The sequence below is a fragment of the Mesorhizobium sp. M0854 genome (genome assembly GCF_040319815.1).
Classification (GTDB): domain Bacteria; phylum Pseudomonadota; class Alphaproteobacteria; order Rhizobiales; family Rhizobiaceae; genus Mesorhizobium.
In genome coordinates, this window is sequence record NZ_JAMYOL010000012.1 from 1 (window position 1) to 55508 (window position 55508).

The 55508-nt window shown below is 61.9% G+C and carries 57 protein-coding genes, 1 tRNA gene and 2 pseudogenes; 15 read left to right on the top strand and 45 right to left on the bottom strand.

What is annotated here, in order from left to right; all coding sequences use genetic code 11:
• Positions 1 to 169: 169 nt before the first annotated feature.
• Positions 170 to 1276, bottom strand: coding sequence for an aldo/keto reductase (locus tag NKH99_RS19265; protein ID WP_353015035.1), 1107 nt, complete (start codon positions 1274 to 1276; stop codon positions 170 to 172).
• A gap of 54 nt (positions 1277 to 1330) precedes the next feature.
• Positions 1331 to 1759: a nuclear transport factor 2 family protein gene (locus tag NKH99_RS19270; RefSeq protein WP_352471652.1), complete on the bottom strand. Its 429-nt coding sequence runs from the start codon at positions 1757 to 1759 to the stop codon at positions 1331 to 1333.
• 114 nt (positions 1760 to 1873) lie between these two features.
• On the opposite strand from NKH99_RS19270, the gene NKH99_RS19275 reads away from it, so the two are divergent.
• The gene (locus tag NKH99_RS19275; protein WP_352471653.1) at positions 1874 to 2824 is read left to right on the top strand and encodes a LysR family transcriptional regulator; all 951 of its coding nucleotides are present in this window, start codon (positions 1874 to 1876) and stop codon (positions 2822 to 2824) included.
• On the opposite strand, the gene tsf is transcribed toward NKH99_RS19275, so the two are convergent.
• From tsf to NKH99_RS19300, 5 genes are all read right to left on the bottom strand, one after another.
• On the bottom strand, positions 2814 to 3737 hold the full coding sequence (gene tsf / locus NKH99_RS19280; protein WP_352471655.1) for a translation elongation factor Ts: 924 nt from the start codon (positions 3735 to 3737) through the stop codon (positions 2814 to 2816). The genes NKH99_RS19275 and tsf overlap by 11 nt on opposite strands.
• 119 nt (positions 3738 to 3856) lie before the next feature.
• Entirely contained in the window at positions 3857 to 4654 is a 798-nt protein-coding gene (gene rpsB, locus NKH99_RS19285; protein WP_031211288.1) for a 30S ribosomal protein S2, read from the bottom strand.
• A gap of 204 nt (positions 4655 to 4858) precedes the next feature.
• Complete coding sequence (locus tag NKH99_RS19290; protein ID WP_352540673.1) at positions 4859 to 5137, bottom strand: DUF4031 domain-containing protein; 279 nt, start codon at positions 5135 to 5137, stop codon at positions 4859 to 4861.
• Positions 5138 to 5179: 42 nt separating this feature from the next.
• A complete protein-coding gene (locus NKH99_RS19295; protein ID WP_353015037.1) occupies positions 5180 to 6478 on the bottom strand; it encodes a lysophospholipid acyltransferase family protein in 1299 nt (432 codons plus the stop codon).
• A gap of 135 nt (positions 6479 to 6613) precedes the next feature.
• Positions 6614 to 7441 (bottom strand): cell envelope integrity EipB family protein, encoded by an 828-nt coding sequence (locus tag NKH99_RS19300; RefSeq protein WP_023674927.1) that lies wholly within the window; start codon positions 7439 to 7441, stop codon positions 6614 to 6616.
• Between the two features lie 138 nt (positions 7442 to 7579).
• Here NKH99_RS19300 and NKH99_RS19305 point away from each other — a divergent pair, with 138 nt between their 5' ends.
• The 4 genes from NKH99_RS19305 (at position 7580) to NKH99_RS19320 (ending at position 10594) form a co-directional block, all read left to right on the top strand.
• Positions 7580 to 8044 carry a RidA family protein gene (locus tag NKH99_RS19305; RefSeq protein WP_353015039.1) on the top strand — a complete coding sequence of 155 codons (465 nt, stop codon included), beginning with the start codon at positions 7580 to 7582 and terminating at the stop codon, positions 8042 to 8044.
• 14 nt (positions 8045 to 8058) lie between these two features.
• Positions 8059 to 8787 (top strand): glycerophosphodiester phosphodiesterase, encoded by a 729-nt coding sequence (locus tag NKH99_RS19310; RefSeq protein ID WP_352624887.1) that lies wholly within the window; start codon positions 8059 to 8061, stop codon positions 8785 to 8787.
• 40 nt (positions 8788 to 8827) lie between these two features.
• A complete protein-coding gene (locus NKH99_RS19315) occupies positions 8828 to 10042 on the top strand; it encodes a GNAT family N-acetyltransferase (RefSeq protein ID WP_352705692.1) in 1215 nt (404 codons plus the stop codon).
• A gap of 120 nt (positions 10043 to 10162) precedes the next feature.
• A complete protein-coding gene (locus NKH99_RS19320; RefSeq protein ID WP_353015040.1) occupies positions 10163 to 10594 on the top strand; it encodes an HIT family protein in 432 nt (143 codons plus the stop codon).
• Positions 10595 to 10687: 93 nt separating this feature from the next.
• Here the strand turns inward: NKH99_RS19320 and clpA are convergent, their stop codons facing one another.
• From clpA to NKH99_RS19335, 3 genes are all read right to left on the bottom strand, one after another.
• Positions 10688 to 13156, bottom strand: a complete 2469-nt coding sequence (clpA, locus tag NKH99_RS19325) for an ATP-dependent Clp protease ATP-binding subunit ClpA (protein WP_023674922.1) — start codon at positions 13154 to 13156, stop codon at positions 10688 to 10690.
• Positions 13157 to 13162: 6 nt separating this feature from the next.
• The gene (gene clpS, locus NKH99_RS19330; RefSeq protein WP_023674921.1) at positions 13163 to 13489 is read right to left on the bottom strand and encodes an ATP-dependent Clp protease adapter ClpS; all 327 of its coding nucleotides are present in this window, start codon (positions 13487 to 13489) and stop codon (positions 13163 to 13165) included.
• Positions 13490 to 13763: 274 nt separating this feature from the next.
• On the bottom strand, positions 13764 to 14093 hold the full coding sequence (locus NKH99_RS19335; protein WP_023674920.1) for a phasin family protein: 330 nt from the start codon (positions 14091 to 14093) through the stop codon (positions 13764 to 13766).
• Between the two features lie 298 nt (positions 14094 to 14391).
• On the opposite strand from NKH99_RS19335, the gene NKH99_RS19340 reads away from it, so the two are divergent.
• Entirely contained in the window at positions 14392 to 15780 is a 1389-nt protein-coding gene (locus NKH99_RS19340; RefSeq protein WP_353015042.1) for an SPOR domain-containing protein, read from the top strand.
• Between the two features lie 47 nt (positions 15781 to 15827).
• On the opposite strand, the gene NKH99_RS19345 is transcribed toward NKH99_RS19340, so the two are convergent.
• The 4 genes from NKH99_RS19345 to NKH99_RS19360 form a co-directional block, all read right to left on the bottom strand.
• Complete coding sequence (locus tag NKH99_RS19345) at positions 15828 to 16526, bottom strand: DnaJ domain-containing protein (protein WP_352448805.1); 699 nt, start codon at positions 16524 to 16526, stop codon at positions 15828 to 15830.
• Positions 16526 to 17257, bottom strand: a complete 732-nt coding sequence (locus tag NKH99_RS19350; RefSeq protein ID WP_353015043.1) for a vWA domain-containing protein — start codon at positions 17255 to 17257, stop codon at positions 16526 to 16528. Before NKH99_RS19350 ends, NKH99_RS19345 begins: the two co-directional genes overlap by 1 nt.
• A 124-nt stretch (positions 17258 to 17381) precedes the next feature.
• The gene (locus NKH99_RS19355; protein WP_352478933.1) at positions 17382 to 17819 is read right to left on the bottom strand and encodes a DUF1489 family protein; all 438 of its coding nucleotides are present in this window, start codon (positions 17817 to 17819) and stop codon (positions 17382 to 17384) included.
• An 85-nt stretch (positions 17820 to 17904) separates the two neighbouring features.
• Positions 17905 to 19308, bottom strand: a complete 1404-nt coding sequence (locus tag NKH99_RS19360) for an L-serine ammonia-lyase (protein WP_353015044.1) — start codon at positions 19306 to 19308, stop codon at positions 17905 to 17907.
• A 170-nt stretch (positions 19309 to 19478) separates the two neighbouring features.
• Between NKH99_RS19360 and NKH99_RS19365 the strand changes: the two genes are divergently transcribed.
• Positions 19479 to 20234, top strand: a complete 756-nt coding sequence (locus tag NKH99_RS19365) for a DUF599 domain-containing protein (protein ID WP_353015045.1) — start codon at positions 19479 to 19481, stop codon at positions 20232 to 20234.
• Here NKH99_RS19365 and NKH99_RS19370 read toward each other — a convergent pair.
• From NKH99_RS19370 to NKH99_RS19395, 6 genes and pseudogenes are all read right to left on the bottom strand, one after another.
• Entirely contained in the window at positions 20171 to 20980 is an 810-nt protein-coding gene (locus NKH99_RS19370) for a YdcF family protein (RefSeq protein WP_352613755.1), read from the bottom strand. The two genes, NKH99_RS19365 and NKH99_RS19370, sit on opposite strands and share 64 nt — an antisense overlap.
• Before the next feature lie 28 nt (positions 20981 to 21008).
• Positions 21009 to 22574 (bottom strand): amidase, encoded by a 1566-nt coding sequence (locus tag NKH99_RS19375; protein WP_352613757.1) that lies wholly within the window; start codon positions 22572 to 22574, stop codon positions 21009 to 21011.
• A complete protein-coding gene (locus NKH99_RS19380; RefSeq protein WP_352471668.1) occupies positions 22574 to 23032 on the bottom strand; it encodes a GNAT family N-acetyltransferase in 459 nt (152 codons plus the stop codon). Before NKH99_RS19380 ends, NKH99_RS19375 begins: the two co-directional genes overlap by 1 nt.
• Positions 23033 to 23039: 7 nt before the next feature.
• Positions 23040 to 23327: an Asp-tRNA(Asn)/Glu-tRNA(Gln) amidotransferase subunit GatC gene (gene gatC / locus NKH99_RS19385; protein ID WP_023674910.1), complete on the bottom strand. Its 288-nt coding sequence runs from the start codon at positions 23325 to 23327 to the stop codon at positions 23040 to 23042.
• A gap of 75 nt (positions 23328 to 23402) precedes the next feature.
• Positions 23403 to 23818: pseudogene (locus NKH99_RS19390) on the bottom strand (hypothetical protein).
• A gap of 24 nt (positions 23819 to 23842) precedes the next feature.
• Positions 23843 to 24550, bottom strand: coding sequence for a metal-dependent hydrolase (locus tag NKH99_RS19395; RefSeq protein WP_352471670.1), 708 nt, complete (start codon positions 24548 to 24550; stop codon positions 23843 to 23845).
• Positions 24551 to 24666: 116 nt separating this feature from the next.
• Between NKH99_RS19395 and ruvX the strand changes: the two genes are divergently transcribed.
• The gene (gene ruvX, locus NKH99_RS19400) at positions 24667 to 25152 is read left to right on the top strand and encodes a Holliday junction resolvase RuvX (RefSeq protein ID WP_352471671.1); all 486 of its coding nucleotides are present in this window, start codon (positions 24667 to 24669) and stop codon (positions 25150 to 25152) included.
• Here the strand turns inward: ruvX and NKH99_RS19405 are convergent.
• The 3 genes from NKH99_RS19405 to NKH99_RS19415 all read right to left on the bottom strand — a co-directional run bounded on the left by NKH99_RS19405 (position 25119) and on the right by NKH99_RS19415 (position 27772).
• Entirely contained in the window at positions 25119 to 25430 is a 312-nt protein-coding gene (locus NKH99_RS19405; RefSeq protein ID WP_352471672.1) for a DUF6105 family protein, read from the bottom strand. The two genes, ruvX and NKH99_RS19405, sit on opposite strands and share 34 nt — an antisense overlap.
• The gene (locus NKH99_RS19410; protein WP_352471674.1) at positions 25430 to 25984 is read right to left on the bottom strand and encodes a hypothetical protein; all 555 of its coding nucleotides are present in this window, start codon (positions 25982 to 25984) and stop codon (positions 25430 to 25432) included. Before NKH99_RS19410 ends, NKH99_RS19405 begins: the two co-directional genes overlap by 1 nt.
• 159 nt (positions 25985 to 26143) lie before the next feature.
• Positions 26144 to 27772 (bottom strand): DNA alkylation response protein, encoded by a 1629-nt coding sequence (locus NKH99_RS19415; RefSeq protein WP_352471675.1) that lies wholly within the window; start codon positions 27770 to 27772, stop codon positions 26144 to 26146.
• A gap of 155 nt (positions 27773 to 27927) precedes the next feature.
• Here NKH99_RS19415 and NKH99_RS19420 point away from each other — a divergent pair, with 155 nt between their 5' ends.
• The 5 genes from NKH99_RS19420 to NKH99_RS19440 are packed head-to-tail and all read left to right on the top strand — an operon-like array spanning position 27928 to position 32384.
• Positions 27928 to 28890 carry an aspartate carbamoyltransferase catalytic subunit gene (locus NKH99_RS19420; protein WP_352448791.1) on the top strand — a complete coding sequence of 321 codons (963 nt, stop codon included), beginning with the start codon at positions 27928 to 27930 and terminating at the stop codon, positions 28888 to 28890.
• Positions 28890 to 30176, top strand: coding sequence for a dihydroorotase (locus tag NKH99_RS19425; RefSeq protein ID WP_353015047.1), 1287 nt, complete (start codon positions 28890 to 28892; stop codon positions 30174 to 30176). Before NKH99_RS19420 ends, NKH99_RS19425 begins: the two co-directional genes overlap by 1 nt.
• Before the next feature lie 58 nt (positions 30177 to 30234).
• Positions 30235 to 30822 (top strand): glycerol-3-phosphate 1-O-acyltransferase PlsY, encoded by a 588-nt coding sequence (gene plsY / locus NKH99_RS19430; RefSeq protein WP_352455728.1) that lies wholly within the window; start codon positions 30235 to 30237, stop codon positions 30820 to 30822.
• Positions 30819 to 31943, top strand: a complete 1125-nt coding sequence (dprA, locus tag NKH99_RS19435; RefSeq protein WP_352540581.1) for a DNA-processing protein DprA — start codon at positions 30819 to 30821, stop codon at positions 31941 to 31943. The genes plsY and dprA overlap by 4 nt, the downstream gene beginning before the upstream one ends.
• Before the next feature lie 45 nt (positions 31944 to 31988).
• Positions 31989 to 32384: a hypothetical protein gene (locus NKH99_RS19440; RefSeq protein ID WP_352540582.1), complete on the top strand. Its 396-nt coding sequence runs from the start codon at positions 31989 to 31991 to the stop codon at positions 32382 to 32384.
• Between the two features lie 87 nt (positions 32385 to 32471).
• Here the strand turns inward: NKH99_RS19440 and NKH99_RS19445 are convergent.
• Positions 32472 to 32547 (bottom strand) — tRNA-Lys (locus NKH99_RS19445).
• A 308-nt stretch (positions 32548 to 32855) separates the two neighbouring features.
• On the opposite strand from NKH99_RS19445, the gene NKH99_RS19450 reads away from it, so the two are divergent.
• Positions 32856 to 33329, top strand: a complete 474-nt coding sequence (locus tag NKH99_RS19450) for a BA14K family protein (RefSeq protein ID WP_352540674.1) — start codon at positions 32856 to 32858, stop codon at positions 33327 to 33329.
• Between the two features lie 51 nt (positions 33330 to 33380).
• On the opposite strand, the gene glpK is transcribed toward NKH99_RS19450, so the two are convergent.
• The 15 genes and pseudogenes from glpK to NKH99_RS19525 all read right to left on the bottom strand — a co-directional run bounded on the left by glpK (position 33381) and on the right by NKH99_RS19525 (position 49835).
• On the bottom strand, positions 33381 to 34898 hold the full coding sequence (glpK, locus tag NKH99_RS19455; RefSeq protein WP_353015050.1) for a glycerol kinase GlpK: 1518 nt from the start codon (positions 34896 to 34898) through the stop codon (positions 33381 to 33383).
• Positions 34899 to 35044: 146 nt separating this feature from the next.
• Positions 35045 to 36772 (bottom strand): ABC transporter substrate-binding protein, encoded by a 1728-nt coding sequence (locus NKH99_RS19460; protein ID WP_352540584.1) that lies wholly within the window; start codon positions 36770 to 36772, stop codon positions 35045 to 35047.
• A 78-nt stretch (positions 36773 to 36850) separates the two neighbouring features.
• Positions 36851 to 37117: a DUF2160 domain-containing protein gene (locus tag NKH99_RS19465; protein ID WP_031211283.1), complete on the bottom strand. Its 267-nt coding sequence runs from the start codon at positions 37115 to 37117 to the stop codon at positions 36851 to 36853.
• A gap of 173 nt (positions 37118 to 37290) precedes the next feature.
• On the bottom strand, positions 37291 to 38205 hold the full coding sequence (locus tag NKH99_RS19470; protein ID WP_352448784.1) for a carbohydrate ABC transporter permease: 915 nt from the start codon (positions 38203 to 38205) through the stop codon (positions 37291 to 37293).
• Between the two features lies 1 nt (position 38206).
• Positions 38207 to 39073: a carbohydrate ABC transporter permease gene (locus NKH99_RS19475; protein WP_023674893.1), complete on the bottom strand. Its 867-nt coding sequence runs from the start codon at positions 39071 to 39073 to the stop codon at positions 38207 to 38209.
• A 1-nt stretch (position 39074) separates the two neighbouring features.
• Positions 39075 to 40142 (bottom strand): ABC transporter ATP-binding protein, encoded by a 1068-nt coding sequence (locus NKH99_RS19480; RefSeq protein ID WP_352471682.1) that lies wholly within the window; start codon positions 40140 to 40142, stop codon positions 39075 to 39077.
• Between the two features lie 9 nt (positions 40143 to 40151).
• Entirely contained in the window at positions 40152 to 41231 is a 1080-nt protein-coding gene (locus tag NKH99_RS19485) for an ABC transporter ATP-binding protein (RefSeq protein WP_352540586.1), read from the bottom strand.
• 39 nt (positions 41232 to 41270) lie between these two features.
• A complete protein-coding gene (glpD, locus tag NKH99_RS19490) occupies positions 41271 to 42797 on the bottom strand; it encodes a glycerol-3-phosphate dehydrogenase (protein WP_352471685.1) in 1527 nt (508 codons plus the stop codon).
• A 125-nt stretch (positions 42798 to 42922) separates the two neighbouring features.
• Positions 42923 to 43690 (bottom strand): DeoR/GlpR family DNA-binding transcription regulator, encoded by a 768-nt coding sequence (locus tag NKH99_RS19495; protein ID WP_023674889.1) that lies wholly within the window; start codon positions 43688 to 43690, stop codon positions 42923 to 42925.
• 128 nt (positions 43691 to 43818) lie between these two features.
• Positions 43819 to 45230: pseudogene (locus NKH99_RS19500) on the bottom strand (pyridoxal phosphate-dependent decarboxylase family protein).
• Positions 45231 to 45288: 58 nt separating this feature from the next.
• Positions 45289 to 46020, bottom strand: a complete 732-nt coding sequence (locus tag NKH99_RS19505; protein WP_352540589.1) for a proteasome-type protease — start codon at positions 46018 to 46020, stop codon at positions 45289 to 45291.
• 31 nt (positions 46021 to 46051) lie between these two features.
• On the bottom strand, positions 46052 to 46846 hold the full coding sequence (locus NKH99_RS19510; protein ID WP_352455718.1) for a transglutaminase family protein: 795 nt from the start codon (positions 46844 to 46846) through the stop codon (positions 46052 to 46054).
• 61 nt (positions 46847 to 46907) lie between these two features.
• Positions 46908 to 47849: an alpha-E domain-containing protein gene (locus NKH99_RS19515; RefSeq protein WP_352540590.1), complete on the bottom strand. Its 942-nt coding sequence runs from the start codon at positions 47847 to 47849 to the stop codon at positions 46908 to 46910.
• A 164-nt stretch (positions 47850 to 48013) separates the two neighbouring features.
• Complete coding sequence (locus NKH99_RS19520; RefSeq protein ID WP_352925235.1) at positions 48014 to 49426, bottom strand: circularly permuted type 2 ATP-grasp protein; 1413 nt, start codon at positions 49424 to 49426, stop codon at positions 48014 to 48016.
• 172 nt (positions 49427 to 49598) lie between these two features.
• Positions 49599 to 49835, bottom strand: coding sequence for an Lrp/AsnC ligand binding domain-containing protein (locus tag NKH99_RS19525; protein WP_023674883.1), 237 nt, complete (start codon positions 49833 to 49835; stop codon positions 49599 to 49601).
• Between the two features lie 236 nt (positions 49836 to 50071).
• On the opposite strand from NKH99_RS19525, the gene NKH99_RS19530 reads away from it, so the two are divergent.
• On the top strand, positions 50072 to 50491 hold the full coding sequence (locus tag NKH99_RS19530) for a DUF4864 domain-containing protein (protein ID WP_352682857.1): 420 nt from the start codon (positions 50072 to 50074) through the stop codon (positions 50489 to 50491).
• Between the two features lie 9 nt (positions 50492 to 50500).
• Here NKH99_RS19530 and NKH99_RS19535 read toward each other — a convergent pair whose 3' ends face one another.
• From NKH99_RS19535 to NKH99_RS19560, 6 genes are all read right to left on the bottom strand, one after another.
• Entirely contained in the window at positions 50501 to 51856 is a 1356-nt protein-coding gene (locus tag NKH99_RS19535; RefSeq protein WP_353015055.1) for a glycosyltransferase family protein, read from the bottom strand.
• A 245-nt stretch (positions 51857 to 52101) separates the two neighbouring features.
• Positions 52102 to 53232 (bottom strand): tRNA guanosine(34) transglycosylase Tgt, encoded by a 1131-nt coding sequence (gene tgt / locus NKH99_RS19540; protein WP_352471690.1) that lies wholly within the window; start codon positions 53230 to 53232, stop codon positions 52102 to 52104.
• A gap of 8 nt (positions 53233 to 53240) precedes the next feature.
• A complete protein-coding gene (locus NKH99_RS19545) occupies positions 53241 to 53510 on the bottom strand; it encodes a hypothetical protein (RefSeq protein ID WP_352471691.1) in 270 nt (89 codons plus the stop codon).
• Entirely contained in the window at positions 53500 to 54585 is a 1086-nt protein-coding gene (queA, locus tag NKH99_RS19550; protein ID WP_352540593.1) for a tRNA preQ1(34) S-adenosylmethionine ribosyltransferase-isomerase QueA, read from the bottom strand. The genes NKH99_RS19545 and queA overlap by 11 nt, the downstream gene beginning before the upstream one ends.
• Before the next feature lie 12 nt (positions 54586 to 54597).
• A complete protein-coding gene (locus tag NKH99_RS19555) occupies positions 54598 to 54996 on the bottom strand; it encodes a hypothetical protein (protein WP_353015058.1) in 399 nt (132 codons plus the stop codon).
• On the bottom strand, positions 54993 to 55505 hold the full coding sequence (locus tag NKH99_RS19560) for a peptidylprolyl isomerase (protein WP_352471694.1): 513 nt from the start codon (positions 55503 to 55505) through the stop codon (positions 54993 to 54995). Before NKH99_RS19560 ends, NKH99_RS19555 begins: the two co-directional genes overlap by 4 nt.
• Positions 55506 to 55508 lie beyond the last annotated feature (3 nt).

The window sequence follows — 55508 nt, forward strand, 5'->3', positions numbered from 1 at the left end:
CACAAATCCTGTGTTGGCTGTGGTAGACAGCTATGTTGTGGAAGTATGGTGCTGCTGGTGTGTCCTCGCCGCCCCCCTTCAAATGGGCGGGCTCACAAACCTCTGGGGGGCGCTTGCGAGCCCGGCCCCCCCCGAGCCGGAAAGTTGAGATCGTGGACCGGGATAGCCGTCAGCTCACGCCGGCAAAAGTGCCTCGCATGAGCAGATCCGGCAGATAGCTTGCCGGCTTACCGCCAACCGCCTGCCCACCGGTCAGGCCGCCTTGTATTTCAGGGCCGAAGAACGAATACGGAAAGGGCGTGACCGGCCGGCTCACCGCATCGAGCCGTGCCCGAAGATCTTCGGGAATGTCGAAATCAAGCGCGCCGAGATTGTCCTTGAGCTGGTCAAGCCTGGTGGCGCCGACGATGACGGACGCAATGCCTGGCCTGTTGGCCGTCCAGTTCAGGGCGACCTGGGCCATGCTGCGGCCGAGCTGGCCGGCAACCCTCTCCAGTTCGGCGACGATTTGCCAGTTGCGATCGGTGAATTTCTGGAAACCGGGATTGGTCGAACCACGCATTGTCTCCAGCCGGCCACCATCCTCGACGATTGTATCGAAACGGTATTTTCCGCTGAGCAGGCCACTGGCCAATGGACTCCAGACCATAATTCCGGCGCCATAGCGCGTGCCGAACGGCACGAACTCGTGCTCGATGTTGCGCTCGGCCAGCGAATATTCGAGCTGAAGCGCCGAAACCGGTTCATAGCCGCGATGCTCGGCGACGGCCTGCGCCCGGCTTGCGTACCAGGCCGGCACGTCGGACAGACCGACATGCCGGATCTTTCCGGCGCGCACCAGATCGTCCAGCGTCCGCATCACCTCCTCCGGCGGCGTCAGCCTGTCCCAGGTATGGAGGATGTAGAGATCGATGTAGTCGGTGCCGAGCCGCTTCAGCGAACCGTCTATCGCCCGCAGGATGTTCTTGCGGCCGTTGCCCCCGGCGTTCGGGTTGCCCGGTTCGGCGTTGTAGGTGAATTTGGTACTGATCACCGACTTGTCGCGCAGCCCACGCTCGGCGATGAATTCGCCGAGCCAGGTTTCGGCCGTGCCACCGGTATAGAGATCGGCGGTATCGAAGAAATTGCCACCGGCTTCGACATAGGCATCCACCAAGGCGCGCGCGGTTTCCTTCTCCGCGCCCCAGCCCCATTCCGTGCCGAACGTCATGGTGCCGAGCGCCAGGCGGGTGACACGCAGCCCGCTGTTGCCGAGCGTGTAGTAGGACATGGTCATGGATTTCTCCTGCAGTTTGAAAAGCGGGATTGAGGTCTTGCCTGGGATACGCAGTCAGGCCTTGGCCAGCGCATCGACCACCACCTGGAAGCGGCGCGGATCGAAATAATCGTGGTAGGCGCTGATCAGACCGCTCTTGAAGTGGAAAATCGCGATATTGCTGTTGGTGTATTCAGTGCCGCCGATCAGCACCGCGCGGTTCTTGTACTCAACGACGATCGCGTCCGAATCCGCTGCCGGATAGATGGCTGTCAGCTGCGAATCGAAGGATTCGAAATTACCGAAGAGGCCTCGGAAGGCCGCCAGGATCGCGGCCTTACCATCGATGCTGTTTCCAAATCCTGCCGGCGGGTAGAAGACAAGTATACGGCCATCTTCAGCCCAAAGGTCGCCCCATGCCTCAATGTCCTTGCGGTGCATCAGATCAAAGAATTTACGCACGGTCTCGATATTACGGGTTCGTCCGGAATCGAGGTCGGTCATTAGACGTCTCCTTGGCTGCTCGGCGATTGCCGTGTGATGTAGCCAAAGATGCGCCCTCCTTTCCCCACCGATAAGATTGCATTATCCGAATGGACTATGCGATATCATGCATGAATGGACCGCGATCTGCTTAGCCACCTACCTATAATCGTTGCCGTCGCGCGGCGTGGCGGCTTCGCGCCGGCAGCCGCCGAGCTCGGCATGAGCCCGTCAGCGGTCAGCCATGCGGTTCGGCTGGTAGAGGAGCGAATCGGCCAGCCGTTGTTTGCCCGCACCACGCGCAGCGTCTCGCTGACCGAGGCTGGCACCGCGCTTGTCGCTGCGGCGGAGCCGGCGCTGGAAGACATTGCCGACCGGATCGAACGTATCCGCTCTGTCAAAGGCCGGGCAAGCGGACTGCTCAGGATCAACGCGCCGCGTTTGGCGCTGCCTCTGGCGCTGATGCCCATCCTGACGGCGATGGCGGAACGTTACCCTGACGTGACGGTGGAGATCGTCACCGACGAACGTCTGAGCGATATCGTCGGCGAGGGTTTTGACGCCGGCATCCGGCTGGGCGAGATGATCGCCGAGGATATGGTGACGGTGCGACTGACAGGGCCTTTCCGCAGCATCATCGTTGCCTCGCCGGCCTATGTCGCCCGGCGCGGGCGGCCATGGGCGTTGGCCGATCTCGCCGTGCACAACTGCATCGGCTATCGGCTGTTGCGATCACGTGCGCTCTATCACTGGGATCTATCCGATCAGGGCAAGGATATCAGCGTCGAGACACGCGGCAGCGTGGTCGTCAGCGATCCGCTGTCGGCAAGGGAAATGGCGCTTGCCGGCATCGGCCTCGCCTATCTGTTCGAGCCGCTTGTCAAGCCTGACATCGAGGCAGGCCGGCTGGTCGAAGTCCTTGGCGAGGCATCGATCGAGGAACCGGGACTGTTCCTCTATTTCCCGCGCCGCGCCGCGATGGCCCCGAAGCTCCGCGCCTTCATCGACACCGCGCAAGAAATCGGCCGGGCATCCTCGCGGATACCCGGCCGAAAAAAGCCTTTCAAACGAATAGTTACTTCTTGACCGCTGCCGCGACTTCCGCCGCGAAATCGGTCTCTTCCTTCTCGATACCCTCACCGAGCGCGAAGCGCAGATAGGCAGCGATTTTGGCTGGCGCGCCTATTTCGCTCTCGGCATCCTTCAGCGCCTTCTCGACGGTAATGTCGGGATTGAGCACGAAAGCCTGCTTGAGCAGCACGACCTCTTCATAGAACTTGCGCAAACGGCCTTCGACCATCTTCTCGATGATCGCTTCCGGCTTGCCGGACTGGCGCGCCTGGTCGGCGAAGATCGCCTTCTCGCGTTCCACTGCGGCCGGATCGAGCTCTTCGGTGGTCAGGGCCATCGGATTGGTGGCAGCGACATGCATGGCAACCTGACGGGCGAAGGCGTTGGCGGCATGCGCGTTGCCCGTCGTCTCGATGGCCACCAGCACGCCGAGCTTGCCAAGGCCGTCGGCGACCGCATTGTGAACGTAGGTTGCGACAGCGCCGTGCTCGACCGTGAGCTTGGCCGAGCGGCGGAAGCCCAGATTCTCACCGATGGTGCCGACAGCGTCCTTGATGGTCTCGGCGACCGATTTGCCCGATCCCGGATAGGGAGCGGCGGCAACGGCCTCGGTCTTGCCGCCATAGGCAAGCGCGACCTTCGCGACATTGGCGACGATCTCCTGGAACGCAGCATTGCGGGCAACGAAGTCCGTCTCGGAATTGACCTCGACGATCGCTGCCTCGCGGACGCCGGAATCTACGCCGATCAGGCCTTCGGCAGCGGTACGGCCAGCCTTCTTGTCGGCCTTGGAAATGCCCTTCTTGCGCAGCCAGTCGATGGCTTCTTCCATATTGCCGTTGGTCTCGTTCAACGCCGCCTTGCAGTCCATCATGCCCGCGCCGGTCAAGTCGCGGAGTTCTTTGACCTGTGCAGCCGAAATGCTCATTGTCGCCTCTTTGTCTAAATGCACTGACGCACCATCGATTTTCGATGATGCGCCTGGTGCTGGTAGCGCTTACCGCGCCAACATATTGGAAAGATGAAGGCCGCAGCCGGCCTTCGCTACTATGCTTCCGGGGTCTGGGCTGCCGGGCTCTCGGCGGCCGGGGTCTGATCGAGCGCCGGCTCGACCGGAGCCTCGACCGATGCGCCGATATCGACACCGAGCGCGCCCTGCTGACGGGCGATGCCGTCGATAGCTGCCTTCGCGATCAAATCGCAATACAGCTGGATGGCGCGGGCCGCGTCGTCATTGCCGGGGATCGGGAAGTCGATCTTGTCCGGGTCGCAGTTGGAATCGATAATGGCAACGACCGGGATGCCGAGACGCTTGGCCTCGAGAATGGCGATCGCTTCCTTGTTGGTGTCGATCACGAACATCAAATCGGGCGTCGAACCCATATCCTTGATGCCGCCCAGCGCCTTGTCGAGCTTCTCACGCTCGCGGTCGAGGTTGAGGCGCTCTTTCTTGGTCAGGCCCTGAGCCTCGCCGGCCAGCATTTCGTCGAGCTTGCGCAGGCGCTGGATGGAATTCGAGATCGTCTTCCAGTTGGTCAGCATGCCGCCGAGCCAACGCGAGTTGACATAGTACTGGGCCGAGCGCTGCGCGGCATCGGCGACGATGTCGGAGGCCTGGCGCTTGGTGCCGACGAACAGCACCCGGCCGCCCTTGGCAACAGTGTCGGAAACCTGCTTCAACGCCTGGTGCAGCAAAGGCACTGTCTGCGAGAGGTCGATGATGTGGATGTTGTTGCGGGCGCCGTAGATATAGGGCGCCATTTTCGGGTTCCAGCGGTGGGTCTGGTGGCCGAAGTGAATGCCAGCTTCCAATAGCTGGCGCATGCTGAAATCAGGCAGAGCCATTCTTATTTCCTTTCCGGTTAGCCTCCACGGACACAGGCATTTTTGGACTTTGTCCTCGAACGCCACCGGAGGTTTCAGCCGGATTTCTCCCGGGCAGACACCAAAGTCCGTGTGTGGAATGAGCGCGCATATAGAGGGGAAGCGCGACAAACGCAAGCGCTGTGGCGTCTTGCGGCTCAGCGTGCGGCGATCAGCGCACCGGTGTCATTGCCGCATCTTCCCCTTCGGCACCCGCACACGCCGGAAAACGGCGACGATCTCCTCGCGGCTGCACTCGATGGCGCCTAACCGCACTGCGCGGTCGCGCTCGAACCCGGTTATGTCATAGTGCGGCGCGGATGTTTTTGGCGGTCCTTGGTAGGACGCGCGCTTGATGCCGAGCTGCCCGGCAAAGCGATGCAGCTCGTCGGTGTCGTCTGCCAGCAGATGACACCAGCGGTGGCCGACCCATTTCCAGATCGCCGCATCGACATAGACCGCCACAGGCTTGCCGCACTCCTTCATCTTGCGCCGACCAACACACCGCTAACGATGATAGAAGGGATTGGCATAGAAAATGAAGCCGCCACCGGCCTCGAGTTGCGTCATCGTCTTGGTGACGGTCTCCTGCATCCGGTCGTGCAGTTCGGCGAGTGCCTCCTCGACGGAGCCTTGATAGGCGTGCAAGCCTAGCGGCTCCGGTACCCGGACATAGGCGCGGCGTGGGCCTGCCGGCTGCGGCACGAAACGGTTGATCGTATCGCGCAGCGTACCCTTGCAATAATCGTTGCGGATCCGCTTCAAATGTTCGGCGATCTCCTCCTGCGTGATGCGCGGGTTGGCTGAGGCCCACGGCCCGACACGCTGCAGGCGCTGGATCGCATCTGCCAGCGTTCGGACCTGCTTCTGGCTTCCGCTGCCATCCGTGCTTTCCCGCAGCCAGCGCCGCGAACGGCGCAAAAGGTCGGCATTGTCGAGCGTGCCGGCGTCGACCGAGACAAGTTCGGCAAGGCGACGGCCGAGTTCGGTCAGCAGGTCCTTTTGACGTGCGTCATACGAAGCCCGCTCATCGGACCGCAGGCCATATGCAGCCTCATCGCGAGACAGCAACGTCGCATAGATATGATGGATGCGCTCCGGCAGCGAATCGGCGGCACGGCGTTCGATTTTCAGGCTGTGCTCGACATAGGCGCATTCCTTTGCCAGCGCTGCCTCGACATTCCCCGTGAAAGCAAGCTTCCAGATCACGGGCGCGATCCAAACCTTGAAATCCGGATCCGTCAGGCGGCCGCGCTTCAACGCCTCGAACCCCATTTCGACCGCGCCCGGCAGCAGCGGGGCAATGATGTTGGCATGCCAGCCGACACCGCCTTCGGGATGCAGGAGCACGCCGTGCCCCTTCAGCGCCCAGGCCACCGAATGTTCCTTGGCGGCCGCGCTGTTGCCCGGGATTTGCGCGATCAGATTGTTGGCCAACCAGAATTTCTGCATCAGCCGGCCAAGCCCGTTGACGACGCCGTGCGTGGCCCAGGATGCCGCCAGCGGGCTTACCCGCGAGACGACCTCCTTGTCGATCATCCAGTCGGTAAAGAATTCAGGATGGTTGGGCGTGATGAACGTCGCCTTGCCCGCGCCGCAACAAGCCTTCAGCCTTTGCCGGTCATCCTCCGGAAAATCGATGTGGCGGACATTGGCGACGCCGCGCAAACCGGCCAGACGGTTGAATGGCAACAGGTCGCGAAACCCCGGAATGCCGTGCAGCATGACAATCCGGTTGACGAATGTCATAGCGTTGATCAGCGTCGCATTGGGCCGCGGCGCCACAAAAACGTCGATCCTGCTCAACCTGCTCCCCCGCGGCGCATACCGTAATAAAACGTTGATAGGCAATTGCGGCATGCTCAAGTCGATGCGACTTGCCCCGCAAGATTAAGCGCTACTATCCTGGATAGCGGCCGGCGGCTTGCCGTTCACTCGAGCTTATTTAGACGGGCAGGTCTTAGGCTGATCGAACAGTGACAGATTGACCAATTTGCCGGTCATCGAGAACTCGCCATAGTCCATGACGAGATCGCGCGTGATGCCGTTCTTGTGCAGCTTGAAGCTGATCCGGTATTCCGGCACCTCCTCGCCGCCTTTGTCGGCATCATCGAAATAGGCGATGTCGACCGGCCAGTATTTGTCGGTGGCGAGCTTGGCCAGCGCCGGCGCTTCCGGATCGGCATTGTCGGCATCGGCTTGCTTGCCGACGACGACGGTGGTGGTCACCACCTTGTTGGCGTCCTCAGAGCCGTCGAACAGGTTGGTTTCGTAGAAACGCTCGCCCTTTTCCGCCTTGCCGATCATTTCGACCATTTGCTGGGTCGGGAACTGGGTCGGCGCGAGTTCCAGGCTGTTCTTCTCGGGCTTGTCGATATCGACCTTGAGACCGTTGGCTTCCTTCGTTGCGGTACCCTTGACCTCCTTGTCGAGGTTCTGGTCGACAAAGGATTTGTTCACGAAGGAGAAGGTCTTGCCCTCGGCATCCTCGAAGGTGGTCATCTGCTGGTCGGTCAGCCTTGTGTTGTCGCTGGTTACGATCTGGGTCACCAAACGGAACTTTACCGTATAGCCCTCGCAAGGCGAGCCGTTGAACTCGTAGACCATGCGGCCGGTGATGCCGGTAATGCCGGAACGGTCTGAAGCCTTGTCGAGTGAAATGTCGTAAACAGCACGATGCGCCTGCAGCGCAGGCACCGCAAAAGCGGGAGCCGCCCAGGAAGCCGCTGTCAAGAGAACGGCGTTGAATGCGAGGCGCGTTGCGCGCATGGGGTGCTCCGATCATCGCGGCTAGTGGCAAGCCGCATGGAAAGATGGTCCAGCTTAAAAAAAGTCGTGGCGGAAGCGAGGCAAAAATAGCAATTTCGGCTCGGCCTGCGCGGCACCTTCAAGCAATAGGGAAATAGCATGAGCGAAACAATCGAAAAGCGGCTAAGCGATCTCGGCGTGACGCTGCCGGCCGCCGCCGCGCCCGCCGCCAATTACGTGCCCTATTGCCGGACCGGCAATCTGCTGTTCACCGCCGGGCAGTTGCCGCTCAAGGAGGGCAAGCTCCAGGCGAGCGGACTGCTTGGCCGCGATGTCGACACCGCGACCGGCAAGGAAGCCGCAAAATACTGTGCGATCAACATATTGGCCCAGGCTCAGGCGGCACTTGGCGATCTCGAGAAAATCCGTCGCTTGGTGAAGATCACCGTCTTCGTCGCCTCGGCACCGGATTTTGTCGAACAGCATCTGGTTGCCAACGGCGCCTCGGATTTTCTTGCCGCCGTGCTCGGCGATCGTGGCAAGCACGCTCGCTCCGCCGTCGGCACCGTCTCCCTGCCGCTTAATGCCGCAGTGGAAATCGAAGCGATCTTCGAAGTCGAATGACCGGGACTGCAACCATGACCGATCTTTCCTGGCTGACCGCCCGGCCCGTCGCCCATCGCGGCCTCCACGACATGAACAAGACGCGCTGGGAGAACACCCTTTCCGCCTTCGCTGCGGCGGCCGAGCGCGGCTACGCGATCGAATGCGATGTGCACCTATCATCCGACGGCGTCCCCGTCATCATCCACGATGGCGATCTGCGGCGGCTGACCGGCGAGGACGGCTTCGTCTGGCAGCGTACGGCTGCCGAGATCACGGCGCTGAAGGTCGGCGGCACCGCCGACCATTTGCCGACGCTGCAGCAGGCGCTTGATCTGGTCGACGGCCGTGTGCCGATGGTTGTCGAGCTGAAAGGTGCTGCCGGGCACGACGAAGGCCTGGTCGAAAGCGTCGGCAAGATGCTCAGGCATTACAAGGGCAAGACCGCGATCATGTCGTTCGACCATTGGCTGATCCGCGAGTTCCCGAAATATGCACCCGGCATACCCGGCGGGTTGACCGCCTACGGCAACGACAACCACCTGATCGAGGCGCATTTCGCCATGCTGGCGCATGACATCGCCTTCACCTCCTACGCTGCCGGCGACCTGCCGAACCGGTTCGTCTCCTTCGTGCGAGAGAGACTCGGCATGCCGGTGATCACCTGGACCGTGCACGACCAGCCTGCCGTCGACCTGACCTTCAAATATGCCGACCAGATGACGTTCGAAGGATTCGAGCCCGATCTGGTACGGCTCGCCTGAGCGGGCTTGTATGGGTCCGCAGCGAGCTTAAGTAAGCCTCATGGATCAAGGGGACGACTGCGAAAGACAAACGGCGAATGCGGAGCTGTCGATCCGCATCGCCGCAGGCATCGGCGCCTTTACCAGCGCTGAATGGGACAGCCTCGGCGGCACTACACGCGGCGATGCAGAATACGGCTACAACCCGCTTGTTTCATTCGCTTTTTTGAGCGCGCTGGAAGATTCCGGCTGCGCTGTTCGGCGCACCGGCTGGCAAGGCCATCACCTCAGGCTGGAAACCGCGCGAGGCAAGCTGCTCGGGGCGGTCCCCTGCTATCTGAAGTCGCACAGCCAGGGCGAATATGTCTTCGACCATGGCTGGTCGGACGCGTTCGAACGCGCCGGCGGGCGCTACTATCCGAAGCTGCAATGCGCGGTGCCGTTCACACCCGTCACCGGCCCTCGCCTGCTGGTCGGCAGGGGCGAGGACAGCCCCACCGTCAAGGCCGGTCTTGCGGCCGGCCTGAAGGCGGTGACGGATAAGCTCGGCGTGTCTTCCGCGCATGTTACTTTCGCGCCGGAGGACGACGTCCAGATATTGGCGGCGGCCGGCTTCCTTCATCGCACCGACCAGCAGTTTCACTTCTTCAACGAAGGCTTTTCGAGCTACGACGATTTTCTCGCAACGTTAGCCTCGCGCAAGCGCAAGGCAATGAAGAAAGAGCGGCGCGAGGCCCTCGCCGACGGCATCTCGATCGACTGGCTGACCGGCAAGGATTTGACCGAAAAGGCCTGGGACGACTTTTTCGCGTTCTACATGGATACCGGCAGCAGGAAATGGGGCCGGCCCTACCTCAACCGCGATTTCTTCTCGCTGATCGGCGAACGCATGGCCGACGACATCCTGCTGGTCATGGCCAAACGCAACGGGCGCTACATAGCGGGCGCCATCAACTTCATCGGCTCAGACGCGCTCTACGGCCGCAATTGGGGCTGCATCGAGGACCACCCATTCCTGCATTTCGAGGTCTGCTACCATCAGGCAATCGATTTCGCCATCTCGCGCAAGCTGAAGGTGGTTGAAGCCGGTGCGCAGGGCGAGCACAAGCTGGCGCGCGGCTACCGGCCCGTGACGATGCATTCGGCGCACTACATCGCCCATCCAGGTCTGCGCAATGCAGTGGCCGACTACCTCCAACGCGAGCGGCGCGAAGTCGAGCGGATGAGCGAATATCTGGAAGAGCACACCCCGTTCCGCAAGGACATGGCGGAGTAGAGTAGCGAGCCCCAATCGCTCAGCCGAGCGGGCCGGCACGGCCGATGTCGACCGATCGTCTTGCCCGCCCGGAACAGCTTCGCTACACGAGACAGCGAGCCAAGAACCGGAGCGCGCGCCATGGCCGAAGCAACCTATGACAGCAGCAACATCTTCGCAAAAATCCTGCGCGGAGAAATCCCTTCGCACCGCGTCTACGAAGATGACGCGGTCATCGTCTTCATGGATGTGATGCCGCAAGGACCGGGTCACACGCTAGTGGTGCCGAAAGCGCCGTCGCGCAACCTGCTCGACGCGGATCCGGCGGTGCTTGGCCCGCTCTTCGTTCACGTCCAGAAAGTTGCGCGGGCCGTAAAGAAGGCCTTCGATGCCGATGGCGTCACGGTTATGCAGTTCAACGAACCAGCTTCGGGGCAGACCGTTTTCCACCTCCATGTCCATGTCATTCCGCGCTTCGATGGCATTCCCTTGAAGCCGCACAGCGGACAGATGGAAAAGCCTGAAGTCCTGGCCGAAAACGCCGGCAAGATACGGATGGCGCTGGCAAGCTGAACCGGTGCAACCGCTCTGGCGGGCGCCGGGCGGTTAACCGGAAGGTGTCACAAAAAAAGCCCCGTTTCCGGGGCTTTTTTACTGGCTGATTCGTCAGTTCTTACGGGGCAGTTGCGGCACAAGGCTGCGCTTGCCGCCGTCCTTACCTTTGGGCTCCGGCTTCTGCGCCACCGCCTTTTTCGCGGCGGGCTTCTTCGCCACCGCCTTCTTGGCCTTCGGCACGTCGTCCGGCTCTTCCTTCTTCGGCTTCACCGGCGCCTCGTCGGCGAGCGATTCGAGCTTCAGGCCGGTCTCGCCGGTTTCCTTCTTCTCGACGGTGACACGCACCGTGCCGCCCTTCTTGAGCTTGCCGAACAGCACCTCGTCGGCCAGCGGCTTCTTGATGTGCTCCTGGATGACACGGCCAAGCGGCCGGGCGCCCATGCGCTCGTCATAGCCCTTATCGGCCAGCCATGCGATTGCATCCTGCGACAAGTCGAAGGTCACGCCACGCTCGGAAAGCTGTGCTTCCAGCTGCATGACGAACTTCTGCACCACCTGATGGATGACCGGCACCGGCAGCGAGCCGAACGGAATGATCGCATCGAGACGGTTGCGGAACTCCGGCGTGAACAGCCGGTTGATCGCCTCGACATCGTCGCCTTCGCGCTTGGTCGAACCGAAACCGATGGCCGCGCGCTGCGCGTCGGACGCGCCCGCATTGGTGGTCATGATCAGGATGACATTGCGGAAGTCGATCTGCTTGCCGTTATGGTCGGTCAGCTTGCCGTGGTCCATGACCTGCAACAGGATGTTGAACAGGTCCGGATGCGCCTTCTCGACTTCGTCCAGCAACAGCACGCAGTGCGGATGCTGGTCGACGCCGTCGGTCAGAAGGCCGCCCTGGTCGAAGCCGACATAGCCGGGAGGCGCGCCGATCAGCCGTGAAACGGTGTGGCGTTCCATATATTCCGACATGTCGAAGCGGATCAGCTCCACGCCGAGCGAGGCGGCGAGCTGCTTGGCCACTTCCGTCTTGCCGACACCGGTCGGACCCGAGAACAGGTACGAGCCGATCGGCTTTTCCGGTTCCCGCAGGCCGGCCCGCGCGAGCTTGATGGCCGAAGTCAGCGCGGTGATCGCGGTGTCCTGGCCGTAGACGACGCGCTTCAACTCGATGTCGAGACCTTGCAGCACCTTCTCGTCGTCGGCGGAAACCGTCTTCGGCGGGATGCGCGCCATGGTGGCGATCGTCGCTTCGATCTCCTTGATGCCGATGGTCTTCTTGCGCTTGGCTTCCGGCACCAGCATTTGCGAGGCGCCGGTCTCATCGATCACGTCGATCGCCTTGTCCGGCAGCTTGCGGTCGTTGATGTAACGCGCCGAGAGCTCGACCGAAGCCTTGATCGCCTCGCTCGTGTAGCGGACCTTGTGGAACTCCTCGAAATAGGGCTTGAGGCCCTTCATGATCTCGATGGCGTCCTCGACGGTCGGCTCGTTGACGTCGATCTTCTGGAAGCGGCGCACCAGCGCGCGGTCCTTCTCGAAGAACTGACGGAACTCCTTGTAGGTGGTCGAGCCGATGCAGCGGATGGCGCCGGACGACAGCGCCGGCTTCAACAGGTTCGACGCATCCATGGCGCCGCCGGAGGTGGCCCCTGCCCCGATCACGGTGTGGATTTCGTCGATGAACAGCACGGCGCCGGGATAATCCTCGAGCTCCTTGACGACCTGCTTCAGCCGCTCCTCGAAATCGCCGCGATAGCGGGTGCCGGCCAGCAGCGTGCCCATGTCGAGCGCGAAGATGGTGGCATTGTGCAGCACTTCGGGAACGTCGCCCTCGACGATGCGCTTGGCGAGGCCTTCGGCGATTGCCGTCTTGCCGACGCCGGGATCACCGACATAGAGCGGGTTGTTCTTGGAGCGGCGGCACAGCACCTGGATGGTCCGGTTGATCTCGCTCTCGCGACCGATCAATGGATCGATCTTGCCGGCCTTAGCCTTGTTGTTCAGGTTGACGCAATAGGCAGTCAGCGCGTCCTGCTGCTGCTTCTTCTTGCCGCCTTCCTCTTGCGGCTCGGCCCCGCTCTGGCTGCCTTGCTCGTCGTCGGCGCCGCGCGGCGTCCGCGTCTCGGAAGCGCCGGGGCGCTTGGCGATGCCATGCGAGATGTAGTTGACCGCGTCGTAGCGGGTCATCTGCTGTTCCTGCAGGAAGTAAGCGGCGTGGCTCTCGCGCTCAGCGAAGATGGCGACGAGCACGTTGGCGCCGGACACCTCCTCGCGGCCTGACGACTGCACATGGATCACCGCGCGCTGGATGACGCGCTGGAAACCGGCAGTCGGCTTGGAATCTTCATCGTAGCCGGTGACGAGGTTGTCGAGCTCGGTGTCGATATAGGTGAGGACCGTATGCTTCAACTCGTCGAGATCGACGTTGCAGGCACGCATGACGGCCGCCGCCTCGGTGTCGTCGATCAGGGCGAGCAGCAAATGTTCAAGGGTTGCATATTCATGGTGCCGCTCATTGGCGAGCGTCAGCGCTTGGTGAAGCGCCTTTTCCAGGCCTTGGGAGAAAGCCGGCATGTTACCTCACTTCTTCTCCATCACGCATTGCAGCGGATGCTGATTCTGTCGGGCGAAATCCATGACCTGAGCCACTTTGGTCTCGGCCACCTCGAATGTATAGACCCCGCACTCGCCCACCCCATGATTGTGAACATGAAGCATTATGCGTGTGGCGGCTTCGCGGTCCTTCTGGAAAAAGCGCTCCAGCACGTGGACCACGAATTCCATGGGTGTGTAGTCGTCGTTAAGAATGAGGACCCGATACAGACTGGGCTTCTTGGTCTTGGTTTTTGTGCGCGTGATGACGGCCGTGCCGCGACCGGCCTCATTGCCGTTGCTGCCGTTCTGCATTCGCACCACGTAGCTCGTGGCAGTCAAACCTGTAGTCACGTAGTCCTGCCTCTTTCGAATCCTCATGCATGCTCGACATGTAGGTGTTCGATGGACGATTTTAAGCCCTTCTGTTTAGCTGACAATATGGCTAGGTGGCCAAACTTGACCGATTTTTCAAATCGTGAAGACCGCAGGCCCCCGATTTCGAGCTGGCATGAAAAAACCCGGCCGCGCGTTCGCGACCGGGTCTGTCTTTGCAAGCCCAGGGGCCGGCTCGGAATGTTCGTCGAATTTACTTCGCCTTGGCGACGATCGATTCGAACGGCTTGTAGGCTTCCTTGGCGAGTTCGGCATAGAGATCGCCAAGCTTGGTGGCCTCGGTAACGAAGCTCTCATAGGACTGCTTGGCATAGTCGGACTGGATCTCGATCGCCTTGTCCAGCGACTTGGCGGAAAAGAGCTTCTCGACAGCGGCGCTACCGGCTTCGAAGCTTTTCTTGGTGTACTCGCCCGCCTCGGCGGCGATAGCCTGCGCACCCTTGGACAGCGAGGCGAAGCTCTTCAATCCGGTGTCCGCAAATTCCTTGCCGTATTTGCTGAAATCTTCATAGGTCTGGGTCATTTCACGCATTCCCTTGAACGGTTGCCTTGGACGATAGACGCGGCTTGTCCGGGCCGCGTTGTGCAATGCGTGTAAATATATTGTGCAGTGCACAAAAGTCAAGATTCCCGCGGCAATGCGGATCGTGAGCTGCCGGCAATCGCTAAGATTCGAATAAAGAAAAGCTCAATCCCACAGAAAATGGTGAACGCGGCGGTTACCATAAACGGATTGGTAACGCTGCCCGCGTTAGCGTGGCCGGAGGTGAGGCAGGACCCTTTGCCGCCTCCAAGGCAACGGAAATTCAAAGGAACTATCAGTGCGTAAGGCGTTGTCGGGCTTCGTTTCCAAATCCGCGTCCCCCTTCAAAACGATCATGATCCTCGCCATGGCGATGAGCTTCGTCGTCGCGGACGCGGCTTCATCCATGGCGGCCAAGTCGGCGGCCATCGTCATCGATGCCAAGACCGGCAAGGTGCTTTATTCGTCGGATGCCGATGGCCGGCGCTATCCGGCGTCGCTTACCAAGATGATGACGCTCTATCTGACGTTCGAGGCGTTGGCGAAGGGCAGGATCAGCAAGAATTCCCCGGTCGTGTTCTCGGCCAATGCCGCTGCCGAACCGCCGACGAAGCTCGGCGTCAAGCGGGGCGGCTCGGTCACGGTCGAGACCGCGATCCTGTCGATGGTGACCAAATCGGCAAACGATTCCGCAACAGCGCTTGGCGAGATGCTCGGCGGCAACGAAGCCAATTTCGCCCGCATGATGACCGCCAAGGCGCGGGCGCTGGGCATGAGGGGAACCGTTTTCCGCAACGCCAACGGCTTGCCTGATCCCGGCCAGTTCACGACCGCGCGCGACATGGCGATGCTCGGCATCGCCCTGAGAGAGCATTTCCCGCAATACTACGGCTATTTCTCGCAGCGCTCCTTTCTTTACGGGCGGCAGCGCATCAACGGCCACAATCGTCTGCTCGGACGCATCAAGGGCGTCGACGGCATCAAGACCGGTTACACCCGCGCCTCCGGTTACAATCTGGTCTCCTCGGTCTCGGATGGCGATCGGCGCATCGTAGCGGTGGTCATGGGCGGCAGGTCCGGCGGCAGCCGCGACAGCCAGATGGCCGGGTTGATTAATGCCTACATGCCGCAGGCGTCGTCGCGCGGCGGCGGCGTGCTGATTGCCAAGGCCGGCGGCGGCAATCCGATTTCAGCCTTGGCCAAGGTGCTTCTACCGAAGCATGACGCGCCGACACCGGACAGTAAGCCGGACGACGATGCCGTTGCCTCTCTTGTCGAGGAAAATGCGCCCGTCGTTGAAGAGACCGCTCCGCTCGTTCAGGCCAAGAGGGTCAAGACGACGGCTGTGTCGACGGTGGACGACGTGGCGACAGCCCGGGTCGCCGCAGCCTATGCCGAACCGGCGGCAGAGGTCGATCCTGTCAGCACGGCGTCGGTGCCATCCGGCTGGGCAATACAGGTCGCCTCTTCGCCAAAACAGGCCGAAGCGAAGGCTTTCCTCGACAAGGCGACGAAGCAGGCGCCCTCCGTTCTGACCGATGCCTCCGGTTTCACCGTCGCCTTCGACAAGGACGGTGTCACCTACTACCGCGCCCGGTTCGGTGGTTTCGGTTCGAAGACGGCTGCCTGGAAAGCCTGCAACGCTTTGAAAAAGAAGAAGATCGAGTGCTACGCCGTCCAGCAGTAAGCGGCGCGCAAAACGATATCTTTCCCGAAGTTCTGCGTCGAAGGAGACTAGTTGTGATTGGAGAGCAAGACGTCCTTGGCTTCATTGATCCGCGCCGCCAGGAAAGACGTGCCACCGATATCGGGGTGCAGGCGCTGCATCAAGCGGCGGTGCGCCTTGCGGACATCCGCCGCGGCAGCCCCCGCTTCAAGACCAAGGATCTTGTAGGCCTCCTCCTTAGTCATGGCGCCAGAACCTGGCGCAACACCCAGCCCTTCGCCACCATTCGCATCAGCGTCTTTGCGCCAGATGGGAAATCTGCCGTCAAGATACGTCTCTAGCAATTGGCGGCTCTCCGGATCGCCGGAGAGTTCGCGATAGAGTTGCTGCAATTCGGCAAGCCCCATCGAGCCAAGCATCTTGCCTTCATGGCGCCCGGCCAGCACAAGGCCTTCGAGGCCGCCGGTATCGTGATCGAGTTCCATCTCAAGCGCCGCCGTACGAACTGTCGAACGCTTGCCTGCCGCCAGTTTGGCTGCCGGCCGATTCATGCGCATGGAGCCGTACCAGGCGAGCGCAGCCGACAGGATCAAGCCCCCGATGCCCTCGCGCCCGACCAGCAGCACGGCGACGCCGACCAGCCCGAGCAGCACAGGTCCAAGCGTCCTCATGCCGCCTGCAAGCTTCGCCGGATCGGCGCGCAGGAAGATGGTGAGCATGCCGAGAAACACCAGAAGCAATGCTACGAAAGCGATAATCGCGCCCATCAGTTTCCGCCGCCCCGCATATGCTCGATCATCAGTCGGTCCTCCGGCCTGCCCCGGGCCTCCAGTGCCTTCAGCCCGCCGGTCGCAAACACGGCGACGGACGAAAGCAGGCCGGCCAACGTCGCGGCAGCCCGCCGATCGAACCGGAACCAGGCCCCTTTCGACAGCCGCGCAATTTCCTTGAACGCCTTTTCCGCAGCGGCATCATGGCCCTCCTGAAAGACGAAGACAGGAACGCCGTGCAGACCGAGGCTGCCGGCCTTTTCGGCCAGATCATCTATGTTTTCTTCCATCGCGTCGCCGATATAGACCAGCGCGTTGACCTTGGCCGCCGCCGTCTGTTTCAGCGCGTGGGCGAGCACCTTGCCGATCTGGGTATGGCCGCTGCGGCAGTTGATGCGCGTCATCAGCTGTTTCAGAGCTGCGGTATCGGTGACGAATGCGGATGCGCGGCACTCGCCAAGGCCGCGAAAATAGACAAGTTGAACCTTGAGCGCCCCGGTCTTGCCGACGGCGTCGAACATCTCGGCCTGCAGCGCACAGGCGAGATCCCAGGTCGGCTGGCGGCTCATTGTCGCGTCGAGGGACAGGATCAGCCTGCCTGAACCGTTGGCGGATGCAGCGAGCGTCCTTGCCTGACGGAGAAACGCGTCGATCTCGCCGGTGCTCGATTGAGACTCGACCGGCGCAGGATTGGCCCTTGCAGGCACGGGCTGCTTCTTGTCGCTCATAACATTCAAGATGTGGCGTTGTTCCCCGGCTTGCAAGCCCAGATGCGGCGGCCTGGAGGACTGGTGATGATGGCACCTGCGGACAACGCTTCGGCTGGTGATCTTGGCGTTGCGTTTCTTGGCGTCAGAGCAGGCCGAGATCGGCAAGCTCACGCCTGAGCTTCGGCGGCATCTCGATCAGCCCGGCTTTGCCCTTGCCGAGATCGGCCGGCGCGTCCGTCTGCTTCAGGTAGCGCCACCCCTGGAATGCACGGCGCGGTTGCCAGTCAGTGCGCACGACCTCGGGATCGAGGATCAGATGGCAACGGCCGATGCCCTCGTCATCGGTGAAGGGCCGGATTTCGGTGATCAGCTGGCGGCATTGGACATTGCCCTTGATCACCCAGTAGAGCGAGCCGCCGTCGGTAATCTCGGCGCCACGCGTCGGCACCATGCGGGTGGTGTGGTAGTGCTCGGCCGGTTCGCCGGCGCGGCGCCGCTCGTCGAGACGGAAGGCAATCCACTCTTCCAGATCCTCGACGCTGTCACAGCCGACGCAAAGCTTTATGAGATTGAGAGACATCGTTTAAGGTTTAGTCCAGCACGCGAACGCGTCAACGGCCTGATCGACTTCTCCACAGTGGTGGTCCATGCCGCCAGATTGGCGCTCAGCACTCCACGACATTGACGGCCAATCCGCCAAGGCTGGTTTCTTTGTACTTTTCGTTCATGTCGAGGCCGGTCTGGCGCATCGTCTCGATCGCGGCATCGAGCGGCACGAAATGAACGCCGTCGCCCTTGATGGCCAGCGAAGCGGCGGTCACCGCCTTGACGGCACCAAGCGCGTTGCGCTCGATACACGGCACCTGCACCAGGCCGCCGACCGGATCGCAGGTCATGCCGAGATGATGTTCCAGCGCGATCTCGGCAGCATTCTCGACCTGCTCGGGCGTGCCGCCCATGACGGCGCACAATCCCGCCGCAGCCATTGCCGAAGCCGAACCGACCTCGCCTTGGCAGCCGACTTCCGCCCCCGAGATCGAAGCATTGGTTTTGATGATGCCGCCGACGGCCGCCGCCGTCAGCAGGAAATCGCGGATGCTGGGCTGGTCGGCTTCGGGATGGAAATGCAACCAGTAGCGCAGCACTGCGGGCAGAGTGCCGGCCGCCCCATTGGTTGGCGCGGTGACGACACGGCCGCCGGCAGCGTTCTCCTCATTGACCGCCATCGCATAGATCGACAGCCAGTCGTTGGCGAGCAGCGGGTTAGGCCGGTTCTGCTGCCATTGCTCCTGCAGCTTGTCGTGCAGCATCCGGGCACGGCGGCGCACCTTGAGTCCGCCCGGCATGATGCCGTCTTGCGACAGGCCGCGCTCGATGCAGCCCTTCATGGCGCTCCAGATGCCGTCGAGGCCGGCGTCGAGCTCCCCGCGCGACATCTGTGTCTCCTCGTTGACGCGCTTCATCTCGGCAATGGAAAGCCCACTTTTCGCTGCCATGGACAGCATTTCGACGGCGTTCTTGAACGGATACGGAACCTTCTTGCCTTCGGTTGTCGCCGAGCCCCTCGCCTTCATCCGCTGCAGTTCTTCCTCGGACACTACGAAGCCGCCGCCGATCGAATAGTAGACGCGCCTCAGCAGCAACCGGTCGCCGGCATCATGGGCAGAAAACGCCATGCCATTGGCGTGACCCGGCAGCGGCGTCTTGCGATCCAGCACAAGATCCGTTGCCGGGTCGAAACGGTAGGACGGATGGCCGGGCGGCGAAATCCGCTTCTCGGCGGCGATGCCAGCGACGATGCCGTCTGCTAGGTCGGGATCCGCCGTCTGCGGCGTCTGGCCGGCGAGGCCGAGCACCACGGCACGATCGGAGCCATGGCCGATGCCGGTATAGGCGAGCGAGCCATGCAGGCTGGCAGCGATCCGGTCGACCTTGGCGCCGGCCGGGCGCGGCCAGTCGTCTCCCGCAATCTCGTCGAGAAACCGCCGCGCGGCCGTCATCGGCCCCATCGTGTGCGAACTCGATGGGCCGATGCCGATCTTGAACAAGTCGAAAACCGAAAGGAACACGTGGGCGTTTTCTCCTGGGACCCTGTTGAGGTCTACATATAGGAATTCCCATCATGTTTTCCGCTGTTTTGAAGATTGCGGCGCTGCGCCTGCCGACCTTGTTTGCTCCGGCAGCGACATTCCAGCTTCGGCCATCGAAGCGTTACTGCCGCCTGTGGTAAAAGCAACGCATGAGCGATTCCTTTCACCTATCGACGGCCGACCTTGCGGCGCTGGGGTTCTTCCTTACCGCGTGGGTGCTGCATACGCTCGCCGCCGACGGAATGCTGGTCAGCCGCATGTCGCTGACGAGGGCGATGAACGCGCAGCGCGAGGCCTGGATGCGGACCATGGCCGAGCGCGAGATCCGCATCGTCGACACCGCCATCATGAGCGGCCTGCAGCAGGGAACCGCCTTCTTTGCCTCGAGTTCGCTGATTGCGATCGGCGGCTGTTTTGCCCTGCTCGGCGCCTCCGATCAGGTTCTGACCGTGTTGAGCGACCTGCCGTTTGGCGCCACGTCTTCACGCGCGGCCTTCCAGACGAAGGTATTCGGGCTGGTGCTGATCCTGGCTTTTTCCTTCTTCAAGTTCGGCTGGGCTTACCGGCTGTTCAACTATTGCTCGATCCTGATCGGCGCCGTGCCGATTCCACATGGCGAGGCGTCGCGCAATCCGGTCACCGAAACGGCGGTGTGGCGTGCCGCGCGGATGAACATGTTGGCCGGAAAGCATTTCAATTCGGGCCTGCGCGGCGTGTTCTTCTCGATTGGCTATCTTGGCTGGTTCGTCGATCCCGCGGTGTTCGTCCTGTCGACGCTGCTGCTCCTGGCGGTGCTGGTGCGCCGCCAGTTTTTCTCGGCGGCGCGGCAGGCGGTGCTCGGTCAGCCGCCCGGCCCAACATCCGGCGCCGGAAAAGGCCGGTCTATCCGGCCTGACAGCCAGTAGGCAATCAGCCCGATCCATTCACGGGTCGCGATGGTTGTGGTCTGCAGTGCTTCGTTGGCATCCGTGCGGAACAGGCCGATGCCTTCCCTGCCGGAGGTGCGGTAGTCGACCGGCCACGGAACCGTCGCAAAACCGGCTTTGTCGAACAGCGCCTTGGCGCGTGGCATGTGGAAGGCCGAGGTCACCAGCAGCCAGGTCTCGCCCGGTTTTGGCGTGATCAGTTGCTTGGTGAAGACCGCATTCTCGTAGGTGTTGCGTGATTTGCCCTCAAGGACCAGCCGATCGGCCGTCACGCCGAGCGCAGTGAACAGGCGTGGAGCTGTCGCCGCATCGCCCTCGTCTTCGCGGACCATTGCAATGGGGCCACCTGAAATGACGACCCTCGCTGTCGGAAAACGCCGTGCCAGCACGGCTGCCTCGACCAATCGGTCGCCACTGGCGTTGAGTTCATAGCCACCGCGGACGAAGTTGATGGCGCTCTCCATACCGCCGCCGAGCACAACGATTCCGTCAACTCGTTCCGGCAGCGGTGGCTTGGGGAAACGCTCCTCGAGCGGATTAAGCATCACTGCGCCGAGCGAGGTCCACGCCGAGAGTGCAAGGACAAGGAATGCCAGCACGCTGCCGGTGGCAAACAGCCTCTTGCGCCCGACCAATGCCGCAAGCAATCCAGCCAGCAGCAGGATGATCGCGAGATTAAGCGGCTGGACGAAGAGCCAGAGAATCTTGGAGACATAGAAGAACATCCCTCACCCCCTCAGATGAGAAACGATCCTACCACCATTTTTCCGGCTGAAATGTGCCGGCCGCCTTTTCGATGACGTGGGCAGTCTGGAACAGCGTTTCCTCGTCGAAAGGCCGGCCGATCAGCTGCAGGCCGAGCGGCAGCCCCTTGGCGTCGAGCCCGGCTGGAACCGCTATACCGGGCAAGCCGGCCATGTTCACCGTCACCGTAAAAATGTCATTGAGATACATCTTGACCGGGTCGGCGGCCATGTCCTCGTCGGCGATGCCGAAGGCAGCGGAAGGTGTTGCCGGCGTCAGGATGACGTCGACGCCTGCTGCAAACACATTTTCGAAGTCACGCTTGATCAGGGTTCGAACCTTCTGCGCCTGCAGATAGTAGGCATCGTAGTAGCCGGCGGAAAGCACATAGGTGCCGATCATGATGCGGCGCTTGACCTCCCGCCCGAAGCCGGCGGCGCGGGTCTTTTCATACATGTCGACAATGTCCTTGCCGGGCACGCGCAAGCCATAGCGGACGCCATCGTAACGGGCGAGGTTGGACGAGGCTTCGGCCGGCGCCACGATGTAATAGGCCGGCAGCGCGTATTTTGTGTGCGGCAGCGAGATATCGACGATCTCGGCGCCGGCATCCCGCAGCCAGGCAATGCCTTTCTGCCACAGCGCCTCGATCTCCGCGGGCATGTCGTCGACACGATATTCCTTTGGGATGCCGACCTTCATGCCTTTGATCGGGCGGCCGATCGCCGCCTCGTAGTCCGGCACCGGCAGGTCGACGGACGTCGTGTCCTTCGGGTCGACCGAAGCCATCGACTTCAACAGGATCGCGGCATCGCGGACGTCGCGCGCGATCGGCCCGGCCTGGTCGAGCGAAGAGGCGAAAGCTACGATCCCCCAGCGCGAGCAGCGGCCATAGGTCGGCTTGATGCCGACTGTGCCAGTGAAGGCGGCGGGCTGGCGGATCGAGCCGCCGGTGTCGGTGGCGGTGGCGCCGGCGCACAGGAAGGCCGAGACCGCTGATGCCGAGCCTCCGGACGAACCGCCCGGCACCAGTTGGGCATTGTCCAACGTGCGCGCGGTCCTGGTGCCGCCCGCCGAAACGAAGCCGCCCTCGCCCTGATGTGTCGTCGGCATCACAACCGTGTCGAGGCGCGAACGCCGCCACGGGTTGATGACCGGCCCGTAATGCGAGGTCTCGTTGGACGAGCCCATGGCGAACTCGTCCATGTTGAGCTTGCCGAGCATGACGGCACCATCCGCCCACAGATTGGCGGTGACCGTCGATTCGTAGCGCGGCTTGAAGCCGTCCAGCACATGGCTGCAGGCCTGGGTGTGGACGCCTTCGGTGCCGAACAAATCCTTGATGCCGAGCGGGATACCCTCGAGCGACCCGCCCTCGCCCTTGGCCAGTTTCGCGTCGGAGGTCTTGGCCATGTCGCGCGCCTTGTCGTCGGTGACCACGACGTAGGCATTGAGCGCCGGATTGGCTCGCTCGACCGCCGATAGATAAGCCTCGGTGATTTCGGTGGCTGTGATCTCTCTGGAGCGCAATTTGGCGCGGGCCTGCGAAATCGTCAGCTGGGTAAGGTCGCTCATCAGGCAAGGCTCTTTTCGTAAAACACCGACCACTCGGAATCGGGATAATTCAGCACTGGCCCGCAACGCGAAAAACCGGCGCGTTCGTAGACGGTCCAGGCGGCGGGATGACGGTCGCCCGTCTCCAGAACCAGACGCTTAAGCCCTTCTTGGCGCGCCAGCGCCTCGATACGCTCGACAATCTTCGCGCCGATCTTGCGGCCGCGATGCGAAGGTCGCGTATACATGCGCTTGACCTCGCCGACGACAGCATCGTGGCGCTTCAGTGCGCCGCAACCGATGGCAAGGCCGTTGTCGCGGGCGATGAAGACGGTCGTGTCGCGGTCCGCCATCTGCTCGACCGTCAAATGGTAGCAATGCTCCGGCGGCGTCAGCTCCAGCAATGTGGCGTTGAGCTCCTCGACCAGCCCACGCACATCGTCCTGCAGCGGCGTCTCAGCCGCGATGTCGATTGCCATCGGCCTGCTACTCCACGACCTTCGGCACAAGGAAGAAATTTTCTTCGGTCGCCGGTGCATTGGCGACGATGTCGGCTGCCTTGCCGCCGTCGGTGACGACGTCCTGGCGCTTTTTCATTGCCATCGGCGTGACCGAGGTCATCGGCTCGACGCCGGAAACATCGACCTCGTTCAACTGCTCGACAAAGCCCAAAATGGCGTTCAATTCGCCGGTCATGCGCTCTGCATCCTCCTCGCTCACCGCAATACGGGCAAGATGCGCGACGCGCTTCACAGTTTTTATATCAACGGACATGTTTGTGCCTCGGGAAAACCAGCGCTATAGCGGCGCGGCGCGTGCCACGCAACATGCATCGTGCCTTCAACTGCCCTATGGCATCGCCACGCCGTCGCAGAGGAAATAACTGCCGCCGTTGCCGCTCTGCTCGCCTTCGTCGGCGGCAGGCCGAACCGATACCAGGTCGATCTGCTTCGGGCTCATCTGTGTCAGTGAGAGAACATCGGGAAAGACGTAGCCCGGCTCCTGGCATATAGCGGTCACCGCCCAGCTCGGTGAGCGTGTCGCTTTGGTGACCTGCAGGAATTCACAATTATATTCGATGCTTCCAGGCCATTTGCCGACAGCACGATATTGCCGCCCTCGATCACCGTCTGCAGCGTATCCTTTTTGGCCTGCGCGCAGAGGTCCTCCGATTGCAGATAGACGCCCTCGATGAAATTTTCCGCGGCCAGCGTCGGCGACGCGGCAACCAGCATTGAAATGCAAAGAGAATTTCTCAAGCGCATCGTATCGTTCCGGACCGGCTTTCTTTACAGCGTAATCGTCTCGCCGATCTTCGGCAACGCAACTTTCACACCCGATCCATCCAGCCCGGCCACGAATTTGTCGGCAGTCTGATCGATCATCGGAAATGTGCCGAAGTGAGCGGGAACGACCGTCTCGAACTTGAAGAAACGCTGGCAGGCAAGGGCTGCTACCGCGCCACCCATGGTGAAGCGGTCGCCGATCGGCACGATGCCGATCTTCGGTTCGTGCAACTCGTTGATCAGCGCCATGTCGGAAAAAATGTCGGTGTCGCCCATATGATAAAGCGTCTTGTCCTCGGGAAAGTGCAGGACGAGCCCGCCCGGATTGCCGAGATAGGTATTCTGGCCACCCTCGCCCGGAAAGGACGATGAATGCAGAGCCTGAACGAAGGTGGTGGTGAAGCCGCCGCAATCGACGGTGCCGCCGATATTGCCGGGATTGATCTGCTTGTCACCGACACCCTTGCCGACCAGGTACATGCAAATCTCGAAATTGGCGACCAGCATCGCGCCGCTCTTCTTGAGCACTTCGACGGCGCCGCTGATGTGGTCACTGTGGCCATGGGTGAGCAACACGTGCGTGATCCCTTCGGCCGGCCCTTCCCAGCCGCCCGCCCATGACGGATTGCCGACCAGATAGGGGTCGATGAGGATTTTCGCGCCTTCGATTTCGATTCTGAATGCCGAATGTCCGTACCAGGTCAGTTTCATCAATGCTTTCCTCGATTTTTGCTTCGGTAGAGGATAGAACGCCGACGGCGAAATTAAAGTGCCGCGCACGCTTTGCGCGTATAGGACGTGCGGCGTCGCGGTCAAAGGAAAAGCCGTTGGGCATCATCACCATCGAGGAGTTGCCGGCCCGGCTGGGCGGCGGCAAGACCCTGGCCGGTCTCGACCTTGGCGACAAAACGATCGGCGTGGCGGTTTCGGACCGCGGCTTGTCGTTCGCGCACCCGCGCCCCGTCATCATGCGCAGGAAATTCTCGCTCGATGCCGCAGTGCTGCTCGCCCTGTTGCAGAAGGAGAATGCCGGCGCCGTGGCAATCGGCCTCCCCATCAACATGGACGGCTCGGAAGGCCCGCGCGCCCAAAAATCCCGCGCTTTCGTCCGCAACATGGCTGGATTGACCGATCTGCCGTTCGTCTTTTGGGACGAAAGGCTGTCGACGGTGGCGGCCGAGCGAACACTGATCGAGATGGATTTTTCCCGCAAGAAACGCGCCGGCAAGATCGATTCAGCGGCGGCCGCTTTCATCCTCCAGGGCGTTCTCGACCGGCTTCAGGCGCTCGGCGTCGATGCCTGGTCGAAATAGCGGTTGCGCATCGCCGTGATCCAGCCACCAATCGTCTTGCGGCGGCGAAATGCCCAGAACGCCACCAGCAGCACGCCGTCGAATACGCAAGCTTTCGCCACCATGCCCGGAATGAGCGCCGGATCGACGCCCAGCATCTGTCCATAGAGCTGGAAGACGAGATCGTGTAATTGGCGGCTCAGCATGACATAGCCGAAATTGATGTCGTTGAGCGACAGAAAGAACCAGCCCCAAAACAAGAGGAGCGGAGCCGCCCACAGCGCGAACAAGGTGCGCATCAGCGGTCATCCCTCGAATCCAGCCGGCCGGAAATGCGGGCAAGCGAGGAATTATGCGCCGCTGCCTTGGCCATGACATGCGCGGCCGCTCGGATTTCGCCGGTCCCTGGAGCTGCCGCGGCAACGGTCGACCGCCGCTCCGCGAGCACCGCGACATAGGACGCCAGAAGTGCCGCCAATTGCACCGCGACAATCATGAACAGCCCATTGATGCCTTGCGCGGCGCCGCCGATGACGATCAGCGACAGCACGCCTAAGGCGGAAATGAAGGCGATTCGCATGACGCTGTCGGCGGGATCCGGGTTGGTCGTGTCGCTGGTCAGTGCTTCAACAAAGGCCCAGCAGAACAGCACCGCGACGACAAGCAGTGCCACGGCGAGCGGCGCCACGACGACGGCGTTTTCGAGATCGGCAAATCGAGTGTTCTGGACGGGAACGCCCAGTACGCCAAGGGCCGTCGCCACGCCTCGATTCCCGTCGATGCAAATGAACGCCAGCAGGGCGAAAACGGCCGCCCAATGCAATGCCAGAAAAGAGCTCAGAATATGCCGCATGACGCTCCTGCTTCGCAGGGCAAAGCCGCTCAAGCTGAACAATCCTTGCCTTAACCATAACACTGGGCTTTGCCACCGGCCGCCGCAATGGAAACCATTCGTTAAGGTTAACGGCCATCCACAGGGTCGCGAGAGCGGCAGCGAATTGGGCGACGGCCCTTAGTTGATCGGCGGGTAGAGCGTATCGATGATCATGCGCGCATCATGGCGGGAATCGATCATGCCATAGGTATTGCGCCACTGGCCGGCGAGGCGCGTTTCGACGAAGGCGTCGGCGATCCGCCCTGCCCCCAACCTGCGAAGCTCTGCCGCCGCCGCCGACAATGCCAATTGCTCGGTCAAGAGCCGCGCCGAGCCCTCGTCGGTTGCAGCGACCTGCATTGCTGCTTTGAGCACGCCGACGGTGCCGCGTCCGCCGGCGCCGAGATCGCGGTCGATGCCGGCCAGCACGTCATCGAACAGGCCGGGTGCACGCCCCAGCACACGTAGCACGTCGAGCGCCATGACGTTGCCGGATCCCTCCCATATCGCGTTGACCGGAGCTTCGCGATAGTAGCGGGCGAGCGGCCCCTCCTCGACATAGCCATTGCCGCCGAGGCACTCCATCGCTTCATAGAGCAGCGGCGGCGCAATCTTGCAGACCCAGTATTTGACGACCGGCGTCATGGCGCGCGCGAAGGCCGCCTCGCCGCGGTCGCCGGCCGCCTCGTCGAAGGAGCGCGCCAGCCGGAACGACAGCGCAGTAGCGGCGGCAACGTCGAGCGCCATATCGGCCAGCACCCGCTGCATCAGCGGCTGCTCGACCAGATTGGTTCCGAACACCTTGCGGTGGCGCGTGTGGTGGACGGCCTCGGCCAGTCCGGCCCGCATGATCGCCGATGAGGCGACGGCACAGTCGAGCCGCGTCAGGGTCACCATGTCCATGATCGTCTTCACGCCCGCGCCGGGCTCGCCGACCATCTCGCCGATGGCATTGACGAATTCCACCTCCGACGAGGCATTGGATCGGTTGCCGAGCTTGTCCTTCAGCCGTTGAAAACGGAAGCCGTTGCCGGATCCGTCGCCGAGCAGGCGGGGAACGAGAAAGCACGACAGTCCCTCCGGCACCTGTCCGAGCACCAGGAAGGCATCCGACATCGGCGCCGACATGAACCATTTGTGGCCGGTCAGGCGATAAAACCCGCTGCCGGCGCGCTCGGCCCTGGTGACGTTGGCACGGACATCGGTGCCGCCTTGCTTCTCGGTCATGCCCATGCCGAGCGTCAGCCCGGCTTTTTCGACCGGAGGCTTCTGGCTTTGATCGTATTTGCGCGTCGTCACCCGAGGCGCCCATTCGCGAAACAGCTTCGGGCTGGCCATCAGCGCTGCCAGCGAAGCGCTGGTCATGGTGATCGGGCAGAGATGTCCGGTCTCGAGCTCAGCCGTGAGGTAAAAGCGTGCAGCGCGCACCTGGTGGCGCCGGCCGATCTCGGCGTCGCCATTCTCCCAGACCGACGAATGCAGCCCGTTGGCAACAGAGCGGCGCATGAGCGCGTGATAGGCGGGATGGAACTCGACCTGGTCGATGCGCCGGCCCTGGCGGTCATGGGTCCTGAGCTTCGGCATTTCGACATTGGCAAGACGGGCCAGTTCCTGCGCCTCATGGGTCAGAACGAACCGGCCAAGCCCGTCGAGGTCCTTGCGCACCGGATCGGAAAAGCGCTCGGCAAGCTGGATCAGCAACGGATCGCCCCGCCAGGCGTTGCCGCCGGCCAGCGGCGGCGGCTGGTTGGTCACGTCGTCGGTCACGCTTCGTCCTTATCACCTGAAGGCTGCGAATCCAAAGCCAAGGCGGTTTATAGCCTATGGCCAGCGGCGCGCGACGAAAATACCGGGGAGAACCAATCCAATCCCAAGCCGGTGCTTGCAGCCGCGGAGCCTCCCCCCTATAGCAGCGACTTGAGATGACCGACGCATCGTCCCTGCCGCTTTATCCCCACCGCCATCTTCTGGGCATCCGCGATCTTTCCCCTGCCGACATCGAGCTTCTGCTCGACCGGGCGGACAGGGCCGTTGCCATCTCGCGGCAGTCGGACAAGAAGACATCGACGCTGCGCGGCCGCACCCAGATCAATCTCTTCTACGAAGCCTCGACCCGTACGCAATCGTCATTCGAGCTGGCCGGCAAACGGCTCGGCGCCGACGTCATGAACATGTCCGTAGCGAGTTCGTCGGTGAAAAAGGGCGAGACGCTGATCGATACGGCGATGACGCTGAATGCCATGCGTCCCGACATATTGATCATCCGCCATCAATCGGCCGGCGCGGCAGCACTTCTTGCCCAAAAAGTTGGCTGTTCGGTGGTCAATGCCGGCGACGGCGCCCATGAGCACCCTACCCAGGCGCTGCTCGACGCACTGACCATCCGCCGCGTCAAGGGTCCGTTGTCGAAGCTGATCGTGGCGATCTGCGGCGACATCCTGCATTCGCGCGTGGCCCGCTCCAACATCATCCTGCTCAACGCGCTTGGTGCCCAGGTCAGGGTCGTCGCCCCTTCGACGCTTTTGCCCGCCGGCATCGAGAAGATGGGCGTCATCGTCACACGTTCCATGGCCGAGGGTCTGAAGGACGCCGACGTGGTAATGATGCTGCGCCTGCAGCGCGAACGCATGGAAGGCGCTTTCGTACCGTCGGTGCGCGAATATTTCCGCTATTTCGGCCTCGACGCGGAGAAGCTGAAGGCGGCCAAGGACGGTGCGCTGGTCATGCATCCCGGCCCGATGAACCGCGGCGTCGAGATCGCCTCCGAGATCGCCGACGGCCCGCAAAGCGTTATCCAGGAACAGGTTGAGATGGGCGTCGCCGTGCGCATGGCGGTTATGGAAGCGCTGCTCGACCCCCGTCGAAATCACGAGGGCCGCGCCTGATGAGCATTACGGTCTTCCGCCGGGCCCACATCGTCGACCCGTCGCGCGGCATCGATGAGGTCGGCACCGTCATCGTTGAAGGCCGCAAAATCGTTGCCGCCGGCAAGGCGGCCTTGAACCAGGGCGCGCCCGACGGCGCCACCATCATCGACTGCGCCGGCAAGACTATCATCCCCGGATTGATCGACGCACGCGTCTTCATCGGCGAACCCGGCGGCGAACACCGGGAGACCATTGCTTCGGCGAGCATCGCTGCGGCGGCCGGCGGCGTCACCTCAGTCATCATGATGCCCGATACCGACCCGGTGATCGACAATGTCGCACTGGTCGAGTTCGTGCTGCGCACCGCCAAGGACACCGCAATCGTCAACATCTTGCCGGCAGCAGCGATCACCAAGGGGCTGGAAGGCCGCGAGATGACCGAATTCGGCCTGCTGCGCGAGGCCGGCGCGGTCGCCTTCACCGATGGCCGGCATTCTATTGCCAGCGCGCTGGTGATGCGCCGCGCGCTGACCTATGCGCGCGATTTCGGTGGCGTCATCGCGCATGAAACCCAAGACGCCGACCTCGCTTTGGCCGGCGTGATGAACGAAGGCCTTTACGCAAGCTGGCTTGGCCTTGCCGGCATTCCGCGCGAAGCCGAATCGATCCCCCTGGAGCGCGATCTCGCGCTGGCTCGGCTGACCGGCGGCGCCTATCACGCTGCCAAGATTTCGACGGCTATGGCGGCAAACGCGGTAGCGCGCGCAAAAGCCGATGGCACCAACATCACCTCAGGCGTGTCGATCCACAATCTGTCGCTCAACGAGAATGATGTCGGCGAGTACCGCACCTTCTTCCGGCTGACGCCGCCGCTGCGCGCCGAGGAAGACCGGCTGGCGATGATCGAAGCGATCAAGGACGGCACCATCGACCTCATCGTCTCCTCCCACGACCCGCAGGACGTCGACACCAAGCGCCTGCCCTTTGCCGATGCCGCGGCCGGCGCCATCGGGCTGGAAACGCTGCTAGGCGCAGCGCTGCGGCTCTATCACAATGGCGACGTGACGCTGCTCCGGCTGGTCGAGACACTGTCGACCGCGCCGGCAAGATTGTTCGGCCTGCCCGGCGGCACGCTGAAACCGGGGGCATTGGCCGACCTTGCGCTCGTCGATCTGGACGAGCCATGGGTCGTCAGCGAGAGCGGCATCCGCTCACGCTCGAAAAACACCTGTTTCGAAGGCGCACGACTGCAAGGCAAGGTCTTGCAAACGATGGTGGCGGGCCGCACAGTGTTTTCGGCCTAGGACGAAAACAGGCGTCACGGCTTAAAATCCGCTCAGCCAAGGAAAGTTCGGGGGAACAATGGCTTACAGTCCCGTCTTGGCATTGGTGTTCGGCTATCTTCTCGGCTCGATCCCGTTTGGCCTGCTGATCACCCGTGCCGCCGGCCTCGGCGACGTGCGCAACATCGGCTCCGGCAACATCGGCGCCACCAATGTGCTGCGCACCGGCAACAAGAGCTTGGCCGCGGCCACGCTTCTGCTCGACGCCCTTAAAGGCACCGCGGCGGTGCTGATCGCAGGCCGCTTTGCGCCCGAGCTCGGACTTTGGGCCGGCTTCGGCGCGTTTTTAGGTCATCTCTTTCCGGTCTGGCTCGGCTTCAAGGGGGGCAAGGGTGTCGCCACTTACCTTGGCGTGCTGATCGGCCTTGCCTGGCAGGCGGCGCTGATCTTCGCCGTCGTCTGGCTGGCGGTGGCCTTCCTGTTCCGCTTCTCCTCGCTTGCGGCACTGACGGCAGCAGTCGTGGTGCCCATGGCGCTGTATTTCCTGAGCACGCCGCAGATTGCCGGGCTTTTCGCGGCGATGAGCCTAATCGTCATCGTAAAGCACCGCGCCAACATTGCGCGGCTGCTTGCCGGCACCGAGGGTAAGATCGGGGCCAAGGAGTGAGCGAGCCCGACGCCGGGCCGCGCCTCAGCGACCGGCAGCGGCTGAGCTGGCTTCGTCTGATCCGCACGCCGAATGTCGGCCCGGCTTCCTTTCGCGACCTGATCAACCGGTTCGGTTCGGCCGAAGCAGCGCTATCGATGCTGCCCGAGCTGATGATTTCGGGTGGCGCCAAAAAAATCGTCCGCATCCCGTCCATTGCCGAGGCCGAGGCGGAGCTGGAGACCGCCCGGCGGGCTGGCGCCCGCTTCGTCGGCATCGGCGAAGCGGATTATCCGCCGCTGATGAAAAGCATGGATCATCCGCCGCCGCTGCTCGCGGTCAGGGGCAATAGCGCGGTGTTCCGCTTGCCAGCGGTCGCCATCGTCGGCGCTCGCAACGCATCGCTGGCCGGCATCAAGATGGCGCGGATGCTGGCGGCGGATCTCGGCCGCGACGGCTATGGCATCGTCTCCGGCCTGGCGCGCGGCATCGATACGGCCGCGCACCAGGGCAGCCTTGCGACTGGCACAATCGGCGTGCTCGCCGGCGGCCTCGATTTGCCCTACCCGCCCGAAAATGCCGGCCTGTGCGACGAGATCGCCGAACGCGGCGGCGCCATCATTTCCGAAATGCCGTTTGGGTGGCAGCCGCGCGCACAGGATTTTCCGCGCCGCAACCGGCTCGTCGCCGGTGCTGCATTGGGATTGGTGGTGGTCGAGGCCGCACAGCGCTCCGGCTCGCTGATCAGCGCCCGCCTCGCCGGCGAGATGGGCCGGCTGGTCTTTGCCGTTCCCGGTTCGCCGCTCGATCCGCGCGCTGCCGGCGCCAATGGCCTGCTCAAGGACGGCGCAACCCTTGTCACCGAGGCCGCCGATATCACCAGTGCGATCGCCCCGCTGGTCGGCGCCTGGGCCCCAAGGACATCGCCGCTTGAGGAGCCGCCCGACTTTTCGGCAACGCCGCCGCCGCGCGAGGACGACCGCGACCGCGTCGTCGAGGCGCTCGGCCCGACGCCAGTGGCGGTAGACGAGATCATCCGCCACACCGGCCTGCATCCCGCCCAAGTGTTCATGGTGCTGCTGGAGCTCGACCTAGCCGGACGGCTCGAGCGCCATGCCGGCGGTAATGTCTCGCTGATTTGACCGAGAGCTTGCGCATGTCCCGGCACGCAATTCCGACGTGATTCCATGACTGATCTAGGTGAGAAGCCAAAGCAGACGCTGTTCACTCGTACGACGGCCCTCGTTTGGGCAGCGTTGAGCGTCATGCTGGCGCTGAAATGGTCGATGGATCTCGGCATGCTGGGTTTTCCCGACGGCTACATAACGCCCTTCGCAAGAGCAACCAGCACGCTTTTGGGCATTCTGACGGCAGCCTGCATGGCCCAGGGTCTCTACTTTTTCCTGGCCGGCGTGTTCGGCAGAAAGGTAAGCGCCGTCGGTCTGTGCCCGCAAATCCTTGCCGCAGCAGTTCTCACCGTGGTGCCAGTGCCTATCGTGAAGGATTGTCCGAATTCACAGCTGTGCAGCAGAGCCTATGAGGCACTCACCGGCACGATGATGGACGATGGGGCGGGCGGCTAAAGCCACTGGATGCGTTCGGCACGAGGTTGTCACCCATGTCTTAGGTACAAACTGTTACCCATGTCTCCGGGCCGTACATCTTGATTGTGGTGAGCGCGATGGGATTCGAACCCATGACCTACTGATTAAAAGTCAGTTGCTCTACCGGCTGAGCTACGCGCTCCCGCGGGCTCAGAAAGGCCGCCCTCGAAATTGCGCGGAACATAGGGAGAGTGCCTCTGCCGGTCAACCGGAAAAAGACGGCTCCCAAACCGGACTTTCCTGCCGCGTCATCATGCCTGGCGAAGCGCTTCGGCGTTGACGGAACTGCCTCCCTCTCGCGCAAGGCCGAAGCTCGCCCTCTATGCCGACAAAGGCAAGCAGCAAATCGGAAGAACCTTTGCGGATCAGCAACTTGGGATTTTTGGCGGAACAATTTGCGCAGCCTGCCCGTTTCCCGCGATAAGGGACATGCGTTTCAAGGAGAAGACCATGAATAGGATCATGTCGGGCCTGCTGGCGACCACTCTTTCGATCTCATTCGCTGCCGCGGAGATCGTGCCAGTCAACGCTCAGCCCAGCTATGCGCCCCCTGCCGAGGGGCTCACCTCGAATGTCCAGACCGTCCAGTACGAGCCGTGGCGGAGGCACCGGAATTTCAATCGCGATTTCTCGCGTCGCGATTTCCGTCGCAATTTTTCGCGTGACGACGGCATGTACTGGCGTGGCCATCGCGGCTATCGCGAATATCGTCGCGGCTATCGCCGTCACGGCGATTTCTGGTTCCCGCTGGCTGCGTTTGCTACTGGAGCGCTGATTACCGGCGCGATCGTCAACCAGAATCGTGTCTATCGTGGCGATGCCCACGTGCAGTGGTGCTATGACCGTTATCGGAGCTATCGCGCTTCTGACAACACTTACCAGCCCAACTACGGTCCGCGCCGGCAGTGCCGGTCGCCTTACTGAGTCCCAGATTAGAGGCTGCAAGCCCGCGCCCGAAACGGCGCGGGTTTTTCATTAGTGCGAATCCGGTGGCATCCCTGCCTGCGTACTTAGCGTCCTGCGCACAGCGTGGCGCCAACCTGCCAGCTTGGCGGCACGTGTCGAAGCATCCATGTCCGGCTTGAACCGGCGCTCGAGCGCCCAACTCCTGGCGAATTCCGCGGCCTTCGGCCAGACACCCGCCTTCGAGCCGGCCAGCCAAGCCGCACCGAGTGCTGTCGTCTCGAGAATTGTCGGCCGGTCTACCGGCGCATCGAGAATGTCGGCCAGCCGCTGCATGGTCCAGTCTGACGCCACCATGCCGCCATCGACCCTGAGGACGGTCTTGGCCGACGCGCCCTTCCAGTCCTTGCGCATGGCATCAAGCAGGTCGCGCGTTTGGAACGCGACTGATTCCAGTGCCGCGCGGGCAAATTCCGCCGGCCCCGAATTGCGGGTCAGCCCGAAGATGGCGCCGCGCGCTTCGGCATCCCAATGGGGCGCGCCGAGCCCGACGAAAGCCGGCACCAGATAGACGTTCTGCGTCGGATCGGCTTCCTCTGCCAATTTGCCGCTATGCTCGGCCCTGCCGATTACCTTGATTCCGTCGCGCAGCCATTGCACGGCGGCGCCCGCGATAAAGATCGAGCCTTCCAGAGCGTAGGTGGTCCTGCCGTTCAGCCTGTAGGCGATGGTGGTCAAAAGCCGGTTCTTCGAACGAACCAGATCGCTGCCGGTGTTGAGCAGCGCGAAGCAACCGGTGCCGTAGGTGGATTTCATCATGCCTGGCTCGAAACAGGCCTGGCCGATCGCCGCCGCATGCTGGTCGCCGGCCACACCGAGGATTCTAATCTGTGCACCAAACAGGCTTTTGTCGGTGATTCCAAAATCATCGGCACAATCTTTCACCTGCGGCAGCATTCTTGCAGGTATGCCGAAAATGGCCAGCAGCTCGTCGTCCCAGGCGTTTTGTTCGATGTTGTAGACCAGTGTGCGCGAGGCATTAGTGGCGTCAGTGGCGTGGACCTTGCCGCCAGTCAGGCGCCAAATCAGGAAACTATCGATGGTGCCGGCCAGCAGTTCGCCCTTCTCGGCGCGTTTTCTGGCGCCCTTCACCTTGTCCAGCATCCAGGCGATCTTGGTGCCGGAGAAATAGGGATCGAGCAGCAGGCCGGTCTTTTTCGTGAATTTCTTCTCCAGCCCCAGCTTCTTCAGTTTCTGGCATAGCGGCGCGGTGCGGCGGTCCTGCCAGACAATCGCGTTGTGGATCGGCTTGCCGGTCTCCTTGTCCCAGATGACGACGGTTTCGCGCTGGTTGGTGATGCCGATCGCGGCGACTTCCGCTGCGTTGCGGCCGGCTGTCTTCAGCGCGGCTTTCACCGTTTCCACGACGCTTGCCCATATCTCCTCGGGATCGTGCTCGACCCAGCCGGAGGCCGGATAATATTGGGTGAATTCCTTTTGCCCGCTGCCGACGACCTCCATCTTGTCGTCGAACAGGATCGCCCGGCTCGATGTCGTCCCCTGGTCGATTGCAAGGATATATCCGGTCATTCTCTCTCCCGTCGAAGCGAGTTCAAAGGTGCTGCGATGTCTCGACGCCAGATGGCGCGGAGCCGTTCACGCAAACAGGGGAGACGGCAACATGCCGCCTCCCCTGAGCATGGCGATGCGGGCGCGGACGCCCGCATCAAACGGTCCTATTGCTGCCAGCTCTTCACCAGCTCGTCGTAGTTGATGGTGACCGGCTTTTCCTTCTCGTTCTCGATCTTGAGCTGAGGAGCGAGATTGCCCTTCTTGACCGCGTCCGCATTCCAGTAGGCGAGGTCATGCTCTTCGGCCATCTTCGGGCCAATATCGCCCTGGACGCCCGACTTCTCGATGCGGCTCATCACCTTTTCCTGCTCGCCGCAGAGCGAGTCCATCGCTTCCTGCGCGCTCTTGGCACCCGACGAAGCATCGCCGATCGCCTGCCACCAGAGCTGTGCCAGCTTCGGATAGTCCGGCACGTTGGTGCCGGTCGGCGACCACTGGACGCGCGCCGGCGAGCGGTAGAACTCGATCAAGCCGCCGAGCTTTGGCGCACGTTCGGTGAAGCTCTTGTCGTGGATCGTGCTCTCGCGGATGAAGGTCAGGCCGACATGGCTCTTCTTCACGTCGACCGTCTTCGAGGTGACGAACTGCGCGTAGAGCCAGGCGGCTTTGGCGCGGTCGGTCGGCGTCGACTTCATCAGCGTCCAGGAACCGACGTCCTGATAGCCAAGCTTCATGCCGTCCTTCCAGTAGACGCCATGCGGCGACGGCGCCATGCGCCACTTCGGCGTGCCGTCGTCGTTCAGCACCGCCTTGGCGCTGGCGTCGACCATGCTGGCGGTGAAGGCGGTGTACCAGAAGATCTGCTGGGCAACCGCGCCCTGCGCCGGAACTGGCCCCGATTCGGAGAAGGTCATGCCTTGGGCTTCCGCCGGTGCATAGGCCTTCAGCCAATCGAGGTACTTCTGGATGGCATAGACAGAAGCCGGACCATTGGTGTCGCCGCCGCGCGCCGTGCAGGAACCGACCGGACGCGAATTCTCGTCGACCTTGATGCCCCATTCGTCGACGGGCAGACCGTTCGGAATGCCCTTGTCGCCATTGCCGGCCATCGACAGCCAGGCGTCGGTGAACCGCCAGCCGAGCGAGGGGTCCTTCTTGCCATAGTCCATATGGCCGTAGACCTTCTTGCCGTCGATCTCACGCCCGGTGAAGAACGCTGCAATGTCCTCATAGGCCGACCAGTTCACCGGCACGCCGAGGTCGTAGCCGTATTTGGCCTTGAAGTCCGCCTTGTTCTTCTCGTCGTTGAACCAGTCGTAACGGAACCAGTAGAGGTTGGCGAACTGCTGGTCGGGAAGTTGGTAGAGTTTCTTGTCGGGCGCGGTGGTGAACGAAGTGCCGATGAAATCCTTCAGGTCGAGATTCGGGTTGGTGACATCCTTACCGTCGCCTGCCATCCAGTCGGTCAGGTTGCGCACCTGCTGGTAGCGCCAGTGCGTGCCGATCAGATCGGAATCGTTGACCCAGCCGTCATAGAGGTTCTGGCCGGTCTGCATCTGGGTCTGGATCTTCTCGACGACGTCGCCTTCCTGGATGACGTCATGCGTAACCTTGATGCCGGTGATGGCCGTAAAGGCCGGCGCCAGCACCTGCGATTCATACTGATGCGTGGCGATGGTTTCGGAAACCACCTTGATATCCATGCCGGCGAAAGGTTTCGCGGCATCGATGAACCATTGCATCTCGGCTTCCTGGTCGGCGCGCGAAAGCGTCGAAAGGGGCCCGATTTCCTTATCGAGGAAGGCCTTGGCCTCGTCCATTCCGGCATAGGCATTGCTTGCCCCGAGCAATAGGACAAGCGCAGTTGTTGATGTCAAGAATTGCCGTCGCATGTATTTCCTCCACTGTTAAAGTTCAAAGTGCGATCTGGATCGGCGGCCGGCACGCCGCCGTTCCAACAGTTTCCCCCTCTATACGTAGCGGAACACGCCGACGGCGTAGACCACGGAGAGAGCGAGAGCCCACCACAGATTGGGTCCGACTAGACCCAGCCAAGCGAGATGGATAAAGGCGCTGCCAAGCAGCGACAGGAACAGGCGGTCGCCACGCGTCGTTTCGAACCGCAGCACGCCGACGCGCGGATTGCCGCCCGGCGAGACGTATTCCCACGCCGCCATGCCGCAAAGCAGCAGAAAGATGGTTCCAAAGAAGGCCGCGGTCGGCCACGTCCAGGCCATCCACGAAAAATCGAGGTTGGACGAGAGGTTAAATCCCCACAGGCGGATATTGGCCGGATCGCTGAAGCCCACCGTTATTGCCACGAAATCGATTTGAAGTGCCACCCAGGCCACGACGACCAGGGCGAGAAACAGCACGGCCCACCACCATGGGCTTCTGTCGACCTGCTCCATCATACCCTCCCCAGGGCAAAGCCCTTGGCGATGTAGTTGCGCACAAACCAGATGACGAGCGCGCCGGGAATCAGCGTCAGCACGCCGGCTGCGGCGAGCAGCCCCCAATCCATGCCGGCGGCCGAAACGGTGCGGGTCATGGTCGCGGCGATCGGCTTGGCGTCGGTGGTCGTCAGCGTGCGGGCGATCAGCAGCTCGACCCACGAGAACATGAAGCAGAAGAAGCACGCCACGCCGATGCCGCTCGCAATCAGCGGCATGAATATCTTGATGAAGAAGCGCGGGAACGAATAGCCGTCGATATAGGCGGTCTCGTCGATCTCCTTGGGTACGCCCGACATGAAGCCTTCGAGGATCCACACCGCCAGCGGCACGTTGAACAGGCAATGCGCCAGAGCCACGGCGATGTGGGTGTCGATAAGGCCGAAGGCCGAATAAAGCTGAAAGAATGGCAGCGCGAACACCGCCGGCGGCGCCATGCGGTTGGTCAGCAGCCAGAAGAACAGATGCTTGTCGCCGAGGAAGCGGTAGCGTGAGAAGGCATAGGCCGCCGGCAGCGCCGCAGCCACCGAAATCACCATGTTCATAACCACATAGGTGATCGAGTTGATGTAGCCCGAATACCAGGACGCGTCGGTGAAGATGGTGCGGTAATTCGCCAATGTCGGTGCGTGCGGGTAGAGCGTCAGCGACGAGACGATCTCGCCATTGGTCTTGAAGCTCATATTGATGAGCCAGTAGATCGGCAAAAGCAGAACGATGATGTAGAGCGTCGGCACGATCCACCACCAACGCGACTCCTCGCCGCGACGGCGCATCAGCCGTGCGATCTCGTCCTGCCGTAGCGTGCTGGCGAGCCCTTCCGAAGCTGTCGTCTCGCTCACCCTGTCGGCTCTCTCTTCGGTGCGGCTCATCTCAGCGCTCCGCGTCGTAATTGGTCATCACGGTGTAGAACACCCATGACAACAACAGGACGATAAGGAAGTAGACCAGCGACATCGCCGCCGCCGGGCCGAGGTCGAACTGGCCGAGCGCCGTCTTGACGAGATCGATCGAAAGAAAGGTCGTCGAGTTGCCGGGTCCGCCGCCGGTCACCACGAACGGTTCGGTGTAGATCATGAAGCTATCCATGAAGCGCAGCAGCACGGCGATCAGCAGCACGCGGTTCATCTTCGGCAGCTGGATGTAGCGGAACACCGCCCAGCGCGAGGCACCGTCGATCTTGGCCGCCTGATAAAAGGCATCCGGGATCGAGACCAGGCCGGCATAGCAGAGCAGAACGACGAGGCTGGTCCAATGCCAGACGTCCATGATGATGACCGTGACCCAGGCGTCGTATGGGTCTTGCACATAATTATAGTCGATGCCGAGCGCGTTGACGTAATAGCCGAGCAGGCCAATGTCGTTGCGCCCGAACACCTGCCAGATGGTGCCGACGACGTTCCACGGGATCAGCAGCGGCAACGCCATCAAAACAAGGCAAACAGGCACGCCCCAACCCTTCTTCGGCATATTGAGCGCAATGAAGATGCCGAGCGGCACTTCGATCGCCAGGATGATGAAGGAGAAGACAAGGTTGCGGATCATCGCCTGCCAGAAGCGGCTGGAGGAAAGCAGTTCCTCGAACCATTCCGTGCCGGCCCAGAAGAAGACGTTATTGCCGAAAGTGTCCTGCACCGAATAATTGACGACCGTCATCAGCGGTATGACCGCCGAGAACGCCACCAGCAGCAGCACCGGCAGCACCAGGAACCAGGCTCTGTTGTTCCAGGTCTTTTCCACTTCAGGCTCCCATCTCGACGCGCCAGGAATTGGCATAGATGTTGATGCCGGCCGGGTCGAACCGCACCTTCGGATCAGCCGGAACTGTCTCGTCCTCGCCGATGACGGCGGCGATCTCGCGCCCTTCAAGATTGGCACGGACCACCTTGTGGCGGCCGACGTCCTCGACCTTGCTGATCCGGACGGCCATGCCCTTACTGCCCAGGCGCACATATTCGGGACGGATGCCGAGTTCGATGGCGCCGCCGCCCGCCTTGGGCACGCCCGGCAGTTCGATCTGCTGCGAGCCCAGCTTCGCTGTCTTGCCGTCGATCGCCACCGGCATGACATTCATGCCGGGCGAGCCGATGAAATAGCCGACAAAGGTGTGGCGCGGGCGCTCGAACAGCTCCGCCGGTGTGCCGATCTGCACGATTTCGCCGTCATACATGACGACCACCCTGTCGGCGAAGGTCAACGCCTCGGTCTGGTCGTGCGTGACATAGACCATGGTGTAGCCGAAGCGGCGGTGAAGCTGCTTCAACTGCGAGCGCAGCACCCATTTCATATGCGGGTCGATGACTGTCAAAGGCTCGTCGAACAGGATGGCGTTGACGTCGGAGCGCACCAGCCCGCGCCCGAGCGAGATCTTCTGCTTCTGGTCGGCGGTCAGTCCGCGCGCCTTTCGTTTGGCCATATCGGCCAGCCCGGTCATCTCCAGCGTCTCGCGCACCTTGCGGTCGACGTCGGGCTCCGGCACGCCGCGATTGCGCAGCGGGAACGCCAGATTGTCGTAGACGGTCATCGTGTCGTAGATCACCGGGAACTGGAAGACCTGGGCGATGTTGCGCTCTTGGGTCGACAGATTGGTCACGTCCCTGCCGTTGAACAGCAGCTGGCCATGCGAGGGATGCAGCAATCCCGAAATGATGTTGAGCAGCGTGGTCTTGCCGCAGCCGGATGGGCCGAGCAGCGCATAAGCGCCGCCATCCTCGAACGTGTGGTGCACTTCCTTCAGCGCGAAATCGGCATCCGTGCGCGGGTTCTGCAGATAGGAGTGGCGGATATGATTGACATCGATGCGCGCCATCGCTTCCTCCTAGGCCGCCAGCTTCGGCGCGGCCACGGCGCGGCCGTGCTCGTCGAAGACCATGATGTGGCGCGGGTCGATGAACACCTCGACCTCCTCGTCCGGCTCGAAGTCGCGAATGCCATGGGTCAGCATGACCCAGCGCGCATCGGCAAAATCGAGATGGACGAAGCTTTCCGATCCGGTGATCTCGGTGATCGTCACCTTTGCGCGCACCGGCACTGCGGCGGCGTTGGGCCGATCGAGGGACAAATGATGCGGCTGGAAGCCGATCGTATAGATCGCATCGGCAATGCCGAAGAGTTCCGCCGGCACCGGCAATTTCACGCCGCCCTCGAGCAGGAAATCCAGACCCTTCTTGGCAAGCACGATGGTGTTGAGCGGCGGATCGGCGAAGGTTCTCGCCGTCACCAGATCAACCGGTTTGCGGAACACTTCGATGGTCGGCCCGAACTGGGTGATGCTGCCTTCGGAAAGCGTCGCCGTGTTGCCGCCGAGCAGCAAGGCTTCGTGCGGCTCGGTCGTGGCATACACAAAGATTGTACCGGCGGCCGCGAAGACTTTCGGCAGTTCCGCGCGTAATTCTTCGCGCAGCTTGTAGTCGAGATTGGCGAGCGGCTCGTCGAGCAGCACGAGGCTGGCATTCTTGACGATCGCGCGGGCCAGCGCGGTGCGCTGCTGCTGGCCGCCCGACAGACTGAGAGGCGTCCGGTCAAGATAGGGCGTTAGTTTGAGAAGGGCGGCGGCATTGCGCACCTCCCTGTCGATCGTTGCCTGATCCGTGCCGGCCACCCGCAGCGGTGAGGCGATGTTTTCGTAGACCGTCATCGCCGGATAATTGATGAATTGCTGGTAGACCATGGCGACGTTGCGCTTTTGCACCGGCATGCCGGTGACATCCTTGCCATCGAACCAGACCGAGCCCGAGGTCGGCACGTCGAGGCCCGCCATCAGCCGCATCAGGCTGGTCTTGCCGGAGAGCGTCGGCCCGAGCAGGACGTTGAGCGAGCCGTGCTGAAGCGTCAGCGAGACGTCGCGGATATGTTCCGCCGCACCCACCGTCTTCGTCACGTTTCTCAGTTCAAGCATGATGCCTCCTCCCAGGCTTTCTGCATCAGTCGGCCGTTCCTATTCGGCAGCCGCTACGTGCTGCCGGCTTATTCCGCGCATGAACTCGTCGAGCACTGCCGCCTGCTCACGGCTGAGACGCAGGCCGCGCTTGGTCCGGCGCCACAATACATCCTCGGCAGTCATCGCCCATTCGTTTTCGACGAGGTAGCGCACCTCGGCTTCGTAGAGATCGGCGCCGAAGTTGCGGCCAAGATCGACGTTCGACTTGGCGAGGCCCAGCAGCTTCCTTGCGCGGGTGCCGTAGAGCCGGGTCAACCGGCGGGCCAGCCGGGCGTCGAGGAACGGGTACGCCGTTTTCAGTTTCGCCACCTCGGCATCGAAGCCGGTGACGGGAAAGTCACCGCCAGGCAGCGGCGCGTTTGCCGTCCATGGTTTGCCGCGCTTGCCGAGAAAACCCTCGATCTTCTCGAGCATCGATTCCGACAATCGGCGGTAGGTCGTGATCTTGCCGCCAAAGGCGTTGACGATCGGGGCGGCACCCTCGCCTCCATCGGCCTTCAGCACATAGTCTCGGGTGGCTTCCTGCGCCTTTGAGGCGCCATCGTCGTAGAGCGGTCGCACCGCGGAATAGGTCCAGACGATATCCGACGGCTTGACCGGCTGCGCGAAATATTCGCTTGCCGCAGCGCAGAGATAGTCGATCTCGGCGTCATTGATCCTGACGTTGTGCGGATCGCCGGGATAGTCACGGTCGGTGGTGCCGATGAGCGTGAACTCGTCCTCGTAAGGGATGGCGAAAATGATGCGCCCGTCCTTGTTCTGAAAGAAATAGGCGCGTGGGTCGTCGAATTTCGTGCCCACGACGATGTGGCTGCCTTGTACGAGGCGGACATTGTGCACGTCGTTCAAGCCGACGGTGGCCGACAGCACCTGATCGACCCACGGGCCGGCGGCATTGACCAGCAGCCGCGCCTTGACCTCCTCGGTATCGCCGGTCCGCACATTTTCAAGCCTGACCGTCCAGAGATTGCCTTCGCGGCGTGCGCTGACGACCTTTGTTCGGGTTCGAATGGTTGCACCGCGTTCGGCAGCGTCGCGGGCGTTCAACACAACCAGCCGGGCATCGTTGACCCAACCGTCCGAATATTCGAACGCCTTTCGAAACAGCGGCTTCAGCGGCTTGCCGGCCGGATCCTTAGCCATGTCCAGCGTTTTCGTCGGCGGCAGCAATTTGCGCCCGCCAATATGGTCGTAGAGGAAAAGCCCGAGCCGGATCAGCCAGGCCGGACGCAGCCCCTTGGCGTATGGCAGCACGAAGCGCATCGGCCAGATGATGTGCGGCGCGTTCCTCCACAGGACCTCGCGTTCCATCAGCGCTTCGCGTACCAGGCGGAATTCGTAGAATTCGAGATAGCGCAAGCCGCCATGGATCAGTTTGGTCGAGCCGGAAGAGGTCCCGCTGGCCAGATCGTTCATCTCGGCAAGAAAGACCGAAAAGCCACGTCCAACGGCATCGCGGGCGATGCCGCAGCCATTGATGCCGCCACCGATGACGAAAATGTCATGAATCGGTGATGCGCTCAAAGAATCCTCCCTCGATTTCGCATTGCAGCATTTTTGGGTTCTTGCGAAACCGTAGGGGAATTATTTCGAAATGATAACGAATGTCAAACGAAATGTGATAGGCGGAAGATGCCGCGACGGCATCTCTAGGATAGCGACGTTTCGATCAGCTGAACTTCTGCCTCCTGGCAGATCTTACGCACCGACGGGATGTCGCAACGATCGGTGATAAAGGTGTTGACCTGCGACAGATGGCCGATGCGGACGGGCGCGGTGCGCTCGAATTTGGTCTGGTCCGACACCAGGATCACATGTCGGGCGTTGGCGATGATCGCCTGAGCCACCTTCACCTCGCGAAAATCGAAGTCGAGCAGTGCGCCGTCATGGTCGATGGCCGAGGCGCCGATCACCGCAAAATCGACCTTGAACTGCCTGATGAAATCGACCGCGGCCTCCCCGACCACACCGCCGTCGGAACCGCGCACGACACCGCCGGCGATCACCACCTCGATCGAAGGATATATGCGCATCCTGTTGGCAACATTGATGTTATTGGTGATGACCATCAGGCCGCTGTGATCGAGAAGCGACTTGCTGACAGCTTCCGTCGTTGTCCCAATATTGATGAACAGAGACGCGTTGTCGGGGATCAGCCGGGCTGCTGCGCGGCCGATCGCCTCCTTCTCCTCGGCGGCGATCTTGCGCCGAGCCTCATATTCCATGTTCTCGATGCCGGAGGGGAACAATGCCCCGCCATGGATGCGGGACAAGAGCCGCTGGTCGCAGAGATCGTTGAGATCCTTGCGGATCGTCTGCGGCGTCACGTTGAAATGCGTCGCCAGCTCCTCGACCAGTACGCGGCCATGGTCCTTGGCCATCTGGATGATTTCGGAATGACGCGGCGACAGATACATCTAGCAACCTCTCATTTTCGTTTTTCTCGTCTATAGCTGAAAACGAAAGCCGTGAACAGGTATGGGCCGGCTAATGAAAATCGGGCGACTGCAGCGAGAAAAGCTCCGGTGCAATCTCGACGAGGCTATCAACTCAGCCCCCGCGCGATCTCAGTGATGACCGAGAAAGCAGTATCGACGTCCGCCGCAGTCGTTTCGAACTGCCCGACCTGAAAGCGGATCGCCACCTGCCCGTCCACCCGGGTCTGCGTCAGGTAAATGCGGCCGTCATCGTTGATCGCGCTGACCAACCGCAAATTGTGCTCGTCAGAGTCGATGGCCGCAGCCGCGAGATGGCGGAATGAGAATAGCGACAGATGGGTTCCGTGACGATCTCGAAATCCGGTTCCCGAGCCAGCCGCGCGGCGAGGCTCTCGCTCCAGGCAACATGGTTGCGGATCATGTTCCGCAGATTTTCCAAGCCATACGCACGCAGCAGGAACCAAAGTTTCAGAGCGCGGAACCTCCGTCCGAGCGGCACCGACCATTCGGAGTAGTTGATGACCCCGTCGCGGCCATGCGTTTTCAGGAATTCGGGCTTGATCGCCAGCGTGCGGACCAGCTCTTCCGGCTGGCGGATGAACTGCATCGAGCAATCGAACTGTGCCCCCAACCATTTATGCGGGTTGAAGACGATGGAATCGGCATTTTCGGCGCCGGTCCAGAAATGCCGGAACTCGTGGCAGATCATGGCGGAGCCGGCCCATGCGGCATCGACATGCAGGTAGAGCCCGTGCCGCTTCGCCACCTCGGCAACAGCCGCCACATTGTCGGTGCCGCCGGTACTTGTGCCGCCGACGCTGGCGATGATGCCCGCCGGCAGCATGCCGTTTTCGCGGTCGGTAACGATCGCGGCTTCCAGAGCCGCCGTCTGCATGGCGCGGAAGCGTCCGGCGACCGGAATGCGCACGAGGTTCGCCTCGCCGATGCCCGACACCCAGATCGCCCGGTCGATAGAAGTATGGACCTGGTCGGAAGAATAGATCCGCACGACCGGCTGCCCTTGCAAGCCGTTCTTGTTGCCTTGCCAGTCGAGCGCGCGCTCGCGCATTGTCAGCACGGCGGCAAGCGTCGCCGATGAAGCCGAATCCTGCATGACGCCGGAAAATCCCTCCGGCAAACCAAGCGCCTGCCGCATCCAGTCGACGACACGCGTCTCGAGCTCGGTTGCCGCCGGCGAGGTCTGCCAGAGCATGCATTGCGCGGCCATCGCGGAAACCAGATACTCGGCCACGACGGAGACCGGTGCCGCGTTAGCCGGGAAATAGGCGAAGAAACGCGGATGCTGCCAGTGCGTCATGCCCGGCAAGATCTTTTGTTCGAAATCGGCGAAGATTGCCTGCATCGTTTCGCCGTCTTCCGGCGGCGCGGCATCGATGCTTTTGAAGATTTCGCCCGGCTCGACAAGCGGCCGCACCGGTTTTTCGCGAAGGCTGTTTCTGTAGTCGGCGCCCCATTCAGCCGCTCGCAGCGACCATTCGCGGAATTCGTTGCTATTCATCTTCGCCTCCGTAGCGCCTCATCGAGCCGCGATCAAAGAGCACGAAAAACGAAGGTTTTCATTCGGGAAAATCAGGCAGACTGGCAAAGGCGGTCTTCAGCGCGTTCGACCAGCTATCCGAGATCGTACGATAATATTGATCGTCCTGGGTTATTCGCTTTTTGAGGCCGACCTTGAAAGTGTCCTTTTCATAGAACAGCAGGTCGAGCGGCAGGCCGACCGACAGGTTCGACTTCAGCGTCGAGTCGAACGACACCAGCAGTAACTTCACCGTCTCGGCGAAACTCATCGTCCTTTCATAAGCGCGGATAATGATCGGCTTGCCGTATTTGGTCTCACCGATCTGGAAGAACGGCGTGTCCTCGGTGGATTCGATGAAATTGCCTTCCGGATAGATCATGAACAGGCGCGGCGCGCTGCCCTTGATCTGACCGCCGAGGATGAAGGAGGCGTTGAAGTAGGAATCCGCCTTTTCGCCCGCCGGCGACGAACTGGCGATGACCTCCTTGACGGTGTCTCCGACCAACCGGACTGTCTGGTACATGGAGGGCGTTTCGAGCAGTGTGGCACGGCGCTCCGCCACTGCCTTGGTGCGTTCGTCGAGCAGGCTGACCACGGCCTGCGTCGTCGCCAGATTGCCGGCCGACATCAAAACGATGACGCGCTCGCCCGGCTCTTCCCAGACATGCATCTTCCTGAAGGTCGAGATCGAATCCATGCCGGCGTTGGTGCGCGTGTCCGACATGAACACGAGCCCGCGATCGATCTTCAGGCCGACGCAATAGGTCATCGAATCTCTTTGGCAACAATCTTGCCGGGGATTACTGCTCCACGGTGACGGTGACCGCAAGCTGTTCTTCCGCCTGTCCCAGCCGAATTCCAGATACCGGCGTGGCGTCGCGATAATCGCGGCCGGTCGCCACCTTCACATAACGCTCGTCCGGAGAAATGCCGTTGGCGACATCGAAGGCGACCCAGCCGAGGCCCGAGACATGCGCCTCGGCCCAGGCGTGGCTTGCCGCCTGCTCGATGGCCGCATCCATCATCAGGTAGCCGCTGATATAGCGGGCCGGAAAATCCATGGCACGCGCCGCGGCAACGAAGATGTGGCTGTGGTCCTGGCAAACGCCGGTCTTGAGCGCCAGGGCCTCTTCGGCCGGCGTCGTCACGTTGGTGGTGTCCGGCGTATAAGCGACGCGCTCGCCGATCACCGCCATCAACCGGTGCAGCCTTTCGATGTCGGTACCCTTGCCGACCGAGGCAGCAAGCTCGCGAATGCCGCTGCCGATCGTCGTCAGCGGCGTTTCCTGGCCGAACAGCCAGAGCGGCGCGAAACCCTGGTGCGGTCCGCAGACGCCAGCGGTGTCGCGCGTCACCACTTCGCCGGCTGCTTCGACGGTGATGAAGTCGCGCTCGCCCTCGACGCTCAACAGCCGGGTATCATTGCCGAAATGGTCGGTGAAGCGCACTTCCTCGCGTGCGCCTTCGATCTTCAGCGCCCAGGACAGTACCGTCTGGGTGCGCCCGTTCACCGGGAGCAGCCGCAAACGCTGCAACAGATAGTGCACCGGCGCATCGTAGCGGTATTCGGTCCGGTGGGTGATCTTCAGCCGCATCGCACTCGTCCCTGGAGCATGAGCTTTTCCGAAAACCGGTCTCCGCTTTTTGGGATCATGCTCAATAGAACCTGTAATCCTGCGCGATCTCGTCGCCGAGCCTGGTGTTGTCGCGGATGAAATTGGCCAGGAATTCGTGCAGGCCGGCGTCGAAAATATCCTTGATCGACCCGGCCGTCAGCATGGCCTGGGTCTTGGCAGCCGTCGCATGACAGGCGTGGCGCTCCCCATAGTCGTCACCCAGGAATTTGAGATGCTCCGTCAGGAAGCGGTAGCAAAAGGTCAGCGAGCGCGGCATGCGGACGTTGAGGATCAGATAATCGGCGATGTTGCTCGGCTTGTAGTCGGCATCATAGACCCAGCGATAGGAACGGTGCGCCGACACCGAGCGCAGGATCGATTCCCACTGGTAGTTGTCGAGCGTCGAGCCGACCCAGGAGATCGACGGCAACAGCACGTAGTATTTCACATCCAGGATGCGCGCGGTGTTGTCGGCGCGTTCGACATACGTGCCGAGCTGCGAAAAATCGAAAATCTCGTTGCGCAGCATCGTGCCGTAGAACGAGCCGCGGATCAGCGCCGTCTCGCGCTTGATTGCGTCGAGCGCGTTGGGCAGGTCGCGCTCGTCGATCGGCTTGGCCAGTATCCGCTTCAGCGACATCCAGGCTTCGTTGATGCTTTCCCAGGTCTCACGCGTCAGTGCGGTACGCACCATGCGGGCATTGTTACGGGCCGTTTCGATAGACGACATCGTGCTCGACGGGTTCGATGTGTCGCGCAGCAGATAGTCGGCGACATTGGCGGCGGTGTAGTCGGAATATTTCTGCGTGAAGCTGGCGTCCGAACCGGCGCTGAGCAGCACCGAATTCCACTCCTCCGAAGCGTTCTGAGTACGAGTCAGCGCCATGCGCAAGCCGGCATCCACCAGCCGCGCCATGTTTTCCGCCCGCTCGATGTAGCGGTTCATCCAGTAGAGCCCGTTGGCGGTGCGGCCGAGAAGCATGTCAGGCGGTCCTGTGGTGAATAGTGAAAGGTGAATGGTGAATGGTGACTATCCGGATTCCAGGGCACGATTCCGCGCGCTTCACTTCAGGGCATTTCACCAACATCAACGACCCACATCCTTACCTATTCACTATTCACTATTCACTATTCACTACTTTCACTCTAATCATCCAACACCCACGTATCCTTCGTGCCCCCGCCTTGCGAAGAATTGACGACCAGCGAGCCTTCCTTGAGCGCTACTCGGGTCAGCCCGCCGGGCACGATCTGGATACGGTCGGAAACCAGCACATAGGGGCGCAGATCGACATGGCGCGGCGCCAGCCCCTTGTCCGTCAGGATCGGACAGGTCGACAGCGCAAGCGTCGGCTGGGCGATGTAGTTCGACGGTTTTGCCGCGACCTTTTTGGAAAACTCCTCGCATTCCTTCTTGGTCGCCGCCGGGCCGACCAGCATGCCGTAACCGCCGGAGCCGTGGACCTCCTTGATCACCAATTCATCGATATGCTCGAGCACGTATTTCAGGCTGTCCGGCTCCGAGCAGCGCCAGGTCGGGATGTTGCCGAGGATCGCCTTGCGGCCGGTGTAGAATTCGACGATCTCGGGCATGTAGGAATAGATCGCCTTGTCGTCGGCGATGCCGGTTCCCGGCGCATTGGCGATCGTGATGTTGCCGGCGCGGTAGACGTCCATAATGCCCGGCACGCCAAGTGCCGAGTCGGGGCGGAAGGTCAGCGGATCGAGGAACGAGTCGTCGACACGACGGTAAAGCACGTCGATCTGCTTGTAGCCCTCGGTGGTGCGCATCGCGACATGGCCATCGACGACGCGCAGATCCTGCCCCTCGACAAGCTGCACGCCCATCTGGTCGGCAAGGAAAGCATGTTCGAAATAGGCCGAGTTGAAGCTGCCCGGCGTCAGCACGGCAATGGTCGGCGCGCCCTTGGTGCTTTGCGGCCGCACTGCCGCCAGCGACTGGCGCAAGAGCTGCGGGTAATTCTCAACCGGCCGCACCTTGATCTGCTGGAACAGCTCAGGGAAGAGCTGCATCATCGTCTCGCGATTCTCCAGCATGTAGGAGACGCCGGACGGCGTGCGCGCATTGTCCTCCAGCACGTAGAACTCGTTCTCGCTGATGCGTACGATGTCGACGCCGATGATGTGGGTATAGACGCCGGCCGGCGGCCGCACCCCGATCATCTCGGGCAGGAACGCCTCGTTCTTGGCGATCAACTCCTTCGGCACCCGGCCGGCGCGTAAGATCTCCTGGCGATGGTAGATGTCGTCGAGAAAGGCGTTCAGCGCCTGGACGCGCTGCTCGATGCCTTGCGTCAGCCGTCGCCATTCGTTGCCCGAAATGATGCGCGGAACGATATCGAAGGGTATCAGCCGCTCCGATGCTTCCTGCTCGCCGTAGACGGCGAAAGTGATGCCTGTCTTGCGAAAGACGCGTTCGGCGTCCTGCATCTTCTCGGTAAGTCTGGCCGGGTCCTGTTCCTTCAGCCAGCGATCGTAAGCCGAATACGGTTTTCTCAGCCCGGAAACTTCCGGAAGCATTTCATCGAACGCTGCCAATCGCATACTCCCCTGTGGCGCCATTTCACTGGCCTGGCTGGAGAAAATCAAGCGCAATCGGTGATTTGTTGGGCGCCGGCGATCAGTATATCGCACTTGCCTAAAATTAAGGCAGCACCAATAGGGCCTTGATCAGGCTTTGCCTGGTGTCGGGGCACATGCCGGATGCGGATCAAAACGCGCGAAAGGTGACGACCGTGAACGTGTCCTTGATGCCGGGAAGAATCTGCACTTTCTCGTTGACGAAGTGGCCGATGTCTTCCTCGTCGTCGACATAGAATTTGGCGAGCAGGTCGTAGTTTCCGGCTGTCGAGTAGATTTCCGAAGCGATCTCGGCATCGGCCAGGGCGCTGGCAACGTCGTAGGCCTTGCCCAGATCGCATTTTATCTGCACGAAAAATGCCTTCATTGCCTGGTCCTGCTCACATCGCACGCTCTAATCGAGCGGCCCTTGTGGCAGACTGCCGCCCGGCTTTCAAGCATCGGCAATCGCTCAGGCTGTTCTCGCCTCGACAATGCTTTCTCGGCTCGGACACGGACTGCCACGCCGAATGTTTGCGCTCGGCTGAAACCCTGAAGCACTGCAAAGCGTATGGTATCATGTACCTTCAGGCAGCGATTTCTCAGGGACAACGGAGACAGGCCATGCGCCGCGCGTTTTTCGCATTCGCAGTCGTTCCATTCATTTTCGCATCCCAGGCCTTTGCTGGCGACGCCGAAGTCAAAGCGGCGCAGACAGTCATCGATGGGCAGTTGAGGGCCTTCATCGCCAATGACGGAATGACGGCCTACAGCTTTGCCGCACCGAATGTGAAACGCATCTTTCCGACCGTCGATACCTTCATGAACATGGTGACAAAAGGCTATCCACCGGTGCGCCAACCGCAGACCTACTCCTTCGGCAAGGTTCGTGAGACGAGCCCGACCTCGATCATCCAGCAAGTGCTGATCGTCGGCCCGGATGGCAAGGACTACGAGGCGGTCTACACGCTCGAACTACAGCCTGACGACAGCTTTCGGATCACCGGCTGCAGCCTGCGTGCGTCCACGTCGCTCAGCACCTAAAGGGGTGTTTCAATCCTGTCGCCGGTAGAGCGTCCAGCTCAGGCCAGAAAACCCCCAATGCCTCGACGCATCGGCCCGTTCATACGCCAGAGCGCATGCGGCCGTCGGTTGGACATGTTCGGCTTGTTTGTCCACGTCCCCCTCGAGGACCAGCCAGGCGGGCCGTTCGGTGCACATCCCGTCGTCTGTGACCAGCAATGCCCGACGATCCATTCGCGCCGCAAAATAGTTGACGACAATGGGGGTGCGGAAATTACCGTCGCTGGCATAGGTGGTTGCGCCGTTCCTGGTCATTTCATCAACGATAGCGGCGTAGGAGCCGCGTCCATATTGATAGAACTGAAGCAGCGACGAAATGCTTCCACTCACCACGATCGCCAGCGCTCCCATCGCAAGCAGCCTGGCAGTCCCGCGAGCATCCAAGCCGCGGCCAATCATCTCGCCGGCCCAGAGCAGCAGCAATGTTCCGCTGATGATGAAATAGCGCGGGAACTCAAGGTTGGGCAGATGCGCCGCCGCCATGAGCAAAGGCAGTCCGATAATCCCGATGGCATAAAGGCTGGCTCGACGACCGCGCCAGACACCGGCGGAGAGGCCGACAAGACCGCAGGCGGCAACGATATAAGGCCCGTCGCCAAACCAGGGTGGCAGGCCGAACAGAGAGCGGATCATCCCGCCATAGCCCTGCGCGAAGGCGGCAATCGAGAATGGCGAAACACCACCGACACTGAAGCCGAACAGCCTGCAGCCGACAAACACGCCGACAGCCAGCGGCAGCACGGCAAGCAAGCCCGGCAGGAAGATCGACGCCAGGTCCGCAACGACGCGGCCGACCTTCGCCGTACGCTGCCAGGCGAGCCAGGCGGTCCAGATTGCGAGGACCGCCACCATTCCGATCATTGTGAGATGGCACAGGAAGCCGAAAAGGATCGCCGCTGCCAAGGCCGCGCCAGACCACCGTCTATTGTCGAGCCGGCGCTCCAGAAAAACCACCGAGAGCAGCGTGAACAGCACAAGGCCGGCATAGCCGCGCGCCTCCGAGCCGTAATGGACCATTGGGTAGCTCACGGCAAACAACAGGCTTGTGGCAATCATCGCCTGTCGTCCGCGCGATGCGGCGCTCGCTGCCGCCGCACCGATCGTGGCAACACCTAATGCTATCGACAGACCTCGCTGGATCAGCGGCGAAGCATCGGGGCCAATGAGATAGAGATAGACCGAGTTGAGGAAATGATTGTTGTCGTGATTGACGCGCCAGAATATCTGGTCGATCGAGGTCAGCGGCTCGATCAGCGCAAAGCTCCAGATCTCGTCCAGCCAAAGGTCGCCGCGCGCGCCAAGCAAGCGCAAGACCAGACCGGTCACTGCGATCGCCAGAATCGCAAGCAACGACCCAGCCGTCCATCGCTGAACCGCGATGGGGGTCGAAGGCGAAGGCTCGGCGATGCCGTTCGTCCGCACCGTCGTGCCAGGAACTGAAACTTGCCGCGAAACGAACAGGTTCTTGATCCTCGCCCGATGTCGTCCGGCAATGCTTATTGGGCAGTCGTTTCAAAACAGTTCATGGCAGGGACAACTCCTCCCTGGAGCCGGATTCCTGGCGAGCATGCCTACCGGACGGCGAGGTCACCGTTTGCCCATTGCTGCGTGATGATCTCGGCTTCTTCGGCGAACCTGCCAGCCTCGATCGCTTCACGAATGTCGCGCATCAGCTGCTGGTAATAGGACAGATTGTTCCAGGTCAGGAGCATCGCCCCAAGCGCCTCTTGCGAGCGCACCAGATGGTGCAAGTAGGCCCGCGAATAGTCGCGTGCGGCCGGGCAGTCGCTTTCCTCATCGAGCGGACGCGGATCGTCGGCATGGCGGGCGTTGCGCAGATTGACCTTGCCGCGCCGTGTGTAGGCTAGGCCGTGGCGCCCTGCCCGCGTCGGCATCACGCAGTCGAACATGTCGATGCCGCGCGCAACCGACTTCAAAATGTCGTCCGGGGTGCCGACGCCCATCAGGTAGCGCGGCCGGTCAGCCGGCAGCTCCGGGCAAGTGATGTCGAGCATCTCCAGCATCACCGCTTGCGGCTCGCCGACAGCCAGCCCGCCGATCGCGTAGCCCTTCAGCTCCATTGCCTTCAGCGCCTGCGCCGAGCGCAGCCGCAGATCCGGCACGTCGCCGCCTTGCACAATGCCGAACATCGCCTTGCCGGGCTGCTCGCCGAATGCCGTCTTGCAACGCTCGGCCCAGCGCAACGACAACTCCATGGCACGCTCGATCTCGTTCTGCTTGGCCGGCAGAGCCGTGCATTCGTCGAGCTGCATCTGGATGTCGGAATCGAGCAGCCCCTGGATCTCTATCGAACGCTCTGGCGACATCTCGTAGGCGCCGCCGTCGATATGCGAACGGAAGGTAACGCCGTTCTCGGTCAGTTTCCGCAGCTTCGACAGCGACATCACCTGGAAGCCGCCGCTATCGGTCAGGATTGGATGCGGCCAGCGGGCGAATTCATGCAGGCCGCCGAGCCGCGCCACGCGCTCGGCGCCGGGTCTTAGCATCAGGTGGTAGGTGTTGCCGAGGATAATGTCCGAGCCGACGCCGCGCACCTGATCCATATACATGGCCTTCACCGTGCCGCCGGTACCGACCGGCATGAAGGCAGGCGTGCGGATTTCCCCGCGCGGCATGGTGATTGCACCACGCCGCGCCCTGCCGTCGGTCGCCAGCACCTTGAAGGTGAATGCGTCAGTCATTGAATTCCCTAGCCATCGAACTCCTTGTCGAATACCGGCGCGTCCGGGGCCTGCTTGTCGAGTGATTGCCGGTAGCGGATGCAGCCGCGCATGAATTTCGGCCACGGCGGCACGGCAATCGCCGGGTCGGTCTTTTCGGGCAAAAGTGACCAGAGGTCGGGATGGTGCCAGCACAGATCATGGCCGGTGGCGTCGCGGTGTTGGCGGATGCCGGCGCGCAGTTTCCTGACCTCGGCGATCAAGGCTTCCCGGTCGAAGGTTTCCAGGTCATCGTCCATCGGTATCCTCCCTGAACAGAAGACTTGCGTCTCCATAGGAATAAAACCTGTAGCGATTCTCGATGGCATGCGCATAGGCCGCCCGCATCGTCTGCAAACCGCAGAAGGCCGAAACCAGCATGAACAGCGTCGAACGCGGCAGATGGAAATTGGTCATCAGCAAGTCTGCGGTCTTGAAACGATAGCCGGGCGTGATGAAGATGTCTGTCGGGCCTGACCATGCGGCCAGCCTGCCGTCCTCGCCAGCCGCGCTCTCCAATAAGCGCAGCGATGTCGTGCCGACAGCGATAATGCGCCCTCCTTTTGCTTTCGCCGCATTCAGCGCCTCGGCGGTTTCCGGGCTGACCGAACCGGTTTCGGCGTGCATCTTGTGGTCGGCGGTGTCGTCCGCCTTCACCGGCAGGAACGTGCCGGCGCCGACATGCAGCGTGACGAAACGGCGCTCTATGCCCTTGGCGTCGAGCGTCGCAAACAGCTCCGGCGTGAAATGCAGCCCTGCCGTCGGCGCGGCGACCGCGCCCTCCTCCCTCGCATAAATGGTCTGATAGTCGCTGCGGTCGCGTTCGTCGTCGTCACGCTTGGAGGCGATGTAGGGCGGCAGCGGGATGTGGCCGACTGCATGCAGCGCCTCGTCGAGGAACGGACCTGACAGGTCGAAGCCGAGCAGCACCTCGCCGCCTTCTCCCTTCTCGATCACGGTCGCGTCGAGCTGGCCGAGAAGGCAGGAATTGGCGTCATGACCGAAATGGATACGATCGCCGGCGGCGATGCGCTTGCCCGGACGCATGAAGGCGAGCCAGCGGTCGGGCGCCATCCGCATATGCAGCGTGGCTTCGACCTGCGCCGCCGCCTCGCCGCGCCGCCTGATGCCTTTCAGCTGTGCCGGAATGACCTTGGTGTCGTTGAAGACCAGCACATCACCGGCCTTGAGCAGGGCCGGCAGGTCGCGCACCGTCCGGTCTTCGAGCCCCTCACCCGGCCTGACCACCAGCATCCTGGCACTGTCGCGCGGCTCGGCTGGGCGAAGCGCGATGCGCTCCTCCGGCAGATCGAAGTCGAAAAGGTCGACGCGCAAGAGATCCCCGCCTCAAGGTTCCGGGCAGGTCACCGCCCAGGCGCCGACACCGTCTATGCTCAACGTGCCGCCCATCGCGAAGCTGGACTGCTCGCTGGCCTTGACCAGCCGCAATTTGGCGACGATCGAGCTGAGGCCCTCATCAGTGAGATCGATCAGCATGCGCTCGCCGTCTTCGAATGCCTGTCCAACGATGACTTTCGTTGAGCCTGGCTGTCCATCCGTGGTCCATGTCTTGCCGCCGGCATCCAGCCACACACGCGCGACCGCAATGACGGCCGTGTGTCCCATCAAAACGTCGATCGATGCCGCGCCGCCGTCGGCGCTGCAGACGATCGATTCCGTTGCCAGCGCCGGAGTGGCCGCCGCGACGAGCACAAATGCGATTGCCGCGACAGCCCGGCCGGTCATTTCACGTCGGCCGCGACCTTGAGCGACACGATCTTGTCAGGATCCTGCACCGGTTCGCCGCGCTTGATCTTGTCGACGTTGTCCATGCCTTCGATTACCTGGCCCCATACCGTGTACTGGCGGTTGAGGAAGGCGGCATCGTCGAAGCAGATGAAGAACTGCGAATTGGCCGAGTTCGGGTTCTGCGAGCGCGCCATCGAGCAGGTGCCGCGGCCGTGGTTGGCGTTGGAGAACTCGGCCTTCAGATCGGGTTTGTCGGAACCGCCAGTGCCGGCGCGCGATGGCGCGAAAGACGGCTTGTTGGAATTGCCGAACTTCACGTCGCCGGTCTGCGCCATGAAGCCGTCGATGACGCGGTGGAAGACCACGCCGTCATAGGCGCCTTCGCGCGCCAGCTCCTTGATACGGTCGACATGGCCGGGCGCCAGATCTGGAAACAATTCGATGACGACCTTGCCCTTGGTCGTGTCCATGATAAGCGCGTTCTCGCGGTCCTTGATTTCGGCCATGTC

Coding starts and splice junctions, on each gene's coding strand:
- NKH99_RS19355 (WP_352478933.1), bottom strand. CDS start 17,819: ATGTCTCTCAATCTCATAAAGCTTTGCGTCGGCTGTGACAGCGTCGAG.
- NKH99_RS19270 (WP_352471652.1), bottom strand. CDS start 1,759: ATGACCGACCTCGATTCCGGACGAACCCGTAATATCGAGACCGTGCGT.
- NKH99_RS19510 (WP_352455718.1), bottom strand. CDS start 46,846: ATGCGGCTGAAGATCACCCACCGGACCGAATACCGCTACGATGCGCCG.
- NKH99_RS19505 (WP_352540589.1), bottom strand. CDS start 46,020: ATGACCTATTGCGTCGGCCTGAAGATCGATCGCGGGCTCGTGTTCATG.
- glpK (WP_353015050.1), bottom strand. CDS start 34,898: ATGACCGGATATATCCTTGCAATCGACCAGGGGACGACATCGAGCCGG.
- NKH99_RS19560 (WP_352471694.1), bottom strand. CDS start 55,505: ATGGCCGAAATCAAGGACCGCGAGAACGCGCTTATCATGGACACGACC.
- NKH99_RS19305 (WP_353015039.1), top strand. CDS start 7,580: ATGAGCGAAACAATCGAAAAGCGGCTAAGCGATCTCGGCGTGACGCTG.
- tsf (WP_352471655.1), bottom strand. CDS start 3,737: ATGAGCATTTCGGCTGCACAGGTCAAAGAACTCCGCGACTTGACCGGC.
- gatC (WP_023674910.1), bottom strand. CDS start 23,327: ATGTCCGTTGATATAAAAACTGTGAAGCGCGTCGCGCATCTTGCCCGT.
- NKH99_RS19395 (WP_352471670.1), bottom strand. CDS start 24,550: ATGAAACTGACCTGGTACGGACATTCGGCATTCAGAATCGAAATCGAA.
- NKH99_RS19410 (WP_352471674.1), bottom strand. CDS start 25,984: ATGCGGCATATTCTGAGCTCTTTTCTGGCATTGCATTGGGCGGCCGTT.
- NKH99_RS19335 (WP_023674920.1), bottom strand. CDS start 14,093: ATGACCCAGACCTATGAAGATTTCAGCAAATACGGCAAGGAATTTGCG.
- tgt (WP_352471690.1), bottom strand. CDS start 53,232: ATGACTGACGCATTCACCTTCAAGGTGCTGGCGACCGACGGCAGGGCG.
- NKH99_RS19495 (WP_023674889.1), bottom strand. CDS start 43,690: ATGTATCTGTCGCCGCGTCATTCCGAAATCATCCAGATGGCCAAGGAC.
- NKH99_RS19310 (WP_352624887.1), top strand. CDS start 8,059: ATGACCGATCTTTCCTGGCTGACCGCCCGGCCCGTCGCCCATCGCGGC.
- NKH99_RS19320 (WP_353015040.1), top strand. CDS start 10,163: ATGGCCGAAGCAACCTATGACAGCAGCAACATCTTCGCAAAAATCCTG.
- NKH99_RS19545 (WP_352471691.1), bottom strand. CDS start 53,510: ATGGACGATGACCTGGAAACCTTCGACCGGGAAGCCTTGATCGCCGAG.
- NKH99_RS19370 (WP_352613755.1), bottom strand. CDS start 20,980: ATGTTCTTCTATGTCTCCAAGATTCTCTGGCTCTTCGTCCAGCCGCTT.
- NKH99_RS19425 (WP_353015047.1), top strand. CDS start 28,890: ATGAGCATTACGGTCTTCCGCCGGGCCCACATCGTCGACCCGTCGCGC.
- NKH99_RS19420 (WP_352448791.1), top strand. CDS start 27,928: ATGACCGACGCATCGTCCCTGCCGCTTTATCCCCACCGCCATCTTCTG.
- NKH99_RS19485 (WP_352540586.1), bottom strand. CDS start 41,231: ATGCTTGAACTGAGAAACGTGACGAAGACGGTGGGTGCGGCGGAACAT.
- NKH99_RS19450 (WP_352540674.1), top strand. CDS start 32,856: ATGAATAGGATCATGTCGGGCCTGCTGGCGACCACTCTTTCGATCTCA.
- rpsB (WP_031211288.1), bottom strand. CDS start 4,654: ATGGCTCTGCCTGATTTCAGCATGCGCCAGCTATTGGAAGCTGGCATT.
- NKH99_RS19375 (WP_352613757.1), bottom strand. CDS start 22,574: ATGAGCGACCTTACCCAGCTGACGATTTCGCAGGCCCGCGCCAAATTG.
- NKH99_RS19480 (WP_352471682.1), bottom strand. CDS start 40,142: ATGGCGCGCATCGATGTCAATCATATCCGCCACTCCTATCTGCAGAAC.
- NKH99_RS19275 (WP_352471653.1), top strand. CDS start 1,874: ATGGACCGCGATCTGCTTAGCCACCTACCTATAATCGTTGCCGTCGCG.
- NKH99_RS19405 (WP_352471672.1), bottom strand. CDS start 25,430: ATGCGCACCTTGTTCGCGCTGTGGGCGGCTCCGCTCCTCTTGTTTTGG.
- NKH99_RS19380 (WP_352471668.1), bottom strand. CDS start 23,032: ATGGCAATCGACATCGCGGCTGAGACGCCGCTGCAGGACGATGTGCGT.
- plsY (WP_352455728.1), top strand. CDS start 30,235: ATGGCTTACAGTCCCGTCTTGGCATTGGTGTTCGGCTATCTTCTCGGC.
- NKH99_RS19345 (WP_352448805.1), bottom strand. CDS start 16,526: ATGGGCGCGATTATCGCTTTCGTAGCATTGCTTCTGGTGTTTCTCGGC.
- NKH99_RS19465 (WP_031211283.1), bottom strand. CDS start 37,117: ATGGCCTGGACGTGGCCGACCGCGGCCTTCTTTGGAACCATCTTTCTG.
- NKH99_RS19440 (WP_352540582.1), top strand. CDS start 31,989: ATGACTGATCTAGGTGAGAAGCCAAAGCAGACGCTGTTCACTCGTACG.
- NKH99_RS19365 (WP_353015045.1), top strand. CDS start 19,479: ATGAGCGATTCCTTTCACCTATCGACGGCCGACCTTGCGGCGCTGGGG.
- NKH99_RS19315 (WP_352705692.1), top strand. CDS start 8,828: ATGGATCAAGGGGACGACTGCGAAAGACAAACGGCGAATGCGGAGCTG.
- NKH99_RS19515 (WP_352540590.1), bottom strand. CDS start 47,849: ATGCTTCTCGGCCGCACCGCCAACGGGCTCTACTGGATGAACCGCTAC.
- NKH99_RS19470 (WP_352448784.1), bottom strand. CDS start 38,205: ATGAGCCGCACCGAAGAGAGAGCCGACAGGGTGAGCGAGACGACAGCT.
- NKH99_RS19525 (WP_023674883.1), bottom strand. CDS start 49,835: ATGAAGGCATTTTTCGTGCAGATAAAATGCGATCTGGGCAAGGCCTAC.
- NKH99_RS19460 (WP_352540584.1), bottom strand. CDS start 36,772: ATGCGACGGCAATTCTTGACATCAACAACTGCGCTTGTCCTATTGCTC.
- NKH99_RS19300 (WP_023674927.1), bottom strand. CDS start 7,441: ATGCGCGCAACGCGCCTCGCATTCAACGCCGTTCTCTTGACAGCGGCT.
- clpS (WP_023674921.1), bottom strand. CDS start 13,489: ATGCAGAACGGCAGCAACGGCAATGAGGCCGGTCGCGGCACGGCCGTC.
- NKH99_RS19265 (WP_353015035.1), bottom strand. CDS start 1,276: ATGACCATGTCCTACTACACGCTCGGCAACAGCGGGCTGCGTGTCACC.
- NKH99_RS19555 (WP_353015058.1), bottom strand. CDS start 54,996: ATGACCGGCCGGGCTGTCGCGGCAATCGCATTTGTGCTCGTCGCGGCG.
- NKH99_RS19350 (WP_353015043.1), bottom strand. CDS start 17,257: ATGAGCGACAAGAAGCAGCCCGTGCCTGCAAGGGCCAATCCTGCGCCG.
- NKH99_RS19530 (WP_352682857.1), top strand. CDS start 50,072: ATGCGCCGCGCGTTTTTCGCATTCGCAGTCGTTCCATTCATTTTCGCA.
- clpA (WP_023674922.1), bottom strand. CDS start 13,156: ATGCCGGCTTTCTCCCAAGGCCTGGAAAAGGCGCTTCACCAAGCGCTG.